At 42.8% G+C, this 57,671-nt stretch carries 53 protein-coding genes and 1 pseudogene; 22 read left to right on the top strand and 32 right to left on the bottom strand.

Annotated elements, in window-relative coordinates; genetic code table 11:
• Nucleotides 1-63 precede the first annotated feature (63 nt).
• The 4 genes from HWQ36_RS08140 to HWQ36_RS08125 form a co-directional block, all read right to left on the bottom strand.
• Nucleotides 64-624, bottom strand: coding sequence for a Uma2 family endonuclease (locus HWQ36_RS08140; RefSeq protein ID WP_292700383.1), 561 nt, complete (start codon nt 622-624; stop codon nt 64-66).
• 154 nt (nt 625-778) lie between these two features.
• Nucleotides 779-2,551, bottom strand: a complete 1,773-nt coding sequence (locus HWQ36_RS08135) for a ribonuclease J (protein ID WP_292700380.1) — start codon at nt 2,549-2,551, stop codon at nt 779-781.
• 280 nt (nt 2,552-2,831) lie between these two features.
• A complete protein-coding gene (gene dapA, locus HWQ36_RS08130) occupies nt 2,832-3,716 on the bottom strand; it encodes a 4-hydroxy-tetrahydrodipicolinate synthase (protein ID WP_292700378.1) in 885 nt (294 codons plus the stop codon).
• A 133-nt stretch (nt 3,717-3,849) separates the two neighbouring features.
• Complete coding sequence (locus HWQ36_RS08125) at nt 3,850-4,887, bottom strand: aspartate-semialdehyde dehydrogenase (protein ID WP_292700375.1); 1,038 nt, start codon at nt 4,885-4,887, stop codon at nt 3,850-3,852.
• 1,009 nt (nt 4,888-5,896) lie between these two features.
• Here HWQ36_RS08125 and tig point away from each other — a divergent pair.
• Nucleotides 5,897-7,336, top strand: a complete 1,440-nt coding sequence (tig, locus tag HWQ36_RS08120; RefSeq protein WP_292700372.1) for a trigger factor — start codon at nt 5,897-5,899, stop codon at nt 7,334-7,336.
• Nucleotides 7,337-7,653: 317 nt separating this feature from the next.
• On the opposite strand, the gene HWQ36_RS08115 is transcribed toward tig, so the two are convergent.
• On the bottom strand, nt 7,654-7,848 hold the full coding sequence (locus HWQ36_RS08115; RefSeq protein WP_292700510.1) for a hypothetical protein: 195 nt from the start codon (nt 7,846-7,848) through the stop codon (nt 7,654-7,656).
• Between HWQ36_RS08115 and clpP the strand changes: the two genes are divergently transcribed.
• From clpP to HWQ36_RS08100, 3 genes are all read left to right on the top strand, one after another.
• Complete coding sequence (clpP, locus tag HWQ36_RS08110) at nt 7,799-8,431, top strand: ATP-dependent Clp endopeptidase proteolytic subunit ClpP (protein WP_292700498.1); 633 nt, start codon at nt 7,799-7,801, stop codon at nt 8,429-8,431. The genes HWQ36_RS08115 and clpP overlap by 50 nt on opposite strands.
• Nucleotides 8,432-8,440: 9 nt before the next feature.
• Nucleotides 8,441-9,781 (top strand): ATP-dependent protease ATP-binding subunit ClpX, encoded by a 1,341-nt coding sequence (clpX, locus tag HWQ36_RS08105; RefSeq protein WP_292700369.1) that lies wholly within the window; start codon nt 8,441-8,443, stop codon nt 9,779-9,781.
• 152 nt (nt 9,782-9,933) lie between these two features.
• Nucleotides 9,934-10,851: an alpha/beta hydrolase gene (locus HWQ36_RS08100; RefSeq protein ID WP_292700366.1), complete on the top strand. Its 918-nt coding sequence runs from the start codon at nt 9,934-9,936 to the stop codon at nt 10,849-10,851.
• A gap of 311 nt (nt 10,852-11,162) precedes the next feature.
• Here HWQ36_RS08100 and HWQ36_RS08095 read toward each other — a convergent pair whose 3' ends face one another.
• Together HWQ36_RS08095 and HWQ36_RS08090 are read right to left on the bottom strand one after the other, a co-directional pair.
• Nucleotides 11,163-11,750, bottom strand: coding sequence for a Uma2 family endonuclease (locus HWQ36_RS08095; protein WP_292700364.1), 588 nt, complete (start codon nt 11,748-11,750; stop codon nt 11,163-11,165).
• 81 nt (nt 11,751-11,831) lie between these two features.
• Nucleotides 11,832-12,815: a GntR family transcriptional regulator gene (locus HWQ36_RS08090; RefSeq protein WP_114085559.1), complete on the bottom strand. Its 984-nt coding sequence runs from the start codon at nt 12,813-12,815 to the stop codon at nt 11,832-11,834.
• Nucleotides 12,816-13,080: 265 nt separating this feature from the next.
• Here HWQ36_RS08090 and HWQ36_RS08085 point away from each other — a divergent pair, with 265 nt between their 5' ends.
• Both HWQ36_RS08085 and HWQ36_RS08080 read left to right on the top strand, forming a co-directional pair.
• On the top strand, nt 13,081-13,821 hold the full coding sequence (locus HWQ36_RS08085) for a dienelactone hydrolase family protein (protein WP_292700360.1): 741 nt from the start codon (nt 13,081-13,083) through the stop codon (nt 13,819-13,821).
• A 122-nt stretch (nt 13,822-13,943) separates the two neighbouring features.
• The gene (locus HWQ36_RS08080; RefSeq protein WP_292700357.1) at nt 13,944-14,846 is read left to right on the top strand and encodes a S1 RNA-binding domain-containing protein; all 903 of its coding nucleotides are present in this window, start codon (nt 13,944-13,946) and stop codon (nt 14,844-14,846) included.
• A gap of 504 nt (nt 14,847-15,350) precedes the next feature.
• Here the strand turns inward: HWQ36_RS08080 and HWQ36_RS08075 are convergent.
• Entirely contained in the window at nt 15,351-15,539 is a 189-nt protein-coding gene (locus tag HWQ36_RS08075) for a hypothetical protein (protein ID WP_292700354.1), read from the bottom strand.
• A 129-nt stretch (nt 15,540-15,668) separates the two neighbouring features.
• On the opposite strand from HWQ36_RS08075, the gene HWQ36_RS08070 reads away from it, so the two are divergent.
• The 3 genes from HWQ36_RS08070 to HWQ36_RS08060 all read left to right on the top strand — a co-directional run bounded on the left by HWQ36_RS08070 (nt 15,669) and on the right by HWQ36_RS08060 (nt 18,793).
• A complete protein-coding gene (locus HWQ36_RS08070) occupies nt 15,669-15,965 on the top strand; it encodes a hypothetical protein (RefSeq protein ID WP_366828612.1) in 297 nt (98 codons plus the stop codon).
• Nucleotides 15,966-16,221: 256 nt separating this feature from the next.
• A complete protein-coding gene (locus HWQ36_RS08065) occupies nt 16,222-17,097 on the top strand; it encodes an SDR family oxidoreductase (protein ID WP_292700351.1) in 876 nt (291 codons plus the stop codon).
• A 199-nt stretch (nt 17,098-17,296) separates the two neighbouring features.
• Nucleotides 17,297-18,793, top strand: a complete 1,497-nt coding sequence (locus HWQ36_RS08060; RefSeq protein ID WP_292700348.1) for an HlyD family efflux transporter periplasmic adaptor subunit — start codon at nt 17,297-17,299, stop codon at nt 18,791-18,793.
• Nucleotides 18,794-19,261: 468 nt separating this feature from the next.
• On the opposite strand, the gene HWQ36_RS08055 is transcribed toward HWQ36_RS08060, so the two are convergent.
• The 6 genes from HWQ36_RS08055 to HWQ36_RS08030 form a co-directional block, all read right to left on the bottom strand.
• Complete coding sequence (locus tag HWQ36_RS08055) at nt 19,262-21,013, bottom strand: S8 family peptidase (protein ID WP_292700346.1); 1,752 nt, start codon at nt 21,011-21,013, stop codon at nt 19,262-19,264.
• Between the two features lie 296 nt (nt 21,014-21,309).
• The gene (locus HWQ36_RS08050) at nt 21,310-21,465 is read right to left on the bottom strand and encodes a S8 family serine peptidase (RefSeq protein WP_292700343.1); all 156 of its coding nucleotides are present in this window, start codon (nt 21,463-21,465) and stop codon (nt 21,310-21,312) included.
• Nucleotides 21,455-21,586 carry a hypothetical protein gene (locus HWQ36_RS08045; protein WP_292700340.1) on the bottom strand — a complete coding sequence of 44 codons (132 nt, stop codon included), beginning with the start codon at nt 21,584-21,586 and terminating at the stop codon, nt 21,455-21,457. The genes HWQ36_RS08050 and HWQ36_RS08045 overlap by 11 nt, the downstream gene beginning before the upstream one ends.
• A 420-nt stretch (nt 21,587-22,006) precedes the next feature.
• The gene (locus tag HWQ36_RS08040; protein WP_292700338.1) at nt 22,007-24,709 is read right to left on the bottom strand and encodes a type I secretion system permease/ATPase; all 2,703 of its coding nucleotides are present in this window, start codon (nt 24,707-24,709) and stop codon (nt 22,007-22,009) included.
• Complete coding sequence (locus tag HWQ36_RS08035) at nt 24,658-25,440, bottom strand: peptidylprolyl isomerase (protein WP_292700337.1); 783 nt, start codon at nt 25,438-25,440, stop codon at nt 24,658-24,660. Before HWQ36_RS08035 ends, HWQ36_RS08040 begins: the two co-directional genes overlap by 52 nt.
• 462 nt (nt 25,441-25,902) lie before the next feature.
• Nucleotides 25,903-26,724 (bottom strand): TIGR00297 family protein, encoded by an 822-nt coding sequence (locus HWQ36_RS08030; RefSeq protein ID WP_292700333.1) that lies wholly within the window; start codon nt 26,722-26,724, stop codon nt 25,903-25,905.
• Nucleotides 26,725-27,331: 607 nt separating this feature from the next.
• On the opposite strand from HWQ36_RS08030, the gene HWQ36_RS08025 reads away from it, so the two are divergent.
• Entirely contained in the window at nt 27,332-27,763 is a 432-nt protein-coding gene (locus tag HWQ36_RS08025) for a VOC family protein (protein WP_292700330.1), read from the top strand.
• 269 nt (nt 27,764-28,032) lie between these two features.
• On the opposite strand, the gene HWQ36_RS08020 is transcribed toward HWQ36_RS08025, so the two are convergent.
• Nucleotides 28,033-28,665, bottom strand: coding sequence for a triacylglycerol lipase (locus HWQ36_RS08020; protein WP_292700327.1), 633 nt, complete (start codon nt 28,663-28,665; stop codon nt 28,033-28,035).
• A 401-nt stretch (nt 28,666-29,066) separates the two neighbouring features.
• On the opposite strand from HWQ36_RS08020, the gene HWQ36_RS08015 reads away from it, so the two are divergent.
• The gene (locus tag HWQ36_RS08015; RefSeq protein ID WP_292700324.1) at nt 29,067-29,531 is read left to right on the top strand and encodes a hypothetical protein; all 465 of its coding nucleotides are present in this window, start codon (nt 29,067-29,069) and stop codon (nt 29,529-29,531) included.
• Nucleotides 29,532-29,561: 30 nt separating this feature from the next.
• Here the strand turns inward: HWQ36_RS08015 and HWQ36_RS08010 are convergent, their stop codons facing one another.
• A complete protein-coding gene (locus tag HWQ36_RS08010; RefSeq protein WP_292700321.1) occupies nt 29,562-29,690 on the bottom strand; it encodes an after-VIT domain-containing protein in 129 nt (42 codons plus the stop codon).
• Between the two features lie 110 nt (nt 29,691-29,800).
• Nucleotides 29,801-29,947, bottom strand: a complete 147-nt coding sequence (locus HWQ36_RS08005; protein ID WP_292700319.1) for a ribbon-helix-helix protein, CopG family — start codon at nt 29,945-29,947, stop codon at nt 29,801-29,803.
• 38 nt (nt 29,948-29,985) lie between these two features.
• Here HWQ36_RS08005 and HWQ36_RS08000 point away from each other — a divergent pair.
• Nucleotides 29,986-30,435, top strand: a pseudogene (locus HWQ36_RS08000) (RNA-guided endonuclease TnpB family protein); the annotation flags it as partial.
• On the opposite strand, the gene HWQ36_RS07995 reads toward HWQ36_RS08000, so the two are convergent.
• The 4 genes from HWQ36_RS07995 to HWQ36_RS07980 form a co-directional block, all read right to left on the bottom strand.
• The gene (locus HWQ36_RS07995; protein WP_292700316.1) at nt 30,425-30,763 is read right to left on the bottom strand and encodes a hypothetical protein; all 339 of its coding nucleotides are present in this window, start codon (nt 30,761-30,763) and stop codon (nt 30,425-30,427) included. The pseudogene HWQ36_RS08000 and the gene HWQ36_RS07995 sit on opposite strands and share 11 nt — an antisense overlap.
• Complete coding sequence (locus HWQ36_RS07990; protein ID WP_292700313.1) at nt 30,760-32,490, bottom strand: serine/threonine-protein kinase; 1,731 nt, start codon at nt 32,488-32,490, stop codon at nt 30,760-30,762. Before HWQ36_RS07990 ends, HWQ36_RS07995 begins: the two co-directional genes overlap by 4 nt.
• A 559-nt stretch (nt 32,491-33,049) precedes the next feature.
• Complete coding sequence (gene asnS / locus HWQ36_RS07985; protein WP_292700310.1) at nt 33,050-34,441, bottom strand: asparagine--tRNA ligase; 1,392 nt, start codon at nt 34,439-34,441, stop codon at nt 33,050-33,052.
• 81 nt (nt 34,442-34,522) lie between these two features.
• On the bottom strand, nt 34,523-34,885 hold the full coding sequence (locus HWQ36_RS07980; protein ID WP_292700307.1) for a hypothetical protein: 363 nt from the start codon (nt 34,883-34,885) through the stop codon (nt 34,523-34,525).
• A 44-nt stretch (nt 34,886-34,929) separates the two neighbouring features.
• On the opposite strand from HWQ36_RS07980, the gene HWQ36_RS07975 reads away from it, so the two are divergent.
• Together HWQ36_RS07975 and HWQ36_RS07970 are read left to right on the top strand one after the other, a co-directional pair.
• Nucleotides 34,930-35,208, top strand: coding sequence for a DUF6439 family protein (locus tag HWQ36_RS07975; protein ID WP_094328229.1), 279 nt, complete (start codon nt 34,930-34,932; stop codon nt 35,206-35,208).
• Nucleotides 35,208-35,582 carry a hypothetical protein gene (locus HWQ36_RS07970; protein ID WP_292700300.1) on the top strand — a complete coding sequence of 125 codons (375 nt, stop codon included), beginning with the start codon at nt 35,208-35,210 and terminating at the stop codon, nt 35,580-35,582. The genes HWQ36_RS07975 and HWQ36_RS07970 overlap by 1 nt, the downstream gene beginning before the upstream one ends.
• A gap of 56 nt (nt 35,583-35,638) precedes the next feature.
• Here HWQ36_RS07970 and HWQ36_RS07965 read toward each other — a convergent pair whose 3' ends face one another.
• Nucleotides 35,639-36,088 carry an anti-sigma regulatory factor gene (locus HWQ36_RS07965; RefSeq protein WP_292700298.1) on the bottom strand — a complete coding sequence of 150 codons (450 nt, stop codon included), beginning with the start codon at nt 36,086-36,088 and terminating at the stop codon, nt 35,639-35,641.
• 390 nt (nt 36,089-36,478) lie between these two features.
• Nucleotides 36,479-37,885 carry a 23S rRNA (uracil(1939)-C(5))-methyltransferase RlmD gene (gene rlmD / locus HWQ36_RS07960; RefSeq protein ID WP_292700297.1) on the bottom strand — a complete coding sequence of 469 codons (1,407 nt, stop codon included), beginning with the start codon at nt 37,883-37,885 and terminating at the stop codon, nt 36,479-36,481.
• Nucleotides 37,886-38,136: 251 nt separating this feature from the next.
• Between rlmD and apcD the strand changes: the two genes are divergently transcribed.
• A complete protein-coding gene (gene apcD / locus HWQ36_RS07955) occupies nt 38,137-38,622 on the top strand; it encodes an allophycocyanin subunit alpha-B (protein ID WP_012407637.1) in 486 nt (161 codons plus the stop codon).
• A gap of 621 nt (nt 38,623-39,243) precedes the next feature.
• Here the strand turns inward: apcD and HWQ36_RS07950 are convergent.
• Nucleotides 39,244-41,757: a hypothetical protein gene (locus tag HWQ36_RS07950; RefSeq protein ID WP_292700292.1), complete on the bottom strand. Its 2,514-nt coding sequence runs from the start codon at nt 41,755-41,757 to the stop codon at nt 39,244-39,246.
• A 12-nt stretch (nt 41,758-41,769) separates the two neighbouring features.
• On the bottom strand, nt 41,770-42,009 hold the full coding sequence (locus HWQ36_RS07945) for a hypothetical protein (RefSeq protein WP_292700289.1): 240 nt from the start codon (nt 42,007-42,009) through the stop codon (nt 41,770-41,772).
• Between the two features lie 256 nt (nt 42,010-42,265).
• Here HWQ36_RS07945 and purL point away from each other — a divergent pair, with 256 nt between their 5' ends.
• From purL to HWQ36_RS07925, 4 genes are all read left to right on the top strand, one after another.
• The gene (purL, locus tag HWQ36_RS07940) at nt 42,266-44,644 is read left to right on the top strand and encodes a phosphoribosylformylglycinamidine synthase subunit PurL (RefSeq protein WP_292700287.1); all 2,379 of its coding nucleotides are present in this window, start codon (nt 42,266-42,268) and stop codon (nt 44,642-44,644) included.
• A 357-nt stretch (nt 44,645-45,001) separates the two neighbouring features.
• Nucleotides 45,002-46,501 (top strand): amidophosphoribosyltransferase, encoded by a 1,500-nt coding sequence (gene purF, locus HWQ36_RS07935; RefSeq protein ID WP_292700284.1) that lies wholly within the window; start codon nt 45,002-45,004, stop codon nt 46,499-46,501.
• A 186-nt stretch (nt 46,502-46,687) separates the two neighbouring features.
• Nucleotides 46,688-47,254, top strand: coding sequence for a Uma2 family endonuclease (locus HWQ36_RS07930; protein WP_292700282.1), 567 nt, complete (start codon nt 46,688-46,690; stop codon nt 47,252-47,254).
• Between the two features lie 61 nt (nt 47,255-47,315).
• On the top strand, nt 47,316-47,597 hold the full coding sequence (locus HWQ36_RS07925) for a type II toxin-antitoxin system Phd/YefM family antitoxin (RefSeq protein WP_292700279.1): 282 nt from the start codon (nt 47,316-47,318) through the stop codon (nt 47,595-47,597).
• 136 nt (nt 47,598-47,733) lie between these two features.
• Here HWQ36_RS07925 and HWQ36_RS07920 read toward each other — a convergent pair whose 3' ends face one another.
• The 5 genes from HWQ36_RS07920 to HWQ36_RS07900 all read right to left on the bottom strand — a co-directional run bounded on the left by HWQ36_RS07920 (nt 47,734) and on the right by HWQ36_RS07900 (nt 50,771).
• Nucleotides 47,734-48,243: a GNAT family N-acetyltransferase gene (locus HWQ36_RS07920; RefSeq protein WP_292700276.1), complete on the bottom strand. Its 510-nt coding sequence runs from the start codon at nt 48,241-48,243 to the stop codon at nt 47,734-47,736.
• Nucleotides 48,243-48,533: a DUF1778 domain-containing protein gene (locus tag HWQ36_RS07915; protein ID WP_292700273.1), complete on the bottom strand. Its 291-nt coding sequence runs from the start codon at nt 48,531-48,533 to the stop codon at nt 48,243-48,245. The genes HWQ36_RS07920 and HWQ36_RS07915 overlap by 1 nt, the downstream gene beginning before the upstream one ends.
• 246 nt (nt 48,534-48,779) lie before the next feature.
• The gene (locus tag HWQ36_RS07910) at nt 48,780-49,061 is read right to left on the bottom strand and encodes a hypothetical protein (RefSeq protein ID WP_292700271.1); all 282 of its coding nucleotides are present in this window, start codon (nt 49,059-49,061) and stop codon (nt 48,780-48,782) included.
• Between the two features lie 71 nt (nt 49,062-49,132).
• The gene (locus tag HWQ36_RS07905) at nt 49,133-50,179 is read right to left on the bottom strand and encodes an ABC transporter permease (RefSeq protein ID WP_292700269.1); all 1,047 of its coding nucleotides are present in this window, start codon (nt 50,177-50,179) and stop codon (nt 49,133-49,135) included.
• A 73-nt stretch (nt 50,180-50,252) separates the two neighbouring features.
• Complete coding sequence (locus HWQ36_RS07900) at nt 50,253-50,771, bottom strand: adenine phosphoribosyltransferase (RefSeq protein ID WP_292700267.1); 519 nt, start codon at nt 50,769-50,771, stop codon at nt 50,253-50,255.
• 621 nt (nt 50,772-51,392) lie between these two features.
• On the opposite strand from HWQ36_RS07900, the gene HWQ36_RS07895 reads away from it, so the two are divergent.
• Both HWQ36_RS07895 and HWQ36_RS07890 read left to right on the top strand, forming a co-directional pair.
• Nucleotides 51,393-52,019, top strand: a complete 627-nt coding sequence (locus tag HWQ36_RS07895) for a DUF3038 domain-containing protein (RefSeq protein ID WP_292700264.1) — start codon at nt 51,393-51,395, stop codon at nt 52,017-52,019.
• Nucleotides 52,016-53,446 carry a DUF4335 domain-containing protein gene (locus HWQ36_RS07890; protein ID WP_292700261.1) on the top strand — a complete coding sequence of 477 codons (1,431 nt, stop codon included), beginning with the start codon at nt 52,016-52,018 and terminating at the stop codon, nt 53,444-53,446. The genes HWQ36_RS07895 and HWQ36_RS07890 overlap by 4 nt, the downstream gene beginning before the upstream one ends.
• A 54-nt stretch (nt 53,447-53,500) precedes the next feature.
• On the opposite strand, the gene HWQ36_RS07885 is transcribed toward HWQ36_RS07890, so the two are convergent.
• Nucleotides 53,501-55,768 (bottom strand): transglycosylase domain-containing protein, encoded by a 2,268-nt coding sequence (locus HWQ36_RS07885; RefSeq protein WP_292700258.1) that lies wholly within the window; start codon nt 55,766-55,768, stop codon nt 53,501-53,503.
• Between the two features lie 429 nt (nt 55,769-56,197).
• Here HWQ36_RS07885 and HWQ36_RS07880 point away from each other — a divergent pair, with 429 nt between their 5' ends.
• The gene (locus HWQ36_RS07880; protein WP_292700255.1) at nt 56,198-56,905 is read left to right on the top strand and encodes a hypothetical protein; all 708 of its coding nucleotides are present in this window, start codon (nt 56,198-56,200) and stop codon (nt 56,903-56,905) included.
• Nucleotides 56,906-57,106: 201 nt separating this feature from the next.
• On the opposite strand, the gene lspA is transcribed toward HWQ36_RS07880, so the two are convergent.
• Nucleotides 57,107-57,583, bottom strand: coding sequence for a signal peptidase II (gene lspA, locus HWQ36_RS07875; RefSeq protein ID WP_292700252.1), 477 nt, complete (start codon nt 57,581-57,583; stop codon nt 57,107-57,109).
• Nucleotides 57,584-57,671 lie beyond the last annotated feature (88 nt).

The raw sequence follows: 57,671 nt of genomic DNA, 5'->3' as shown, positions 1-57,671 counted from the left end.
CGAGTCGGAGAGGGACAGACTTGAACGAAAGTTCAAGGCAGGGAGAGGTTTGTCTAATTCAGCTTAAGCTGAAAGCACCTGCTGGGCCGTCAGGGTTAGTTCTGAGAATATTTGAGAAATAATTTGCTGGTTTCCAGTAAACACAGTTTGCTTGTAACTATCATTGTCTAGCAAACACACTGTCACCTTATTTTTTAAGGGGTCAACAATCCAATACTCGATCACACCAATAACTGCATACTTAGAAGTTTTTTGGTTATAGTCCCGGTCAACAGATTCAGGACTTACCACCTCAACTAAAAGGGGTGGAGCAGTTTTGAGGATAGCCGAAGTACTCTCAATACTTTGTGCCTGTTGGTTGGTAATCACACAAATATCAGGTCGCCTGGGTTGTTTATTGGTCAGTACCTCTGTACCGTTAGGACAAGGTTGTAAAGGCAGTCCCATTTTTTGAATTTCTAAAAAGAAGCGAACTAAGAGTAAGGTGATAATCGCCTCATGCTTACCAGTCCCAGGAGGCATTTCTAGCAGCACCCCATTCTCAAGTTCATAGCGCTTGTCTGTGCCATCATCAAAATTGATGTATTCTTCAAGAGTACTAATTTTTATTGGTGTTTTAGTCATAGCGATCGCCTCCAATAACTATAGGCAAATACTATTTACTGTTTTACTGGGGCTTCTATACCCATAATAAAAGACTATATCTCACGCCAAAGCGCAAAGACATTAGAAAAATTCTACGTCTCTGCGCTTCTGGATGAAATTTACCTTAAATTCCCTATGATGCTACCTGAGCAGCAGTCCGAGTCCGTCGTCTTCTGCCATCGGCGACTTTTACGGGTGGCTCATCAGGAATTTGCATCAATAAAGTCACAGATGGCTGACATTGCAATTCCCGACGGATGGAACGTTGCAATTCTCGTTCTAAAGTTCCTTGCAATCCACCCCAGTCTATATCTGCTGCTTCACCTTCGCTAGGAGCAAATTCTGTCCAGCGCACGGTGAGGATTTCTTCAATGCGTTGTTTTACCCAGGTTTGGAGCAGCGATCGCTCTACACTTGTAACTACACCCCGGAGGTGAGTTTCTGGTTTCGCCAACAGTTTACCATTCCAATCAATGGCAGCTGCGATCGTGATAATCCCTTCTGAAGCCATGCGTTGCCGTTCTTGTAAAACTTTGGCACTTACCATACCCGAACTGGTAGTATCCACCAATTCGATACCAGATGGCACTTTACCAGCGACGCGAATAGCATCTTCAGTCAGTTCGACAATATCACCATTCTGAATAATGATCATATTCTCTGCGGGAATACCCATACTCTGAGCCGTTTCTGCGTGCTTCACCAGCATTCGATGTTCGCCGTGAAATGGCACAAAGAATTTGGGTCGAGTTAAGGCAATCATCAGCTTTTGTTCTTCCTGACAGCCATGCCCTGAGACGTGAATCCCTTTATCGCGTCCATAGACCACTTTTGCACCCTGAATCATTAATTTATCAATGGTGTTGACTACAGCGATCGTATTTCCGGGAATTGGGTTAGCAGAGAATACTACCGTATCTCCTTGGCGGATTTTAATATGAGGATGTTCTTTGTTAGCAATGCGGGTCATTGCTGCCATTGACTCACCCTGAGAACCTGTAGTTAAAATCAGTACTTTTTCATCAGGTAGATTGCGGACTGCGTGTAATGGTTGCAGCAGATTATCTTCACACTTGATGTAACCTAGATTACGGGCATGAGCAATCAAGTTGAGCATGGAACGCCCCACAATCGTCACTACGCGATTTTGTTTCTTGGCGATATCCAAAATCATGTTGATGCGATGCACGCTGGAAGCAAAGGTTGTGACAAATAATCGCCCAGTGGCTTGACTAAATACTCTCTCCAGATTGGGATAAACTGAACGTTCCGAAGGTGTAAATCCTGGTATCTCAGCGTTGGTGGAATCACTTAGCAGGCAAAGAACGCCTTTTTCACCATGTTCTGCTAATCGTTGCAAATCAAACTTTTCACCATCTACTGGGGTATGGTCAATTTTGAAATCCCCTGTGTGAATGACTACACCAAGGGGAGTATGAATGGCAACAGTAAAACTATCCGCGATGGAGTGGGTGTTACGGATATATTCTACTAAAAAGTTTTTGCCAATCCGTACTACATCACGTGGTAGAACTGTTCTGATTTCTGTGCGATCGCGGACTCCTGCTTCTTCCAATTTACCCTCTAGCATTGCCATTGCTAGCCTGGGCCCATAAATCACGGGGATATCAAATTGCTTGAGATGAAAAGCAATCCCGCCTATATGATCTTCATGACCGTGAGTAACGATCATCCCTTTAATTTTGTGGCGATTTTCCCGCAGATAGGTCGTATCTGGCAAGACAATATTTACTCCATGCATCGCCTCTGTGGGAAAAGCCAATCCTGCATCTAACAGGATAATTTCATCGTCATACTCAAAAAGACAGGTATTTTTCCCAATTTCGTGCAAACCGCCCAAAGGAATAATTTTCAAGGCGGAATTATTAGCTTCGTTGTTAGCCATTTTCTCCTTAGATTGTTACTTGTAGTTAATTAAGTTGATAGTTAACTTTCCTTGTATTTAAGACAACATCATCTGTTTCTTAAGTCAGTCTGAAAGCAATCAAGTTTTAATTGAAATTTTCAATTTTTTATTCAATAAAAGCGACTGTACACATAAGGATTTATAGTATATCTATCAGTCCTAGCACAGGTTTTTAAATTGCAACTTATGAACAATTATGGTCATTGTTTATATGTATCTTTAGAAAGCAGTAGATGACCAATGCTTAACTAGCTGGTGGCTAGATTAAACTAAGTTCTTTCAGAACCGCTTCTAACTTTTGACTTACTTCTAAGTCAGCTTCACATAGCGGCGGACGAGTTGAACCAACCTCCCAACCTTGAAGTTTCAGTGCTTTTTTCACTGGAATGGGATTTGAAGTGAGAAATAAAGCTTTAAACAACGGGAAGAGTTTGAGATGAATCTCACTGGCTACCTCAATTTTTCCTACACTAAAAGCTTGGATCATCTGCTGTAGTTGATTTCCTACCAGATGAGAAGCCACACTTACCACACCCTTTGCCCCGATCGCTAACAAGGGCAAAGTCATGTAATCATCACCAGAATAGATGTGGAATTCTTTTGGTGTCAAGCGACGAATTTCGCTTGCCTGATCTATGCTACCAGTGGATTCTTTAATCCCGACAATATTACTAACCTCAGCTAACCGGGCAACTGTTTCTGGCTGAAGGTTTTGTCCGGTACGACCTGGCACATTGTATAACAACAATGGTAAGTCGGGACAGGCTTGTGCTATTGCCTGAAAGTGCGCTTCCAATCCCGCTTGCGGCGGTTTGTTGTAATAAGGAACAACTTGTAAGGAACCATGTACTCCTATCTTAGACGCTTTTTGGGTGGCAGCGATCGCTTCTTTGGTGGAATTTGAACCACAACCTGCGATTACCTTGGCTTTTCCTGCCACGGACTGCAATACCTCGACAAACAACTGGTATTCCTCATCCCAACTCAGGGTAGGGGATTCTCCTGTTGTGCCGCACATTACCAATGTATCTGTTCCGTTGTTAGCTAGATGCGCCGCCAGTTCTGCCGCTACATCATAATTGACACTACCGTCTGCTTTAAACGGTGTAATCATAGCGGTTAAAACATTACCAAAATCTCCCACCCTGTTTTCACTCCTGATTGCCCATGTTTTTGTATCTTGGTGGTTTCCTATTGTAATAACCTATCTGCAAATTGCTTTCAAGTGTCATTTGTCATTTGTCATTTGTCATTTGTCCTTTGTCACTTCCCAATGACTAATGACTAATAGCTAATGGTTTGAGTAGATTTTTTTCTACCAGTAACTCGGCGATTTGTATTGCATTCAATGCTGCGCCTTTGCGAATTTGGTCGCCGCACAACCATAATTCCAACCCACAAGGATGAGAAATATCCTGACGGATTCTTCCCACTAAAACTTCATCTCTACCAGTTGCTTCAATTGGCATCGGAAAATGGTTAGTTTCCCAATCTTCAACCAATTTCACTCCAGGGGAGGAATTTAAAATTTCTCTGGCTTCCTCGGCACTAAAGGGAGTCTCAAATTCTAAATTAATGGCTTCTGAATGGGCGCGGAGTACCGGAACCCGTATACAGGTCGCAGTGATTCTGATTTGCTGCGTACCAAATATTTTTCGGGTTTCGTTGACCATTTTCATCTCTTCCTCACAATAACCCAAATCATTTAATGGTGAGTTGTGGGGAAATAAATTAAATGCCAGTGGGTAAGGCAATACCTCAGCAACTGGCGGCTGTCCTTGTAGTATAGCGCTTGTTTGGGTTTTGACTTCTGCCATTGCTCGAGCACCAGCGCCACTAGCAGATTGGTAGGTTGAAGCCACGATGCGTTGCACTGGTTTCACTTTATGCAATGGCCATACTGCCACAGCCATTAAAATCGTTGTGCAGTTGGGGTTAGCAATAATACCTTGGTGATTAGCTGCGGCTTGTGGGTTAACTTCTGGCACTATTAAGGGAACTTCCGGGTTCATCCGAAAGGCACTGGAGTTGTCAATTACCACTGCACCCTTTGCCACGGCAACTGCTGCCCAAGTCTTAGATGTAGAACCACCCGCACTAGCTAGTACTATATCGACATTTTCAAAGGCGCGATCGCGAACTTGCTCTACTGGGATATTTTCCCCTTTAAACCGCAGCGATCGCCCGACACTCCGCTCTGATGCCAATAACTTCAAGTCAGCAATCGGAAAATTACGGCTTTCTAATAATTCCAGCAACTCTGTGCCAACTGCACCAGTAGCACCCAAAATAGCTAAATGATAGGATTTCGACAAACTTGCTTCCTCCTTTAAGAGACTTATCTGCAATTTTTTGGAACAATTGACAATTTGTTTATATATAAATAGCGATCGCAGTCTTAAAATAAATTTTGAATAGATTTAGATTTTCTCTAATTTAGTCTATCTTTAATAGATTGAATAAATTTATTTTCTTGGTTATTTAATTAAGTTAAGTGATGTTTCACTTTACAACAACCGCCATCCAACTTTTTCTATTTATCTAGACTATATTATAGTAATTATACAACAAACCGCCATCTAGCAGAAAAATAGATATATCTGCACTTAGACGCTTGACCTGTAAGGTGAATAAACGTCTTGGCTGTAAAGTGAGTTGCCAGGATAATGAATGTACTATGATGAAGATGGTATAAAATTGGCGACCTCTAAAATTAAGCTATGCGGCTAGGCAGCACATTTACTCATATACCACAATATTAGCTAGACTCAATGGTATAACTTTGAAGTACTAACTACTGGCTGAAAATCAGGGTATCGCTGTATTAGGGACTTCCAACAAATAAATTACCCAATCTTGTGGGGTGGGCAACATGAGCGCCCACATACAAAGGCGCTCATGTTGCCCACCCCACAAGAAGTAGTTAAGTATTTTTTATTTGGAAGTTCCTTAGCCCACCGAATAATTAATTCTTGACTTTCCAGTGCTAAATTCAGACTAACTGAAAATTACGGACTGGGGAAGAGGGGTAAAAATCTTCCCAATCCGCAATGATTCAGCACTTATTACAAATATTAGGCAAAAAACCCCAGATGTTCTTAGCCCTGGGAGTGTCAATAATTGTTATGACGGTAAATTGTCAAGTCCTTGGTCATTAGCAGTAAACTGGATCTCTGTGCCAAGACACACCATCCATCTTTGGATGTCATGAAGCCTTGTGACAACCACCCCTCCTCCCTAAGAGACATCAAGCCATAAACATGAAAAATTATTGCGTCTTGTGTGTACTCGGAGATTAAAATACCAGAAAACTAGAGACGAAGCATGAAAGTTACCCAGGAAAAACTTCCCGCCAGCCAAATTGGCCTGGAAATAGAGATTACGCCGGAAATTACCAAGCAAACTTACGAACAGGTCATTAAAAACTTAGCGAGTACTGCCAATATTCCTGGGTTTCGTAAAGGCAAGGTACCTCGGCCGATATTACTACAAAGGCTGGGTACAACTCGTATCAAGGCAGCAGCACTGGAAGAACTAATTCAAGACGGCATTGAGCAAGCAGTTAAACAAGAAGCTATCCCGGCAATCGGTCAGCCGCAATTGCGCTCCTCCTTTGAGGATTTGATTAATAATTATGAACCTGGAAAACCTCTGACGATTTCGGCCGCTGTCGATGTAGAACCAGAAGTAAATCTAGTGCAGTACACTGATTTGGTTTTCCAAGCTGAAGAAGTCAAGTACGATCCAGAGCGAGTGGATAGTACCCTCGACAAGGAACGTCAAGAATTAGGGACATTGATTCCTGTGGAAGGACGTTCAGCCCAAATCGGTGATATTGCCGTAGTTGATTTTAAAGGCTCATTCGCCAAAGGCGAAGGCGAAGACGAAACAGCTGAACTAGAACCTATTCCTGGAGCCGAAGCAACTGATTTTCAAGTTGAGTTGCAGGAAGATAAGTTTATTCCAGGCTTTATTTCGGGAATAGTCGGGATGAATCCTGAAGAAACTAGAGAAATTGCGGCGCAGTTCCCAGATCCTTATGCTAATGAAGATTTAGCTGGAAAAGCGGCAACTTTCACAGTGACGCTCAAAGAACTGAAGGAAAAGGAACTACCAGAAATAAATGACGATTTCGCCCAGGAAATCAGCGATTTTGAAACTTTAGAAGAGTTACGCGCTTCTTTGGTAGAGCGATATCAAAAAGAGGCGGATGACAAAACAAAAACAAATAAGCAGGAAGCCTTGTTAACGGAACTGCTCAAGCACGTAGAAGTTGACTTACCACTAACCTTGGTTGAGCAAGAAGTGGATGCAATGCTAACGCAAACAGCAATGCGGCTGTCTCAGCAGGGATTAGATGTAAGGAAGTTGTTTACTCAAGATATTATTCCTCAATTGCGGGAGCGATCGCGTACTGAGGCCATCGAACGCATCAAACGTTCCTTGTCCTTGCGGGAAGTCGGTAAACGCGAATCTATAGAGGTAACACCAGAAGAAACCGCAGCCAGAGTCACAGAACTTTTGGAACAGTACCCAGAGGAGCAGGATGTTGATGAAGATAGATTGCGCTCAATTGTGGAAAACGAACTATTAACCGAAAAAACCATTGATTGGCTCTTAGAACATTCCTCAGTTGAACTTGTACCCGAAGGCTCCTTGAGTCCCACCGAGGAAACGGAAGCCGCAGAATCAGATGCTGATGCTGATGTATCTCAGACAGAGGAAGAAAACAGCGAACCTTCCACAGAAGTCACAGAAGGATAATAAAAAATCCCAAAGCCATAAGTTCACCAGTCCTGAGTTAAAGTACTGGTGAAATGGGTAAGGTAAGGGAGATAAGGAAGCAGGGACAGGGGGAGCAAGGAGCAGAGGGAAAAATAACCAATGCCCAATACTTCGACTTACCTCGGCTTCGCTCGGCACAAGTCGCTCAGTACAAGTGCCCAATGCCCACAGGAATAAAGTCAAAATAATTTAAAGAGTTAATGAATTTTTGGCAAATTGTGACACATGTTATGGACTGAGCTTGATACTGTGTTACACGAGAGCAAGTTATATGAGGCATAATGGTTAACACGTAGCTATAAAAATTCCATTCGTCGAAAAGGCAGCATTTGCTGCTGAAACATTTGTCCTAAATTATCGTCACAGAAAGCTTGTATGCTTGTATCGCAGTCGGGAAACCAACCCATCAGCAACCAAAGTCGAATAAACATTAACTCCCAGTTGAACAGCCCTAGCAACATCGTGCCGATGGTGGTAGAACAGTCTGGCATGGGAGAAAGGGCTTTCGACATCTACTCCCGCCTGCTGCGAGAGCGGATTATCTTTTTGGGAACGCCAATAGACGATGCCGTAGCCAACTCAATTGTGGCTCAGTTGTTATTCCTAGATTCCGAAGACTCAGAGAAAGACATTCAAATGTATGTTAATTCTCCTGGCGGCTCGGTCTACGCAGGGATGGCAATCTATGATACAATACAGCAAATTCGCCCTGATGTTGTTACCATCTGTTTTGGATTAGCCGCGAGCATGGGGGCATTTTTGTTGACAGCAGGGGCTGCCGGTAAGCGAATGTCTCTGCCCGACTCCCGGATTATGATTCACCAACCACTTGGTGGCGCTCAAGGTCAAGCTATTGACATTGAAATTCAAGCCAGAGAAATTCTTTATGTTAAGGCTAAGTTGAATCAGTTAATGGCTCATCATACTGGTCAACCCTTAGAAAGAATTGAAGCAGATACTGAGCGCGACTTTTTCATGTCGGCAGAAGAGGCCAAAAACTACGGTTTGATTGATCAGGTCATTTCCAGGCAAAATCTTCCCACAGCAGGGGAAAACGTCACCATTCTGAAATAAGAGGCTGGTATGTCTAAGTACGACTCCCATTTAAAATGTTCGTTTTGCGGCAAGTCTCAAGAGCAGGTGCGTAAATTAATCGCAGGGCCGGGAGTCTACATCTGCGATGAATGCGTTGACTTGTGTAATGAAATACTAGACGAGGAGTTACTCGATACCAATGGTGCGGCAGCACAACCAGCACCAAGAGCAGAACCACCTCAAAAACGGCGTACCCAATCTTCTAGTATTTCGTTTAATCAAATACCCAAGCCAAGAGAGATTAAAAAGTATCTAGACGAACACGTTATTGGTCAAGACGAAGCGAAGAAAGTCCTGTCAGTAGCTGTTTACAATCATTACAAGCGGTTGGCAGTCATTCAGTCTAAAGCCAGTGGCAAAGGTGGGGCTGATGATGCTGTAGAACTGCAAAAGTCCAACATTTTGTTAATTGGCCCAACTGGTTGCGGCAAAACTCTCTTAGCGCAAACCCTAGCGAAAATTCTGGATGTACCTTTTGCCGTCGCTGATGCTACGACGCTGACGGAAGCGGGGTATGTGGGAGAAGATGTGGAAAATATCTTGCTGCGACTGTTGCAAGTGGCAGATTTGGATATAGAGGAAGCGCAACGAGGAATTATTTACATTGATGAAATTGACAAAATTGCTCGCAAGAGTGAGAACCCGTCAATTACCCGCGATGTTTCTGGCGAAGGCGTGCAGCAAGCCTTGCTGAAAATGTTAGAGGGAACGATCGCCAATGTACCACCCCAAGGAGGGCGCAAGCATCCTTATCAAGACTGTATCCAGATTGATACAAGTAATATTTTGTTCGTCTGTGGTGGTGCTTTCGTAGGCTTAGAAAAGGTTGTGGATCAGAGAGTTGGCAAAAAAGCAATAGGCTTTGTGCAACCTGGAGAAGGCCAAACGAAGGAAAAACGGGCAGCAGATACTCTCCGCCATCTAGCGCCGGACGATCTAGTAAAATTTGGCATGATTCCTGAATTTATTGGGCGCGTGCCAATGGTAGCAGTAGTAGATCCGCTAGATGAAGAAGCGCTAATGGCGATTCTTACCCAGCCACGCAGCGCCTTAGTGAAGCAGTACCAAAAACTGCTGAATATGGATAATGTCCAATTAGATTTTAAAGCAGATGCTTTACGAGCGATCGCTCAAGAAGCCTACCGCCGTAAAACTGGTGCAAGAGCACTGCGGGGCATTGTCGAAGAACTTATGCTGGATGTAATGTACGAGTTGCCATCCCGTAAGGATGTGACACGTTGTACAGTAACACGGGAGATGGTCGAGAAGCGATCGACTGCCGAACTGATAATCCATCCATCTTCATTACCGAAACCAGAATCAGCTTAATAGTCATTAGTCATTGGTCACTTGTACTGAGCGACTTGTGCCGAGCGAAGCCGAGGTAAGTCGAAGTATTAGTCATTGGTAATTGGTTATTTGTCAAAAACTAAAGACTAATAACCATATACCAAGGGCAACTGACAAAGGACAAATGATAAATGCCTTATATTAAAGTTCGTGGCGTTGACCATTACTACGAATGGGTGAAAAAACCATCTGGTTCTTTGGTAAAACCAGTGATGGTTTTTATGCATGGTTGGGCTGGTTCGGCTAGGTATTGGCAAAATACCGCTAATGCTTTATCAGAGCAATTTGATTGTTTACTCTACGATTTGCGAGGATTTGGCCGTTCTTCTGGAAAGCCAACCATAGCCCAAGCAAGTGAAGCTGTTATCGAATCTGAGTCTTTGCAAGAAGAATCAGAGGCAATCAGAGAGTTGACTTATGAATTAGAAGAATACGCTGATGATTTGGCAGCTTTATTAGATGGGTTGCATCTTCAGCGCGTCTATATCAATGCTCATTCAATGGGCGCTTCTGTTGCTGCTTTATTTTTTAACCGCTACCCCCAACGAGTGGAACGAGGAATTCTCACCTGTAGCGGCATTTTTGAGTACGACGAAAAATCTTTTAGTGCTTTTCATAAATTCGGTGGCTATGTAGTTAAGTTCCGTCCCAAGTGGTTAAGCAAAATTCCATTTGTTGACCGGATGTTTATGGCGAGATTTTTATATAGTTCAATACCACATTCTGAGCGTCAAGCTTTTTTACAAGATTTTCTCGAAGCGGATTACGATGCAGCTTTAGGGACAATTTTTACTTCCGTTAGTAAGGCTCAATCTGAAGTGATGCCGCTTGAGTTTGCCAAGCTGACAGTGCCGACTCTGCTTGTTGCGGGGGAGTATGACAAAATTATTCCAGCCGAAATGGGGCGTAAAGCAGCTGCACTGAATGACAAAGTGGAATTTGTGATGATTCCTAACACAGCACATTTCCCAATGTTGGAAGATGCTCCAACTTATATGCAACTGGTGCAAGAGTTTTTACAAGTTTCCATACCAGAAGCCCAGGTGTAATAAATTGTGGGATTTCCAAGAAATAAATTAACGTGAGTTCGACGAACCTCTCCCTGCCTTGAACTAAAGTTCAAGTCTGTCCCTCTCCGAATCGGAGAGGGACGGTTTTGCGTAGTAAAATCAGGGAGAGGTTTCAATATTTACGCCAATTAGGTAATTACTAAATAGCCCGTCGAACTCACGTTAAATTAACTAAACCACAGAGACGCAGAGAGAGGGAAATAGAGAGGATTTTTACGCCAGTTTTGGGATATTTGACTTACAAACTTTGCTAACAAATCTGTTCTCGCATCAAAGTTAGTTGCAAGAAGTTATTTTCGGATAGCTTGCACAAATTCGGCAACAGCGTCGTACTGGTCAGGATGTCCGATATATTGCAGCAACAAAGCCGGGTCTAAATTCGGGAAGAAACCACTACGGTGTACTTCCTCATATTCGCCACCCGCATTTAAACGGAATATTTTTATCTGGTCAGATTTCCAGAACCAAACTTCAGGCACTTTCTTCGGTTTGAATAACTCCTTACGGTTAATAGTGCCACTAGTAACAATGATTTCAATAACAATGTCTGGCGTTTCTTTGTTGCTGCCAATACAGTAAGACTCGTCGGGTGTGCCAGAAGCATAGCCAGGTTCTTCAAGAGTGAAGCCACCAAGACCGTAAAACCGGATGCCCAACTCTCTCATGTAAGCTTCTAGCAAGTAGCTGAGAGTTCTTTTCACGTACTCATGTTTTTCACCAATGGGCGACATAATTTCTAATATTCCTGACAAATAAGAGAGTCGGACATTGCGGTTGTCCTTTAACTGTGCCTCTATACCTTTGAATTCCTCCCAGGAAACATTAGCTACGGTTACAAGTTTCTCTTGTATGGGATGGTCTAGAAGTGGAATACTCATATCGCCTCTCAACAGTTGCTTTGATTGATCAGTAGGTGAATCAATATAGATGTTTTTACCCCTCTCTTAATTATCTTTGAATTAACTCAAACCCAGTTCTCGTTTTAGTAAGTTAATCGAGTTAGTGCCGATATAATTTTCAACCTTAATCAGCTTTGGTGGACGAATAATATCTTCATCAGATGCTTGCACGGCTGCTTGCACTGCCGCAAAACTGGCTTGATCGCTGATTATTACCTCTGCCCGTTTAACCATTGCCTGAAGTTTATAGGCATCTTTTGGTTGCGAAGTCATTACCAGTAGTTCATCCCCTCGCAGACCGTGGAGGATGACTTCTGCTGCCCGTGCAATACCAGAACTGAGGCTAACTATGCCTACACAGTTTTCTTTTGGTAGGGTTTTTAAGAGGCTGAGTTCTTTGCTGTAGTCGTAGATATCCAGAGGAATTACCCGTGCAGCTTTCGGGGCTGCGATCGCTTCCACGTTACTGATAAAATACCGACTTGTGACTACTGTCGCAGAGGTAGTTTTATCTAACACAGCTGTTAATTCTTCCATTGCTACTAACTGCACTGGGATTTTTAGCGATCGCTCTAATTCATAGACCATCAATTCACCAGCACCCATATCATAGGATGGAACTGCAACCAGTACCCGCGCACTACAACGCAAGCGCCAGTCAATTTCCGCTAAAAATAGCTCTCTGGCTTGATTGAGCGAACATCCTTGAGAGAGCAAATCGTCAAGTGCTTGCTGGACAACTTGATATGCATCAGGATTTTGTTTGAGAATTGGTGATTGCAGCCTACTACCGCCCTCATGACCTTGGGCACGAACATAAATGCCCGAACCAGCCATACTTTCAACAAATCCGTCTTCCTCTAGTTGACGGTAAACTTTGCTAATGGTGTTACGGTGTAATCCCGTTTGCATTGCCAGTGCCCGTGTGCTTGGCAATTTGTAAGCAGGAGGATATTGCCGAGAAGCGATCGCAAAGCGGATTTGATTAAACAGCTGGGTTGATGCGGGAATTTCGCTGTCTGGCTGAATACGGAATTGAATCATCACCAAACCTCCTGAATACTAAGTGCTGAGTGATGAGTGCTGTTTTTTAGGTATTAAGTATTACTTTTATATCCAGCACTCCTTTAGTGACCAGCTGTATTTGCTACATATCAAATATTTGATTTACAAATAAAATTTTTCTGGTAGAAATTTTTAATCTGCTCACTATGGTATTTGGTAATTTTATTGGAAATAACCTCGGCATACTGGCATAGTTATATCAAACAAACACACCGTTAATCACATAACACTGGTAAAAATTATTATGGCAGAGCAAGCAATAATTACCACAACGGTTAATCTTTTGCAAGATAATATTCCAGTATCAGCTTATTTGGCAGAACCAAAAGAACCTGGAGCTTATCCAGGAGTGGTGGTATTACAAGAGATTTTTGGTGTTAACGTTCACATTCGGGATGTTACAGAACGGATTGCCAAACTTGGGTATGTAGCGATCGCACCTGCACTTTTTCAACGCACTGCTCCTGGCTTTGAAGCCGGATACACATCCGAAGATATTAAAATCGGCAGAGGTTATGCCGCGCAAACTCAAGCATCTGAGTTATTGAGCGATATTCAATTAGCAATTGACTACCTCAAAAATCTGCCCCAAGTCAAAAAAGACGGCTTTGGTTGTATTGGCTTCTGTTTTGGCGGTCATGTCGCATATCTTGCAGCCACCTTACCAGATATTAAAGCTACAGCTTCCTTCTACGGCGCTGGAATTACCACCCGCACCCCAGGAGGTGTAGCACCCACTATCACCCGCACCAAAGAAATTCCAGGCACTCTTTATGCCTTCTTTGGTAAAGAAGATGCTAGCATTCCACCCGAACAAGTAGATCAGATTGAAGCAGAGTTAGAAAAATATAAAATTCCTCATCGTTTGTTTCGCTACGATGGAGCTGATCACGGATTTTTCTGTGACCTTCGTGCCAGTTATAATCCTAAAGCGGCAGCCGATGCTTGGGAGCAGGTGAAACAACTTTTTGGTCAACTGATCTAAAAACCATGCAACCAAGTTCGTCATTGGTCATTTGTTATTTGCAAAGGAAAACTGACAAATGACAAATAGACAATCTAAACTTCAATGGCATTAGCTCAAATAAAAATTAATCTTCAAAAGTCATGAATTCCGAATCGAAACTTTCTCAAACAGCCAATTCGTCATTTACAATGGACGATTTTGCCAAAGCACTAGAAAAACACGACTACCAGTTTCAAAAAGGACAGGTTGTACATGGCAAAGTGTTCCAACTTGACCATGATGGAGCTTATGTGGATATTGGTGGCAAGTCGTCAGCTTTTCTACCGCGCGATGAGGCTTCTTTGAGAGCAGTTACCGATTTATCGGAGGTGCTGCCATTGCAAGAAGAAATGCAGTTTTTGATTATCCGAGATCAGGATGCAGAAGGTCAAGTCACCCTTTCTCGCAAGCAGTTGGAAATTCAGCACATCTGGGAACGACTGGCCGAAATGCAGGAAAATGCTCAGACTGTGCAAGTACGGGTTATGGGTGTGAATAAAGGTGGTGTCACCGTCGATATTCTCTCTTTGCGGGGGTTTATTCCGCGATCGCACCTCGCAGAACGTGATAACTTAGACGCACTCAAAGGTCAAAATCTGACTGTGGGCTTTTTGGAAATTAATAAAAACACCAATAAACTCATCCTTTCTCAGCGTTTAGCAACTCGTTCTAGCAACTTCAGCTTATTAGAACTAGGTCAACTGGTGGAAGGTAAAGTGACTGGTATCAAACCTTTTGGTGTGTTTGTCGATTTAAATGGTATGGGGGCTTTGCTTCATATCAAACAGGTAAGCCAAAAATTCATTGATTCTTTAGAAAAGGTATTTCAAGTTGGTCAGCCAATTAAAGCTGTAATTATTGACTTGGATGAAGGTAAAGGGCGGGTTGCTCTTTCTACCAGAGTTTTGGAAAATTTCCCTGGTGAAGTGCTAGAGAATATGGATGAGGTGATGGCTTCGGCTGAGGCGCGTGCTAATAGGGCTAATAATAAAGCATCTGAATAGTTTTGAAATGGGCTGCTTGCACAAAGCGTTTAAATCCCCATCTAAAACAATTTTGAATTGTTAATACTCCCCCTGCATCTACAAAGATGTGGGGGGATTGTAAATTGGGAAAAATACAATCTGACCTCTCTCCAAACCTCTCTCCTAAAAGGAGAGAGGCTTTGAGTTTTACTCCCCTTCCCTTGCAGGGAAGGGGTTGGGGGTTAGGTCTGTATTGAACTTAAGTTAGTAGTTAATGCATTGAAAAAATGGATCAAGTCGAATTTAGTAAGCAAAATGGCATTTGACTTACTCAAAATGAGCTTTTACTTATTCAAAAGCTGTGTTTACTTTCTCATTTCAGTGTTTTCCGCAAGTAAAATCAGCTTTTACTTACTCAAAAGCTGTATTTACTTTCTCATTTTGGTGTTTTCCGCAAGTAATCAAGCATATTGCTTTCTCAATATGCTTGATTACTGACTCATTCCAGTAATTCCCACACTCGTGACAACTATCCCTTTGAGATTACTTCTCTTTATCTTTCTCTAATGCTTCCTGGATTGCACGACGACAAAATTCTGGAGGATCATCCTTTGTAGATAGTTCTTCCTTCATAGTTTTTGTGACACGTAAGTTAAGACGCTCACTTAAAGATTCTTCCCTCTCTGATTTAAATGGTTTTAAATTTTCTGAATGACCTTTAGGGTTAGGCATTTATGTAGAAATATAAATATAATTTGAATCACTGGTAGGCAGCAGATTAAATTGTTTTTCAGTGGTTGCAACAACTTGCCGGAAGTACAACCACCAATATCCAATTCAAAAAATGGACACTACTATTTTATGTTCACGCGCTCTGAACTTGAAATCAAGACTATTAAAGAATTACGCGATTTGTGTCGGAGATACGGTGTCAAACCTACCGGGAATGCAGGATACAAAACCTCGTACATCGTAACTCTGATGGCATTTCCACTTTTAGCGCTCCAACAAATGAAGCTAGGTAAAGGGTTAAAATCCCCTAACTTTAACGCTATCCAGGTAATCAGTTCTGCCATTGAGGAGATGAATTCACCCACAGATGAAGCAAGCAGCACTGATTCGGATAACTTTAGAGGGCAGAAAAATGAGCTATCCTGACCGATATCAGCAAGAAAATCTGCTGAATTTGTACAAGACTAAGATGTCGCTTGAACAAGCTATCGACTTCTTGAGCCAGTAAAACTAATTCTATTAACCTATCCCCTGCATCTACAAGGATGTGGGGGATCTATTTTTGAAGTATTAAGATAAATAAGGTGTGACCAATTGGCTTAGTTGGCGTGAGGATATTTTGAGCATATATCGAGCATTTTGACAACTAAAAACGCTGCAACTATTCAATTTAGGTATTTATATGTTTCTAGTAACTGGAGCAACGGGAGGAATTGGTCGTAGAGTTGTCCGACTTCTTCGGCAACGAGAACAGTCTGTGCGGGCATTTGTTCGCCTTACCTCGCGCTACAGCGAGTTAGAACACCGGGGTGCAGAAATCTTTATCGGTGATTTGCTGCGGGAAAAAGATATTCAAAAAGCTACTCAAGGTGTGAAGTATATTATCAGCGCCCACGGTTCTGATAGCGATGCTTTATCCTTAGATTACCGCGCCAATATTGAACTGATTGACCAAGCAAAAGCCAATGGCGTAGAGCATTTTGTCTTCATTTCGGTATTGGGAGCCGATCGCGGATATGAAGACGCTCCTGTGTTCAAAGCTAAACGAGCAGTAGAGCGATATTTGGCAGCTAGTGGCTTAAATTACACAATTTTACGCCCATCTGGATTAGCATCTAACTTGCTGCCACTGGTAGAACGATTTCGGGAAACGGGATTGTATCTGCTGATTGGCGATCGCAAAAACCGTACCTCAATTGTCAGTACCGATGATTTGGCAAGGATAGTAGTGGATTCTGTGACTGTTGCAGGCGCTCGTAACCAGATTTTACCAGTGGGAGGCCCGGAGATTTTATTACGAGAAGATATTCCCCGGATTTTTGGTCGGATTTTCGCCAAAGAGCCAGTAATAATTAATTCACCACTATTTTTTATTGATGGGTTACAAGGTGCATTGGGTTTATTTAATCCCCAAATCCAAAAAGCTTTAGGAACTTATCGCACATTGCTAGCAAATGAATTTTTCTGTACAAAAGATGAAATTGCCAATTTAGAAGCAATTTTTAACTTCCAATTGGAGACATTAGAAAACTTTTTGCGGCGTTATCTAGCAGTTTAAATTAGGGAGTGGGGAATAGGGAATTTTAATATCCACCACTCACCACTTCCCATTCTAGGGAGCATGGAAAAGAGACAAGGGAGAGACTTAATTTTAATAATTCCCCCTTGTCCCCCTTGTCCCCCTTGTCCCCCTCATCCCCCCATTCCCCATTCCCCACTCCCCATTCCCCATTCCCCATTCCCCAATTTAAAATTCTATGAAATCATCCCTAGCTGTAAATGCTGCTCAAGCACGTCAGACAAAAGAGCGATTCGCCCAACCAGAGGAACAACTCACTTATGAATTGGGGAAGGCGGTACAGGAATTACCACCCCTGTACACGAGATTATTAGCGGGAACAATGAGCGTCATCGTATTTGGAGCGATCGCTTGGGCGAATTTCTCCCAAATAGATGAAGTAGCAACAGCACCAGGAGAATTAATTGCTTCCACACAGGTAAGACCGGTGACATCCTTGGGTGGGGGGTCAATTGTCGCCGTTAAAGTGCAAGAAGGCGATCGCGTTACCAAAGGTCAAATTCTGATTCAAAAAGACCCTGACTTGCAAATAACTGATGTTTCCCGCCTAGCCAAATCAACTAAATTGATTCAAGATGATTTGCAACGTTTGGATGCAGAACGTATTGGAGGCAAAACTACTGGGACGAAACTACAAGATGAACTTTTAACTTCCCGTCTGCAAGACTACCAAGCGCGTCAAGCAGGAGCAGAAGCAGAAGCAAATCGCCAAATAGCACTCATCAATCAAGCCAAAGTCCGCTTGACTCGATTGCAAGACAACTTAGTTAATGCCAAAAGCAGCTTTGCGAATTCCAAAACCAACCTTATCAACGCAGACAGCATCCGAATTAAAATTGAAAGTAATTTGGCACTTGCACAAGAAAGGGAAAAAAGCTTACGCACCCTGATTACTCCTGGTGCTGTACCTCGTGTCGATTACTTGGATGCTCAAGAAAGATTGACTCGTGCAAAGACAGAAATTACCAGATCGCAAGATGAAGTTATTAACGCCCAAAATAGAATAACAGAGGCTCAAGATAAAGTCACATCATTAGAAAAAGATATTGCTGCCCAAGCCCAAGAAATTCACCAAGCAGAACAAGCTTACAACGCTGCCCGCAGTCAGGCCCAGCGTGTAGCATCAGAACGCCAAAGTGAAATTTTAACCCAGTTCAACAAGCGTAAAGAAGAACTGACAACTGTTCAAGGTCAATTAGAGCAGGCGAGGAAGCAGCAAGCTTTAGAAACAATTGAGGCTCCCGTTGCCGGTACTATTTACAGAGTCAAAGCCACCAAGGGGCCAGTCCAATCTGGTGAAGAATTGGTATCAATTTTGCCGGAAGGGGAAGAAATGCTTCTAGAGGTGAAAGTTCTTAACCGCGATATTGGGTTTATTCGTCAAGGAATGAAGGCAAAAGTGAAAATGGCGACTTTCCCCTTCCAGGAATTTGGGATTGTGGATGGCGAAGTCATGCAAATTAGTCCAAATGCAATTATTGATAAAGAATTGGGCTTAGTTTTTCCTACAAGAATTAAGCTAAATAAACATTCAGTTAATGTGCGTGGTCAAGAGGTAGAATTTACACCAGGGATGTCTGCTACGGGTGAAATTGTCACTCGTAAAAAGTCAATTTTGACATTCATTACTGAGCCTGTAACACGGCGGTTCAATGAGGCATTTTCTGTTAGGTAGGTTTGTAGCCTCTCTTGTTCTTATAGCTATTTCAAAAGCGATGCCTACGCATCTCACAAACCACACCTAAAACGTAATACCAATTTAATGTAAAGTTGCACATATCTTGATCCCCCTAAATCCACGCCACTTGCCTCATTTGGGGAGACCCCTGTTCCCGCAGTGGCTCCCCGATAAATTGGGGGACTGATAGATGTTTTTCCGGTTCCCCCCTTATTAAGGAGAGCCAGCGCGGGAACAGGGGTTTCCCCCGCCGCAGGATGCGCGTTCGCAAAGCGTCTCGCAGAGAAGCGCTGTAGTGGAGCGACTGGCGTGGGCTAGGGGGGATCGAATTCTATGCAGCTTCATAAAAAATTGGTATAAGGGTTTAGCATTGCTAAACCCCTAAATTAATTCATAACAGACAAGCGGGTTGGTTGATTTTTCTAACCGAACAGTATTTGACTCAACTACAAATCGCTATAATTTTTAAGCGATACCTAAGAACTTTTTATACTGCTCTATTTGTTTTTGCATTCCCTCTAGTAGTTTCCCAAAATCAGGATTATTCTCATTTTTATTATCATCATTGCTATCTATACTGATACTGCCCAGAATCTTTTCATAGTTTTGGAATTGTGACCATAATTCTGGATTGCCTAATCCAGAATTACCTTCGGCTGGCGTGAGATATGTTGTCGTTTCTGTCATTGCCTGACCGATGAGAGAATCGACATTAGAATTATTAAAACTAGCAATAGTCTCTGGCGTGAGATATGTTGTCGTTTCTGTAATAGTCTGACTTATCAGAGGAGCGACATCGAAATTATTAAAACTAGAAATTGTCTGTGATGTGATATAATTTGCGGTTTGTGTGTCTGTATGTAGCGGGTTATCGCCAGACATCACCTGCTTTGCCAGAGAACTGACATTAGAAATATTTAAATTTAAACTAGAGGTTGTATTTTGTGAACTCTTTCCTGCTATGTCTGTGTAGCCCCTCGTAGACATCACTTGCTTTGCCAGAGAATTGACATTAGAAATATTTAAACTAGAGCTTGTATTTTGTGAGGTTGTACTTTGTGTGCTATTTTCTGCTGTTTCTGCCACAATCTGACGTACTTGGGCATCAGTCAGGCTGGGGTTAGCACTGAGCATTAGGGCAACTACACCAGCAACGTGGGGAGCAGCCATAGATGTGCCGCTATAAGTGGCATACTGATTATTCGGAACTGATGAATAAACCTTGACTCCTGGGGCTGTAACATAAGAGATTTCATTTGTTCCAGAGCGGTTAGAGAAATCGGCCATATTATTATTTCTATCTACTGCCCCAACAGCAATTCCCGTCTTGGATGCATAGCGGGCAGGATAGTCTGGTGATGAGTCACCATCATTCCCTGCTGCCATGACGACAATTACTCCTTTGCTGCTGGCATAGTTAATGGCTGACTCTAGAGTCCGATTGGCAGATGTACCTCCTAAACTGAGGTTAATCACATTAGCTCCATTATCCACAGCGTAGCGAATACCTTTAGATATGGAGCTATAGGAACCAGAGCCAGAGTCATTCAAAGCTTTGACGGGCATAATCTTGGCATCATAAGCAATACCAGTGACACCGTAGTTATTATTCTCTCCTGCGATCGTGCCGGAAACATGAGTACCATGACCATTGTTATCTAGGGTGTTGTTGTTTTTATCAGCAAAGTTCCAGCCGTAATTATCATCAATATAGCCATTGCCATCATCATCTATCCCGTTACCCGCAATTTCTTTGCTATTCGTCCAAATATTATTTCTTAAATCCTCGTGATTATAGTCAACCCCAGTATCTACAACAGCGACAACAACACCTTTACCTGTGTATCCTTGTGCCCAAACTTCTGGTGCTTTAACAAGGTCTGCTCCCCAATTATTACCACCAAGATCGGGAACATCAGCAAAGGTATTCTGATTAGTAGCTTTAGCCACGGCTGCTGCTGCATTAATTAAGCCATAGCCATTGGTGGAGTTATAACTTTGCGTGGTAAAAGCATTGGTAGTAGCGTTACTGCTATTTTTGGAGTCACTATTATTTAGTAACTGCACATCAGAATCGGCTGAGTTGTAGCTACTACGTCTATTTAAGTTGAGGCTGGTGTCATCCTTAGTATTAAATGTATCTGACGAAGAAATTGAATTAAAATTTAAGCTTTTATTAGTAGAAAACAAATTGTTATTAGTATTATCATTGAGCATAAGTGTTTTTTCTCAAAATCAACAATGTTTTTGAACAGCTAGAATCGTTAAAACTTTTTTTAACAAAAGTTTTAATGTGTGAATAAGCCGTATTGTTAATAAGTACTATGAATTTTAATAATAAAATGCTAATTCTATTACCAAAAAAATATTATGATAATCATGCTTTTTGTGAAGAGCTATTTAGAATCCGCTTAATTATAAAATAAGCGGCAGAATGAGCAGCAAACGCCACTCATTCTGCCGCTTATATAAATTCTATTTTACTTTTGATAAACGACACTTAAGGGATTGTTCTATGCCAAGCTATTTCCTGCTGTCGTTGTGACAATCTGACGCACTTGGGCATCAGTTAAACCTTTCTTAGCACTGAGCATCAAAGCTATTACCCCGGCGACGTGAGGAGCCGCCATAGACGTTCCCCTTTCAAAACCATACTTATTACGCACCATCAGCTTGATAGAGCAAGTAATAGTTACCTGTGGCGATCGCATTGTTAACGATCAGCGATGCTGTTTCTGAGCTAGTAGCACCTGCGGCAATAGCGTTAACGCCACCAGAGGTGAGCAACACATCATCATTACTAAAAGCGGTATCTTTGGATAGATCGCTCTAATCCCTACCCTAAGAGTACTTTGAGGGTAGATACTGCCGCTACACGTTAAAAGGGCGAATGGAGTATAACTCCATTCGCCAAAGACTATCCTGAAGTCACTTTTCAGGGATCAAATAAGCACAAGTTAAATAATTCGTAATTCGTAATTACGTTTGGTGACGAGGATTTAGCTTAGGCTTCAATTCGTTCTGCCTGTAGAGGCTATGCAACTTACACTCCCCAACTTTGTTAAAAGCTTGTTAAAGCCACTAAGTAAGTTGGCGCGAAAAAAACCAAGTATGTTACGAAACGTAATTAGGCTTAAAGCCCTTACTAATGACAAATGACAAATGACCAATGACAGCCTTTGCCAGTTAGCTTTAATTGCGCCGACCTACTTAAATGTTTGCTTGCTGCCGTTGGTATAGTGACCAATACAAACCCTTTTGTTGCAATAACTCTGAGTGAGTGCCACGTTCGGCAATCACGCCTTGCTCTAATACCAAAATCAAATCAGCGCGTTTGAGAGGGGCAAAGCGGTGAGCAATCAGAAACACAGTACGGTTAGCGGAAACTTTTTGCAGGTTTTGTAGTACTTGTTGTTCAGTTTCACTATCCAAAGCGCTGGTAGCTTCATCCAAAACTAAAATCGGTGCTTGGGAAAGAAATAACCTTGCGAGGGCAATACGTTGCCTTTGTCCACCAGATAAAGCTGTACCACGTTCACCCACATTGGTTTCGTAACCGTAGGGTAATTGACTGATGAAGTCGTGTGCTACTGCTAGTCTTGCCGCTTCTACCACTTGCTCTGAGGTAATATCGGGAGTACCAAGAGTGATATTTTCCAAAATGGAACCGTTGAATAAAAAGTCTTCTTGGAGAACTACACTAACTTGTTGCCGCAGTGAAGCTAAATCGGCACTTTTTATATCAAAACCATCAATGAGGATGCGTCCTGATTCAATTTGATACAGGCGTTGCAATAGCTTAGACAGGGTACTTTTTCCAGAACCGCTACGTCCGACAATGCCAACAAATTGCCCTGGTTCGGCATTAAATGAGATTCCCCGCAGAATTGCTTCAAAGTTCGGTCGGTAGCGGAAAAATACTTGCTCGAAGGTGACTTGACCTTTCAGAGGTGGTAAAACTAGACCGGTTCCTAGTTCAGCTTCTGGGGAGACGTTGAGAATATCACCAATGCGATCTACAGAAAGTAGCACTTGTTGGAGGGTTTGCCATAACTGTACTAAGCGCAAAAGTGGCCCTGTAACTCTGCCAGAAAGCATTTGAAAGGCAACTAGCTGTCCAATTGTGAGCTTTTGTTCGATGACTAATTTGGCTCCAAACCAGAGAATCAGCATGGTGGAAAAATTGGTGAGGAAGTCACCAATGTTGCTGCTGATATTGGAGGTGGTAGAGGCTTTAAAACCTGTGCGAATGAAGCGAGCAAATAAGCCTTCCCAGCGATCGCGGGCTACTGGTTCGGCTGCATGAGCTTTAACTGAATGAATCCCTGTAATTGTCTCTACTAGAAAGGATTGACTATCGGCACTCCGGTTAAAGGTTTCGTTGAGCCAGTTACGCAGAATTGGTGTTGCAACTATCGTCAAAGTCGCAAACAGTGGCAATACTGCTAAAGCCACAAAGGTGAGTGGAACGTTATAGTAAAACATCAATGCTAGATACACCACAGCAAAGATGCTATCTAGAATTACAGTTAATGCTGTACCCGTGAGAAACTGACGAATTTGTTCAAGTTCCTGGACTCGTGCTATTGTGTCTCCGACGCGCCGCGACTCAAAATAAGCCAAAGGCAAACGCATCAGGTGGCGAAATAGCTGTGCTGATAAACTTAAATCTAGACGACGGGCTGTATGGGTAAAGATGAATAGGCGCAGAATGCCAAGTATAGACTCAAATATGGCTACGCATAAAAGTGCGATCGCCATAACATCAAGAGTTGGCAAACTCCCCTGCACCATCACTTTATCAATGACGACTTGCGTAATTAGTGGTGTTGTTAACCCCAAAAGCTGCAAGGTAAAAGATGCTAATAATACTTCTGTTAGTAATCCCTTATACTTCCAAACTGCTGGGGTAAACCAACTAAGATTAAATGTTTCTTGTTGAGATATGAGTTCTACTTGCCACAATCGTCCATCCCACGATGCCTCAACTATGGACTGCGGTAAGGTTTCACAAATGCAATCGGGATTTAGAGGGTTAGCGATAATTAAGCGATCGCCCTTAACTCCATAAGCTACCACCCAGGATGGACTCTGTGGTGAGTCAGAACTCCACAACAGTAAAGCTGGAAATGACAGTTGTCGCAACTCACCCCAACTCACTTGTAATCGCCGCAACACTAACCCTAACTTTTCTCCTGCTTCTACAACCTGTTTTGGGCGTTGTCCTCTGAGTTGACGCTGCACCCATTCCAGTTGCACAGAATTTTCTAGCTGTTGCGCCACCATTGTTAAACAAGCAGCAGCAGTATTCCAGCTAGCAACAAACGGATAATTTGAGATGATTAAATTGGCGGCTGGGAGTTGTCTTTGCGGTTGGAGGCTGTGAGGGCTGGAAGTCCCATCTGAGACTGATCTTACTGAAGGAGTGGAAGAGAAGGAAAATGTCTCTCTTTCTCCCTCCATATTCACTGGTAAGACTTGCCAAAATTCCTGAATTTGTGGGTTAGAAAATTCTGTCCACAGGGCTGTATCCCAACACACTACTACTACTTCTTTGCTAGCAGCTACAGCTTTAAAATCCGCAGACAGCTTTTGTAAATCACCAAACCAATCCCCCACATCTAGGGCGGCTATTGGTTTGCCAACTCCTTCTTCTCGTAAGCGAACTTTTCCAGCCACAATTAAGAATTGGTAACGACCAACATCGTTTGACCAAATTTTCTCTCCCAAACGATACTGACGAGTTTGGCACTCATTTTCCAATTGGGATTTTTGTTCGGGAGTCAACCAGCATAGCGGCGGCTGATTCCAAGGCAAAGAAGCTAGCACTTTTAATCGTAAAGATTCATTATCCAGAATTTTTAACTCACTTGTAACTTGACTGTCAGTTTTTGAATTTTCTCTGCTAGCCATTTCTCAAATAACTCATTTTGTAGTGCTTGCTTGAGTTGAGTATCTTCTAAAGACGCTGGCAGAAATTGTTCTACTCGAAACAAACCATAAGGTCCTTCTCCTTGAGGAGAGTCTTTGCCAACGATTTCTATTGGTCCTATTAATTGTCCAGGACTTGCCACATCAATAGCTGCCCGTAATATATCCGGCATACTTCCTCGGCTGACTATTCCCATCATGCCGTTCACAATTCGGTCATCTGAAAGTGAATACTCTTTAGCTAGTTGCTCAAAACTACCTCCTTCTTCAATTTGGGTTTGAAGTTCGTCTGCCAATTCTCGATTATTAACAACTATCCGAGAAAGTACCATCCGATCTAAAAAGATTTTGCGTTCAATAAAATATTCTTGGATTTTTGGTTCCGTGACTACAGCTTTCAGCTTTTCTAACTTGTAACCAAAAGTAACTGATGTGTAAAATGTGGCGTAATCTGTGTTATTGGTCTTTAACCATTCTTGAAAACTTTGGGGGTCAGTCAGTTGATTTTTCAGTCTAAAGTCAATAATGGACTGTTCAGTTATTGCTGTACCAATTTCAATATCGTCTCGTGTTCGGATTTCTTCCTCAATTACGTGCTGGCGGAGAATATCTCCAATGAACTGCCCCAATTTTCCAGAGGCTTGCAAGTACTTTACAGCTTCCTCAATAGAAATTATTTGGTCATTAATTGTCAAAAATGATAAAGATTCCATGAATTAATTATGTGAAAATGGTTAAACACTTATAGGACTTTTAAATTAAATCATATAGAGATCATCTGGTCGTTGATGAATAAAAATGATAAAGATTCCATGAACTAATTACATCTAAATGGTCAAAAAATTATATAGCTATTCAATACAATAATTTCCCATGATTATGTTTACAGTCTAGCGGGGACAAAACAGGATTGAAAATATCATCGGTAGTGCAGTAGTAAAGCAGATTGCTTATTTTCTACCACTGCCCTGAGTGGAGAATCTCACTTCTTTACTCAGAACTCCAAGAAGAGAAAGATGGGGAGCAGGGAGCAGGGGAGGATGAGGGGGATGAGGGAGACAAGGGGGACAAGGGGGAATTATTGAATAGTCTCTTCCTTGTCTCCCTTGTCTCCTATGCCCCTCTGCCTCTTTTCCATGCCCAATGCCCTGTTTGGCCAATGCCCATTGCTCGATCTACTTAATGATATTTACCCATGTCCAGGAAAGTAACACAGCTGCGATCGCACCGATTAATGTATTAAAAATATTTACTACTTCATTGGTCAACCAAGTATACTTAGATTGCAGTGTTGCCCCAATTACACTTTCTAAGTTAGTGGCAATAAATGCTGCCAGTATACACCAAGCGACTCCTAATAGATCGATTAAACCAACTCCCCAACCAACAAATGCGATCGCTACAGAAGCCACAATACCAGCTAAAGTTCCCTCCAAGCTTACCGCCCCTTCTGTACCGCGAGGCACTGGTTTGAGTGTGGTAATTAAAAAGGTGCTTTTACCATACGTTTTACCAACTTCACTTGCAGTAGTGTCAGCCAGTTTGGTACTGAAACTCGCTACATAGCCTAGTAATAATAGGGACTGGAGACTCGTACTGAGCGTTGCCGAAGTATTGGGGACTAGGGATTGGGGACTAGCTACAAAGAATCCCGAATTTATTATCCCTACTCCCAAGGCACACAGCGCCCCAGTCAAAGCGGAACCCCAGACATTCTCTGGGCCCCTTGCCCCAGAACGCTTTTCGGCAATCCCTTCAGCCTCTTTCTGCGCCATACCGATGCGGGTAACACCAGAACCAACCAGAAAATAGAACATCACTACTGTATATCCTTGCCAGCCTAGAGTTACCCAAATTAGGATGGCCAGAAACCACGCATGAAACGATCCAGCAGGTGTAAGTAGCTTTTTGGGAGCAATCCAAGCTAAACCCAATAGAATTGTGTTTAATACTACTGCCACCAACCAAGGATTAACAGAATCAATTAAGGATGACATCAGCAATTAATCATGAGTAATTTTGTCTGAACATGAACAGAATAACGAATTTGTCATGCTTAGTGCTTAATTTCTAAAACCTCTCCAGTTAAAGTAATATGTTTGTATTATTAACTAAAGTGCATCTGCATCACCCTCAAAGCTGAGTGTAAAACTACAAACAACGTCTTACATATACACTGCAATATTTATTAAAGAAGGTAGACTAAACAAAATGCAAAAATTTTGTTTAGTTGGGTGGACTCTTCTAATAACTGATCCAAAGCACTTTATCATGGTGCGTTAAGTTCTCAACCCACCATCTATCATAAAGTTGTAAGCTCTGAAATCTACTTTACTGAGTGTCTGTCCAGGCAAACATAAATTAGTATACCTGCACAAGAGAAAACAGTCACCTAAAGAATTAAGTGTAAATTATGTAAATGTAGGGCAAATTCCTTAGCCACAAGGTGCAGTGACTGAAGCGGTACTCAGTCCCTAGCTTTAGTTATAAAGATCAAGCATATAAATTATTGTCAGTTAAAACTGTGTTCAAGTTGACGACAATCAAAACTTCACAGAATAAATTGTAGATAGCATCAACTACTAATATTTTTCCCAGATAGCTATGAGCCAAACTTTATTCCATCTTGCTTTCCCTGTGACTGACATTGCCCAAACAAAAGCATATTACGTGGATGGCTTGGGCTGCGTTCCTGGTCGTGAAAACCATCACGCGCTGATTCTAAATCTCTATGGTCATCAACTAGTAGCTCACGTAACAAAAGAACCCTTGATACCGCAACACAGTATATATCCCAGACACTTTGGACTAATTTTTACCCAAGAACGTGACTGGCAAGACTTACTAGAAAGGGCACAACAACAACAGCTACTTTTTCGTGAAGAAACTAAAAATCGCTTTGTCGGTTCTCCTCTTGAACATCACACTTTCTTTTTAGAAGATCCTTTTTATAACCTTATGGAATTCAAGTATTATCGTTACCCAGAGGCGATTTTTGGGAGTTACGAACATACACAAATTGGGGATAGGACTTAAGTAATTCGTAATTCGTAATTCGTAATTCGTAATTCGTAATTCGTAATAGAGCCTCCGGCATCCACGTTAAGCGAAGCTATGCCGCAGGCTTTACGTAATTCGTAATTAAAGATGAATAAACCTCATCTAAGTTGAGAACCATAGTTTTCGCCCTCACCCAGATATGGGGGATAGGTTAGGGGATGAGGGCAAATCCTTATTCATTAGAGTTGAACTACAGGTTTCAAGATAGACGTGGTTTAGATTGAGGGTGGTAAGTATCTTGGCTACTAACTGGATGCTTTCTTAAGGAGGGGTAGCTTAATAGGCTTTGTTAAAGCTGCTTTTACTACTGCTAAACTCCTTGAATCTGTTAGCATCCAAGGATGTAGGGCGACTGGTACTATTACTTCGCTTCCTATGGGCATTTGTGAATTATTCGCTGGGACAATCATCAAATCATAAGGTGTCCAGATAGAAGTAAAATCTAGTTGCTCCAATATTACAGCATCAGAATTTAAATCCTTGAGAAAAATGCTGTTGGGGCGCATTTGTACGCAACCAGGACGCTGGGAACCATAAGCAACCACAGTTCCATTATGGGGTGAAGAGATCGTAATAAATCTTTGTACGCGGCTAATTCCTCCCAGTCGCTGGATATAGTAACGACTAACAATTCCTCCCATGCTGAAGCCTACTAAATCTAGCCCTTGTTCTGGTGCAAAGGTTGCAGCAACATAATTGGCTACTTGCTTTGCCAACTCATCAAGACCCACATCACCATTATTAGGAACCAGATCCAGAGAATATACAGACCACCCCTGTAATCCTAAGTAACCTGCCATTTCATGAAAAACTGCCCCCGTATCGTCAATGCCGTGTACCAATAACACAGGATTGCGCTGCTGATTTTCAGTATTCATCTCTAAAATCTGGCTGAATGAAGTCTGTACAAAATGTAACTGAGTACTGTTGCTATCTGCCAACAACCTATGACAATCCTCCCACTGGTTAAAAGTAAACCGCTTGCTTTTTTTCCAATCAATAATTTTCAAACGAAGAAGTGTTAATTTTTATAAAGCTTGCTTTCAGAATCTTGCTCTTAGTTACAGTAAAATTTAATAATTAGTTCTTGGTGTATAAAGGCCGCAAGTGCTTGCATAAAGAACATTTGCCCTATATTTTTACTACAATGTTGATTAAGCACAAATTTATAAGGGTTGTCACTAGAACGAGGTGACACCAAAGTAGAAAATGTTACATTTTTTCGTAATTTTTAACAATTACGGTCGAGTTCCAAATATAAAAGGCAGGAGTAATTGTAATGGATTTTATCAAAAAGTTAATTTCAGGGATTCTCGGTTTCGTAGCTGGGATTCTTGGTTTCGTGACTAAGCTGTTACCTGCAAAAAAACAAAGCAATGGTTACTTCTTAGAACTGGATGAAGCAACCAGTCAATCGAAACCAGCAGCATCAAACGGTAAAAAGGCTGTGGCACCAGCAGTATCTCCGGCTGCAAAAAGCCCTAAAGCTGAGACTACTAAAGCAACCACAACTGCGACAAAGACTAAAGTAGAAGCATCTCAGAATGGTAAAGCTGTCAAAGCTGAACCCGCTAAAGCAGCCGCCACCGCTAGCCCAAAAACACCTACTGAAACCACCTTTGCACCAAAATATCTTGCTCCTTCGACTACTAGCTCTAATGGTCGTCGTCGTCCAGGTGCGAATATGAGTGCTTACCTAGACATGGCACGTCAGGTTAAAACGCCTAACACGTCTAACAATTGATAGAGAGGCGAAATTGCCCGGATCTACAAGTTAAATGTAAATCCGCAAGGTTAAGACAACTTTGCCAGTTGTAGATGGAGGAACTCTCCAAACTAGAAGCGATCGCTTAATTTTCTCCACTACAACTTCATCTTTTACAGTAGAGGATTGTTTATTCAAAACTCATTCTTTTTCCATCTCCTTGGAATCAAAGCTTTTGAAGCTAAAAGACATATCGACTTCTTTCGCTACTGGAGATTGTGGCGATCGCTTTTACCGAAAAATTGGGTTTAAAGCCCCGTCGTTCTACGACGGCTTTTGTTTAATTTCCGAATTATTTCTCTGAATACATCATTTTGGGTGCGGTCTGTTTGGGCACAGTATTCAAGAAGTATTTTATATTCTTCATCAGAACATCGCACAGTTAGTTTTTTCATGCCGTCATAATGCCGTCTATCTATGGTACAATATTAGCATGAAAACACTGAAGTTCAAGTTATATCAACACAAGCGAAATAGATTCCTCAAACGCATGATTAATGCGAGTGGACTAATCTATAACCATTGTATTGCTCTCCACAAACGCTACTACCGGATGTGGGGAAAACACTTGAATTGTGCAAAACTTCAGTCTCATATTGCCAAGTTACGGAAGCGCAAAGAGTTCTGGCAGACGGTAGGCTCTCAAGCAGTACAAGACATTTGTCAACGCATAGAGAAAGCCTACCAATTATTTTTTAAACACAACAAGAGAGGAGTTAGACCACCGGGATTTAAGAAGGTCAAGAAGTATAAGTCATTCACCTTAAAGCAAGCGGGATATAAGTTTCTAGGCGGTAATCGGGTTAAGGTTGGGAACAAGGTTTATCAGTTTTGGAAGTCTAGAGAGATTGAGGGAACGGTCAAAACTTTAACTATAAAGCGCATGCAATAGCTGCATCACCAGGATACTGAGGTAACATTTCTCCCTTTGAAGCCATCCAAGGCAATTTAGATAAAACAGAAGAGTAATGATATCTGTTTCTTATACAAGGATTAATGAATGGTTTTTTCTTTCCAAAGTAACCTTGTTTTCTTAAGTCAATACCCATTTGTTGATAATATGCTAGAGACAGAGCATCTTCTTGGCAGCTTTTCGCTACCTGAGCTAGTCTCTTCATATTTACCTGTGCATCACTTCTCATTGGTGTTAAGCACAAAGCCGAGCTAGTTACCAGCAAAGTGATTAAGCTTTTAACTGTGAATTTTCTCATTGATTTCCCTCTCTTATTACTTGTTCTAATTCATCAGAAGTTTTAGGTATGGGATATGTAGATTCCCAAGGATTAGGGATATTAGCCCCATCATCATTTGTATTTACTGCATTCTTTGGTTGTTTTGTTGGAACTTCTTGCTTAGATGCTAATTGCCGTTGATTTGAGGTTGTTACAGTTTTTTTTGGTTGCTGCTTAGTTTCCAAGTAAATTTGTTTAGCTTGTTCAATGCTAATTTTTGTCTGTTGCTGTTTATCGGCTTGTTGCTTTTTTTGTGTTATTAAAGCCCTTTCCCTTGTATCAGCATTTAGCTGCTCTCTTCTTTCCCTTATCACAGCTTTTAACTGCTCTCTTTCTGTTATAACAGCAGCTTCTTTTTTAATAGCCGTTTGTCTTTCTTCCTCGGCTTTTAAAGCAGCTTGAAGTTTTTGTTTTTCTATCTCCTCTATTTGAGCTTGTTCGGTTTCTATTTTGTCAGATGTAGGCAAAGTTAAAGGACTTATTGTAGGTTGAGGTTTAGCAGTTAATGGGATTTCAGAAATTTGGGTAACTGGACTAGGAATAGCTACCGGAACATTTTCTACAGGAGAAACAGAAACCGGATTTTTGGTGTTTGGTTGATTAATAACCGCAATAGCAACAGCAAAACATCCCAGCCCTAAACCGATGAGAACTTGCCAAAGTTTTTGGTTTTTCTGAGCCTGGCTAGAAGACACATTGACTGATTTAGCTCCACCGACTGATACAGTAGCAACAGAACTAGATGACGTAGCAGATTTAGACCCATTGGTTGATTGAATTGCCGTTTTTTGTCCTAGTATTCTAGGCATTTGTAACGCTTTTTCAATTTCGTTCAACTTCTGCAAAATCACTTGGGTATTTTGAGGACGATGATTTGCAGTAGGAGCCATCAAATGGTCGATTAAATCTGCCAAAAGTGGAGAAATATTGAGTGCAGATTTTCGCCAGTGCAACTCGTTAGTCAGAGGGTCATAAATTTCTTTATCCTGGGGTTCCTTACCTGTGAGCAGAAAAATAAAAGTCCGTCCCAATGCAAAAAAGTCTGACTGCTGTACCGAATAACCGTTTTGTTGCTCTGGGGGTGAATAGCCTTGTGAAATAATTCTGGTATGGGAATTTCCCGCCAAAATGGTTGTTGTGACTTGTCGAACTGCACCAAAATCAATTAAGACAAGCTGCCCACTTGGTCGCAGCATGATATTTTGAGGTTTAATATCACGGTGAAAATATTGATGAGCGTGTACTAAAGCGAGAATTTCTACAAGTTGTTTAAGCCAATTGAGAGCTTGAGCTTCAGAAAGACGTTGATAATTACGAGATTCCATCCACTGCTCTAAATTTACGCCTTCAATTTTCTCCATTGCTAAACAGTGCAATGGTACAGAGCTATTTTTAGGTAAAACAGTAAAATAACCATCTGGTTCTACCTTGGGAATACCCCCACTGTTTAGCTGACTCAAAACCTTTGCTTCCTGCTGAAACAGTTCAATGGCCTTGGGGTTCTTTTCAGTCAGCACTTTTAAAACTTTAGTTTTCCCACACTCGTCAACTTCAAAAGTATTACCAAAGCCACCTTGTCCTAGTTGTTTGATTACCCGATAGCGACCTTGCAACAGTATTTCTGACCCACAGTTACGGCAAATAAGGTTGTTTGCATTCGCTGGGTCAACAGGTTTTGGACAATGGGGATTTATGCAATAGGTCATTACACAGAAGTAAATATCCTAAAGAATCGATTTTTATTAATATCTAAACAGAGGGTTAAACCTATAAGGTTCTATTAATAGAGTTCCCTAAAACTTTGACAATGTAACATATATAGGGGTTTTAACTTGCTATGCAGTCTGAACTTACCCCGTATTTGCTGACGCAAACACTCTCCTCTCTTTAGCAAGGCTATGGTGTATACACACCTTTGTATAAAACTAAAATTGTTGAATATCCCCCTAAATTCCCCTTAAAAAGGGGACTTTGAAGGGTTTTTGCCTTACTTTTTAAGGGAGGTTAGAGGGATTTCAAAAGCTTGTGGGGTAATGTTTAGAATACTTGTGGTACACCGTAGCTTTAGCCTTACCGCTATGCTTCATTAATAGGAAGTCGATAAAATCACTTACTTCCTGAACTAAAGATTATGGCATTTTGCCGGATTTATACCAATTGTTTGATCTTGTAGGTTGATGATAAATGTTTTTAACTGGATTTCTCTTTATCCACAAAAGTGAAAACCTGGTCATTTATAATAGCCAGGTCTACTAAATATTTAAACTAAAACTCAGCACTTTGTGGTGTACGCGGAAAAGGAATCACATCGCGGATATTTCCCATACCCGTCATAAATTGCACAAGTCGTTCAAAACCCAGTCCGAAACCAGCGTGGGGAACAGTACCATAACGACGTAAATCAAGATACCACCACAAGTCTTCTGGCTTTAATCCTTGCGCTAACACGCGGCGTTCTAAAACTTCTAAGCGTTCTTCACGCTGGGAACCACCTACAATCTCGCCAATTTTGGGTGCGAGAATATCCATTGCGCGGACGGTTTTTTCATCGTCGTTTAAACGCATATAAAATGCTTTAATTTGCGCTGGATAATCTGTAACAATTACTGGCTTTTTAAACTGTTGTTCAGCTAGATAGCGTTCGTGTTCTGATTGTAAATCTAAACCCCAACTCACAGGATATTCAAATTTAACATCAGCTTTTTCTAAAAGTTTGATGGCTTCTGTATAAGTTAAACGTTCAAACTGATTATTAATAATATTCTCAGCTGTTGTCAACACAGATTTATCAATGCGTTCATTGAAAAATTCTATGTCTTCTGGGCAAGTTTCCAACACATATTTAAAAATGTGTTTGAGAAACGCCTCAGCCAAATCCATATCGCCTTCTAAGTCACAAAAAGCCATTTCTGGCTCAACCATCCAAAATTCTGCTAGGTGGCGGGAGGTGTTGGAATTTTCTGCACGGAAGGTAGGGCCAAAGGTGTAGACGTTACTAAACGCCATCGCCATCACTTCCGCTTCCAACTGGCCGCTAACTGTTAAATATGTGGGTTTAGCAAAAAAGTCTTGGCTGTAATCTACTGCTTGGTTTTCTGTGCGAGGAATATTCTTTAAATCCAAACTGGTAACGCTAAAAAGTTCACCTGCGCCTTCGCAGTCGCTAGCAGTGATGATGGGGGTGTGTACCCACAAAAAGCCTCGTTCTTGGAAAAATTGGTGAATTGCTGCCGAACAAGCATTTCTGACGCGGAAAACTGCACCAAAAGAGTTAGTGCGCGATCGCAAATGTCCAATGGTTCGCAGAAACTCAAAGGAATGGCGTTTCTTTTGCAGGGGATATGTATCGGGATCAGCTTCGCCATAAACTTTCACGGACTCTGATTTCAACTCAATCCGTTGTCCTTTACCAAGAGAAGCCACTAGTACCCCTGTCACCTCAACAGCAGCACCTGTATTCAATTTTTTCAAGATAGCTTCGTAATCTGGCAAATCCTGATTGATGACGACTTGCAAATTAGCTAGTGATGAGCCGTCATTGACTTCAATAAAAGCAAACCCTTTGGACTCGCGTTTCGTCCGCACCCAGCCTTGAACTAGGAGAGACTCATCAGGTTTACCACTTCGCAATATTTCTGCAATCCGTCGATTTGCCATATTTTACAACTTATATTTCGTCAACTTAGTGAGTACAAATATTAAAGAATCTTAACCATTTAACCCAATCCATAATTGGAATTATCCAGCACAAGACTTTAATATCCAGCCTATGATAACGCCCATTCCACCAAAGCGGACGGCTTGCCAGAAAGGTTTTTTCAGGCTACGCCAAGAAAATAACTGGCTTTCTAGGTTTAGTTCTAGCATTTCCAACTGCTGTTGAATTTGCCGCAACTCTGCTTTGATTTCTGGTGTCTGAGATGTATTGTGCTTAAGTTTATCGCGCTGCTGTTGCCATTGTGCCTGTTGTTGGCGATCGCGTTGCACTTGATCGTAACGCTCTTTTAAGGATAGGAGCGATCGCTCTACTTCCTCTAATTCTTGTTCAAAATCTGGTTCGGGATTTTCTGCTGACGGCTGTGATTGTTTTGGCGGCTTCATTTACAAGTAGTAAAGTAGAAGTAAATGCAAATGTGCCAATAGTTATGTCTCAATCTACCCAGCTGCCGAAAACCAGTCAACTGAATGAACTTAGTACTCTGGAACTAGCTCAAGCTCTCATGGAAAGACTGAGCATTTCCCCTAACGATTGGCATCGCCTCAAGTCTAACCGCAATTCCCGCGCTAATGAACAAGTGGCAGCAGCGATTGTGTATCTGTTAAAGAATCAGCCACAAGAAGCTCAAGCTAGATTAGAACAGGCAATTGGCTGGTTAGATCGCTCCATTTCTGCACCTCCTTGTCCGACTCATGGAAAAAGTTAATGGATCAAGAAGCTTTAGAGAAACGTAATCGTTCTGAGGCTTTGATTTTGCTAGCAGAACGATTACTTCAAGAGCTAGAGAGAGGTTTCAACCCACAGTTTGCTTTTAATCATCGCCAGTGCATCAAAACCCTAATTCGGGAACTATCTGAGTCTCTAGCGCAAGACGATGACCAGAAAAATGACCAATCTTATAACAATCTTAAGTTTGCATTACGACTAGATCCTTCGGATCAACACGAGGATGAACCCTGGGAGTCAGACGATGATATTTCTGGAGGTTCTACTGCAATTCCAAATCCACGAAAACCAAGTCCAAAACCAGGAACAAATGACTCAGAAGAGTTACCGCCAATAGACAATACTTTTTATTGAATCTTAAAATGAGGAGTTAAGACTTTAAAACTTCTAACTCCTCACTCCTGATTAAGTTACAGTCGCAGAGATAATCCTCGGCGGTTTTCCATTTGCTTACAAAGCCTCAATTCTGTGCCTTTGCGGTTCCACTCCACCTGGTCAAAAATATGATGGAGAAGACATAAACCACGACCACTTTCTGATTCATCTGGTGGTAAATAGTCTGTTGGTTCTTCTTCTTTAGTAGAAGAGGGAGTAAAACCGCTACCCTGGTCTGATATTATCCACCAATATTGATTATCTATTAAGGAAAAACGCACTACAACTGTTTTACTTGGATCGAGATTATTGCCATGTTTAGCTGCGTTTACTAGGGCTTCTTGAAGTCCTAGCCGCAGTTCTGCTTGTAATTTTGCTGGAATTTCTGCCAACAGTAAATCTAATATTGGACAAAGGTAGAGAGTTGAGGCAAAACTAATAGTGCCCCAATAACGTGCAACTGGACGGAGTGAAATTGTAATCACAAGAGAAACCCCATAGCCTTCAGTTAGCTAGACATCAGTTTGCTATTACAGGCACCCTGATAAAACTTGAGGTGGTCATGCTGCCTTCAAACTTGCGTCTTTAAAACTAAATTTTGAAAATGCTAGGGAGCATTAGCCCTATAGTATGAGTTGGGATTGTTTAGATATATAACGGCTGCAATAGTTTTGATAATGATGTTAGCAACTTAAAAAGATGCTAGTAATTTGACAGAGTATTGGGATACTCTAGTTAATTGCCGATTTGTCATTTACACAATCCAATTCATATTTATAAGAACCTATGCAACTTGAATTTATTTAAACAAAAGGAATTTTTATTTTCAGCTTAATTCAATTTTAGCATCTTTAGTATGCACTAGACTAAAAATTTCAAATTTCAGTTTTTGTAAAGGAATTACTATCCTTGTGCAAATCTGATAGCACAAGAAAGGCGGCAGCTTCAACATGAGCAGTTTGAGGGAAAAAATCAGCAGGTTGTACCCGTGTGATGGTATATTGTCCATCTTGACAAAGTAATTTCAGGTCACGGGCGAGGGTAGCTACTTTACAGCTGACGTAAACTATCCGAGATGGTTTCAGTTGCCGTAAAGTGTCGATGACAGCGCGATCGCATCCCTTCCGTGGCGGATCGAGTATTACTACTTCTGGTATTGTGCCCATTTTGGGAAGCAATTTCTCTACTGCCCCGACTTGGAATGTCACATTATCAATTCCGTTGCGGTGGGCATTCAAAATAGCTTGTTCTACTGCTGCTGGTTGCACTTCTAATCCTGTAGCAATCCGAACTTTTTTGGCGAGGGGTAAAGTTAAAGTCCCAATACCACAGTAGGCATCAACTAGCAACTCATGCCCTTGAAGATTGAGTTCTGATTGAATTATCTGCAATAGTGCCTCTGCTGTTTCTGTATACACTTGGAAAAATGTATCTGGGCGGACTTGAAATTCTAGTCCAGCAAAGTTTTCACGCAGGTGTGGGACTCCAGCGATGCAACGAGTTTCTGATCCGAATATAGCATTTGTGCGATCGCTATTGCGATTGAGCGACACTCCCACTAACTGCGGATAACGCTTTAACCATTCTTGGGCTTGGGTTTCAATTCCTGATAAATTCCAGTCCTTCACCACTAAAGTCAGCAACATTTCTCCAGTGTGTCGGCCAATGCGTAAACCCAGATGGCGAATTTTTCCCTGGTGGCGCTGTTCGTCATAAATTTGCCAACCTTGTTGTTGAATATCTTGCTTAACTTCGGCAAGCAAGGGATTTAATCGCGCGTCTTGGACTGGACATTGATTTAAATTAATTAATTGGTGAGTACCTTTTTGGTAGTAACCAGCTTGTACCTGTCCTGTTGCTGATATGCCTAGAGGATATGTAGATTTATTACGGTAGCCCAAAGCAGAAGGGGCGGCGAGTACCGGATTTACCGGTGGTTGGACAAAACCGCCAATGCGTTCTAAAGCTTGGATAACCTGATTTTGCTTGGCTACTAGCTGGTAGTCATAATTAATATGCTGCCACTGGCAACCACCGCATTTATCCGCCACAATACAATTGGGTCTGATCCGGTGTGAGGATGGCTCTAATAGCTGCTGGAGCTTCCCGTGGGCGTATTTTGGTTTAACATGAACCAAGCGGATAATGGCGCGATCGCCCGGTACAGTATCTGGGACAAACACTACACGTTCATCAGCGCGTCCCACCCCATCACCTGTATCACTCAGATTAGCGATCGTCACTTCAATTAATTCACCTTGTTGCCAAATTATTTTAGTCATTTGTCATTTGTCATTTGTCATTTGTCATTTGTCATTGGGCATTGGGAATTGGGCATTGGGAATTGGGCATTGGGCATAAGGAAGAGACTATTCAATAATTCCCCCTTGTCCTCCTTGTCTCCCTCATCCCCCTCATCTCCCCACTCCCCACTAAACAGATAAATTCAATACATAAGTAGCTCCTATCTCTTCACTTGTGTACCTCCGACTCGCTAAACTAACAGATAATATTTCAGGTGATTTCAATCATCATGACTGTAATTAGCCAAGTTATTCTCAAAGCCGACGACGAACTGCGTTATCCCAGCAGTGGCGAACTGAAAAATATCAAAGACTTTTTGCAAACCGGCGTACAACGGACGCGGATTGCGGCGACCTTAGCCGAAAATGAAAAAAAGATAGTTCAGGAAGCAACCAAACAACTTTGGCAGAAGCGTCCTGACTTTATCTCCCCTGGTGGTAATGCTTACGGAGAACGCCAGCGCTCTCTATGTATCCGTGACTTTGGCTGGTACTTACGCCTAATTACTTATGGTGTACTTGCTGGCGACAAAGAGCCGATTGAAAAAATCGGTTTGATTGGTGTACGGGAAATGTACAATTCATTGGGCGTTCCCGTGCCTGGAATGGTAGAAGCGATCAATTCCCTCAAAACAGCCTCCCTTGGCTTATTGAGTGCGGAAGACGCTGCTGAAGCAGCACCCTACTTTGATTACATCATTCAAGCGATGTCTTAATACAAAGTGTGTGTTTGTTCTAGGAGTATACTTCCGGTCTAGTAGAGTGAGTGCAAAATATTAGCACTCGATAGGCATAAGATACCGAATTTGATCGTACCCTCCCCACAATTGGTAGTGGCTGTGGCAAAATCTCTGTCAAGTTACCAACCAGTTGTGGGGAAATTTTATGAATATGGGCATTGGGCACTTGTACTGAGCGACTTGTGCCGAGCCTGTCCTGAGCGTAGCCGAAGGGCGAAGCCGAGGTAAGTCGAAGTATTGGGCATTGGGAATTGGACAAATGACAAATGACAAATACAAAAAACCGACAGTCCTTGTTTAAGGCTGTCGGCAATTTAAGTGTGTTCCCTATTAATGACTCGGCTAGAGTTCAGTTGTCATTAATTATGCCTAGTTAGCGATCGCAGAGAGACGATCATAATCATGTATAAGTGTGATCCTCGTCACTTGATTGTTACAGCTAAACTGCATACCCCCGAATAATCTCTGAGTCACAGTAAATCTATGCAAATTTGGAACTAAGAATATATACGCTGGTAGATGCTTTGTCAGCTTAAGAGCAAATAACACCGATTAGACACTTAGGAGGTAAAACACGAGACACAGGAATTCACAAACCTATGCCCCGTTTGTCAAACTACTGTAGCAGAAAGAGCTATCTGCAAAGATAAATTTCTCAAAGCCAGTCGTAGACAAGCTAATAGAGGTTCCATTGCTGTTGAAAGTGAGGTTGGCAGAGTTAAGGGTATTGCCCGAAATAACCCCAGATACGAAGAGTTCAGAGCGATTGAAAGCCCTGAGATCGAGGGTGTCAAAACCATCGCCGCCATCAACAGTTGCAGCACCAAATCCTTTCAAGTAGTCATTCCCAGTGCCCAAAGCAATATTGATGCCGCCACCGATGGTGACTTTCTGTTGAACTCCGTCTAGGGTACTGGTGGCGATAATTTGGTCATTGCCATTGCCAGTCTTGATGATTCCTTCTCCATAAATGCCGTATGCAGTACCACCAATTGTTGCTGTCGCCTGTCCGGTAAGCTTGTCAGAACCATTGCCAGTATCGATTATTCCATCGTTGAAGATGCCATAGGCGGTGGAGTTTGTTCCAGAACTGTTCCCATAACCTGTAATCGTATCCTTGCCCGACCCTGTAGTGATGGTGCCGTCTTTAGCGTTCTGAATGCCAGTTCCAGCACCGCCATCACCGATGCCAGCGGGAGCGATGCTGCCTTTGCCGCCATTGCCAGTGCCGATAATTGTGTCTTCTCCGTCTCCAGTATCCAGTTTGCCACTGTTGCTGATGCCGATTCCAGCACCGCCGTTACCACCGACGCGCTCACTACTATCGATTTCTTCCTTGGAATCAATAGTCCCGATGCCGCCGATGCCACCCTGCCCTGTGCCGCCGATCGTGTCTTCTCCGTCTCCGGTATCCAGTTTGCCACTGTTGCTGATGCCGATCCCAGTCCCGCCAACGCCGCCAGGAGTAGTGACGGGTGTGGCATCGCCGCCAACGCCACCGATACCAGTGCCGTTGATGGTGTCTTTTCCCTCATCTGCATTCAGACTGCCACTGTTAGCAATGCCGATTCCAGCACCACCAAGGCCGCTGTTGAAGACGCCATTGCCACCGATGCCGCCCTTCCCTGTACCGTTGATCGTGTCTTGTCCATTCCCTACATTTAGAGTGCCACTGTTAGCAATGCCAGTTCCAGTACTGCCGTTGCCGGGTCTGAAGTCGCCGGAATCGCCGTTGCCGCCAGTGCCGATGCCGGTGATCGTGTCATTTCCATCCCTAGTGTACAGTTCACTACTGTTAGCAATGCCAGTCCCATCACCGCCGCTGCCGCCGCCGATACCGCCAGCAGCGCCATTGCCGCCAGTACCGATGCCGGTGATCGTGTCATTTCCTTCCCCTGTATTCAGGCTGCCACTATTAGCAATGCCAGTCCCATTACCCCCGAAGCTGGCGCCAAGACCACTGGCACCGATGCCGCCCTCCCCTGTACCGACGATCGTGTCTTGTCCTTCCCCGGTGTCCAGTTCGCCACTATTGCTGATGCCAGTCCCATCTTCGGTGAGGCCAGGGCTGCGGCCGAAACTAGGGGTGCCGCCCTTCCCTGTGGCGTTGATCGTGTCATTTCCTTCCCCTGTATTAATACGGCCACTATTGTCGATGCCTGTCCCAGTACCGGCGTTGCCACCATTGCCGCGGCTTTGAAAAAGGATGATGCCGCCATCGCCGCCCTTACCTGTGGCGTTGATCGTGTCATTTCCGTCCCCTGTATCAATACTGCCACTGTTAGCGATACTTGTCCCAGTATTGCCGTTGCCACCCGCGTAGCTGTCATTGCTGCCGTTGCCGCCAGTACCGATGCCGGTAATCGTATCGTTTCCGTCCCCTGTATTAATACTGCCACTGTTAGCGATGCCTGTCCCAGTACCGCCGTTGCCACCCTGGGAGCCGTCATTGCCACCGTTACCACCAGTACTAGTGCCAACGATCGTGTCTTTTCCGTCCCCTGTATTAATACTGCTACTGTTAGCGATGCCTGTTCCAGTACCGCCATTGCCGGGGTCTTCGCTACTGCCACCGCCGCCTTTGCCACCAGTACCGGTGCCGACTATCGTGTCGTTTCCATCCCCTGCATGTAGACTCCCACTGTTAGTAATACCAGTCCCAGTACCGCCGTTGCCGCCGTTGCCCAATAAGTTGCCAGCAGTACCACCATTGCCGCCAGTGCCAGTCCCGACTATCGTGTCGTTTCCATCTCCTGTATTAATACTGCTTTTGTTGTTGACGATGCCTTTCCCAGTACCGCCATTGCCGGATTTTTTACCGCCGTTGCTGCCGTTACCACCAGTACCAGTGCCAATGATCGTGTCTTTTCCGTCCCCTGTATTAATACTGCCTTTGTTGTTGCCAATGCCTGTCCCAGTACCGCCGTTGCCGGAGCCGTTATTGCTGCCAGCAGCCGTGCCCTCAATAGTGTCATTTCCTGAGAGTGTACGAATGAAACCTCCAGTTAAAATATCAATACCAATTGCCAGAGATACATTTAACTGTTTCCCGACTAAAGTGTCGGGAGAATTGGTGCCGATGAGATTTGGTGGAACAGTAAGTCTAGGCATGATCAAAATCCTCTAAATTATGTTAATACGGTCGGTTTGCTGACTCAAATGAGCAGTTTCGGAAGCAAATTGCCATAATCCTTTCTCCAAGAGCGATTCAGTGATTGAGTCTGCTGTTGTAGGAGTCACTTCAGACGAATGAAGTTCCAAAGAATTAATCAGATTCCACAGCATTAAAACTTGCGATCGCATCGCATCCTCTGAATTTTTTCTGCATTCAACTAGTGGAGCATCTGACAGGCTGATAGCCATTTCTCTAATCTGGAAATGACCTATGCATATTACAAGGAAAGAAAATTTTATTACTTTATTTTTATCAGTACATTTACCAGTAATTCAGCGTTGAATACAATCTATCTTTAGGTGTACAAAAATATATATCTTTAAGTAAATTTATTTATTTTTTTAAACTTTTAGCATCATATAGTCATGAGCTATCCTAATAAATGCACCTACAGGACAAGTAAATCGGTAGAATAATGCTCTGTACAATTGGTGCATAATTTCCATGACCGCCACATCTCCTGCTTTCTTTTCACCTCAAGAAATCGCTGCTGAAGGTCTTAAACCAGAAGAATACACAGAAATTGTCCGTCGGTTAGGCCGTCATCCCAACAAAGCTGAACTGGGAATGTTTGGGGTAATGTGGTCTGAGCATTGCTGTTACAAAAACTCTCGACCTTTACTTAAACAATTTCCCACTGAGGGGCCCCGCATCCTCGTGGGGCCTGGTGAAAATGCTGGTGTTGTAGATTTGGGTGACGGACTCCAACTAGCTTTTAAGATTGAATCCCACAACCACCCATCAGCTGTTGAACCATTTCAAGGTGCAGCAACAGGAGTGGGCGGTATTCTCAGAGATATTTTTACGATGGGTGCGCGTCCCATTGCTCTATTAAATTCCCTGCGCTTCGGTTCCCTAGAAGATGCCAAAACTCAAAGACTGTTCCAAGGTGTAGTGGCGGGGATTTCACATTATGGTAATTGCGTTGGAGTACCCACCGTTGGCGGCGAAGTTTACTTTGACTCAGCTTATTCTGGTAATCCCCTAGTGAATGTCATGGCACTAGGATTAATGGAAACCCAGGAAATTGTTAAATCTGGGGCATCTGGCTTAGGCAACCCAGTACTGTATGTTGGTTCCACCACTGGGCGCGATGGCATGGGAGGCGCAAGTTTTGCCAGTGCAGAATTAAGCGATCAGTCAATAGACGATCGCCCGGCTGTGCAAGTAGGCGATCCATTTTTGGAAAAGTCGTTAATTGAAGCTTGTCTGGAGGCGTTTAAAACAGGTGCAGTTGTCGCCGCTCAAGATATGGGAGCGGCCGGTATCACCTGTTCTACTTCAGAGATGGCGGCAAAAGGTGGTGTGGGAATTGAACTAGATTTAGATAAGATTCCGGCAAGAGAAACGGGGATGGTTCCTTATGAATATCTGCTTTCGGAATCTCAAGAACGAATGCTGTTTGTTGCCCATAAAGGGCGTGAGCAAGAATTAATTGACATTTTCCACCGTTGGGGACTTCAAGCAGTTGTCGCTGGTACTGTCATCGCTGAACCCATTGTGCGAATTCTCTTTCAGGGTAAAGTAGCAGCAGAAATTCCCGCCGAGGCTTTGGCGGAAAATACCCCACTATATAACCGTGAGTTGCTGGCAGAACCGCCAGAATATGCGCGTCAAGCTTGGGAATGGACTCCTGATTCTTTACCTGTTTGTACAACTGCTGGAATAGAACTCCAAGCAGGGTTGCAAAGTTGGAATGATATCCTGTTCACTTTGCTCGATACACCCACGATCGCATCTAAAAACTGGGTATATCGTCAATATGACCATCAAGTACAAAATAATACAGTAATACTTCCTGGTGGCGCAGATGCCGCCGTTATTCGTTTGCGCCCCTTAGAACAAGTCCCCAATCTAAAATCCAAAATCCAAAATCCAAAATCAGGAGTGGCAGCAACAGTAGATTGCAATCCTCGTTATGTTTATCTTGACCCCTACGAGGGAGCTAAGGCAGTGGTGGCAGAAGCTGCACGCAATCTTAGCTGTGTGGGTGCGGAACCTCTGGCGGTGACGGATAACTTAAATTTTGGCTCTCCAGAAAAACCGATTGGTTATTGGCAATTGGCAGAAGCTTGTCGTGGTTTAGCGGAAGGTTGTCGAGAATTAGCGACACCAGTCACAGGCGGAAATGTTTCTTTATACAATGAAACCCTCGATTCTCAAGGCATTCCACAACCCATTTATCCGACTCCTGTTGTGGGAATGGTGGGCTTGATTCCCGATATCACCAAAATTTGTGGACAAGGTTGGCAAGCATCCGGCGATGTGATTTATCTTCTGGGATTGCCTCTGACATCTAAAATCAGTTTGGGAGCATCTGAGTATTTAGCCACTATCCACAGCACTGTTGCCGGCAAACCGCCACTGGTAGATTTTGACTTGGAACGCCGCGTCCAAAAAGTTTGTCGGGAAGGAATTCGTAATGGTTGGATACGTTCAGCCCATGATTCTGCTGAAGGGGGAGTAGCGATCGCACTAGCAGAATGTTGTATTGCTGGCAACCTTGGTGCCCAAATCAATTTAGAAATAGCACCAACCCAGTCACCATCTCGTTTTGATGAGGTGCTGTTTGCCGAAGGTGGTGCCAGAATTTTAGTTTCTGTAGCATCAGAACAACAAGTAATTTGGGAATCATACTTACAAGAACATCTCGGTCAAGAGTGGAAAATACTAGGTACTGTTGGCAATTTGGAGACGGGTTTGGGGGTTTTCACCACTGATAGTCAGGTCTTAATTAAAGTTAGTATCGAAGATATGAGCGATCGCTATTCCCATGCGATCGCCAGGCGGATCGCCAACCACACCATTGTTTCTGAGTCCTAAGTATTTAGACTTCACTCAGAAATCAGCACTAATTACTCAGAACTATTAGCGTCTCTGGGCATAATTACGGTACTGTTTTAATAGATGGTTAAAGATTTGTTAAGAAATCAACAACTATCTATATACACAATCCCAGTGACTAACTAATTCGTAATTCGTAATTCGTAATTCGTAATTGAAGCATACAAGCTCCTTGATTGGTCAATGAAAAAACAAAAGCTCGTAGCATCACGATTTCAAGCCTTGTAAGGATTTAGCAATGCTAAATCCTTACACTGATGGGCTAATAATTACGAATTACGTATTATCAATTACGAATTATTTTGACTTGACCCCCCCACCAGGAGCAAAGCTAGCATGACCTCTATTCATTCTGTCACTTCGGATGAATACCCCGACCCTACCAACAACCCAATCAATAGTCATGAAAATCAGCCTGACAAGCCAGAAGAAGCTTGTGGTGTTTTTGGCATCTACGCACCAGGAGAAAACGTTGCTAAACTGACCTACTTTGGATTGTACGCCCTCCAGCATCGGGGTCAAGAATCAGCTGGGATTGCCACCTTTGAAGGTACACAAGTCCATCTCCACAAAGACATGGGCTTGGTGTCTCAAGTTTTTAATGAATCCATCTTGGATCAATTGCCTGGTAGCCTTGCTGTTGGTCACACTCGTTATTCCACCACAGGTTCTAGCCGCAAAGTTAATGCCCAACCCGCAGTTCTGGAAACTCGCTTAGGTTCATTAGCTCTAGCACACAATGGTAATTTAGTCAATACAGTGCAACTGCGTCAAGAGTTGCTTGAGAAAAAATATAACTTAGTCACCACAACAGACTCAGAAATGATTGCTTTTGCGATCGCAGAAGCCATTAATGCTGGTGCAGATTGGCTAGAAGGTTCAATTCAGGCATTTCATCGTTGCCAAGGAGCCTTTAGTTTAGTTATTGGCACTCCTGACGGCATTATGGGTGTCCGTGACACCAATGGTATTCGCCCCCTAGTAATTGGGACTTTAGCTGGTAATCCAGTCCGTTACGTTTTGGCATCCGAGACTTGTGGTTTAGACATCATTGGAGCCGAATACCTGCGAGATGTAGAACCAGGCGAATTAGTTTGGATTACTGAAGAAGGTTTGGCTTCCTATCATTGGAGTCAACAGCCCCAGAGGAAATTGTGTATCTTTGAGATGATTTACTTTGCCCGCCCTGATAGCATCATGCACAACGAGAGTTTGTACAGCTATCGGATGCGGTTAGGACATCAACTAGCTAAAGAATCTTGTGTAGATGCCGATATAGTCTTTGGTGTTCCTGATTCTGGTATCCCTGCTGCGATCGGATTTTCCCAAGCTTCTGGTGTAGCTTACGCTGAAGGGCTGATTAAAAATCGCTATGTTGGACGAACCTTTATTCAGCCGACACAAACCATGCGCGAGTCAGGTATCCGCATGAAACTTAACCCGCTTAAAGATGTGCTAGCGGGTAAACGAGTAATTATTGTTGATGACTCTATTGTTCGCGGTACTACTAGCCGTAAACTAGTCAAAACTTTGCGTGAAGCGGGTGCAGTGGAAGTACACATGCGAATCTCCTCCCCGCCAGTAACTCATCCTTGCTTCTATGGCATCGACACCGATTCTCAGGATCAGCTGATTGCTGCTACCAAGTCAGTAGCCGAAATTGCCAAGCAACTGGAAGTAGACAGCCTCGCCTATCTCAGTTGGGAAGGGATGCTAGAAGCAACACGAGAAGACACCAATAGTTTCTGCTCTGCCTGCTTTACTGGAGATTATCCTGTAGCGATTCCTGAGCCAGTGAAGCGTTCTAAATTGAGTTTAGAAAAGGTAGTGGTGTAGGAATTGAAGAAGGGAATAGGGTACAGGTTACAGGGTACAGTTATTCCCTATCACTGAACAAAAAGATCCCCGACTTCTTCAAGAAGTCGGGGATCTGAGCCTCTAGGTGTTTGTAAATTAAATAGGATTGCGATTGCGATATTATCTCAGGCTAAAATAGCTAAATCCCCTAAATAAAGATGGTTTATGAACCAGCCGATATCTGAAAGAGTGCGCTGGACTACCGCCGATTTAGAGTTGTTTCCAGATAACGGGAACCGCTATGAAATTATTGACGGAGAATTGTTTGTGACCAGAGCGCCTCACTGGAATCATCAAAAAACTTGTGTCAGGATTATTGCTCCATTAGATATCTGGTCACAAGCTACTTCGTTGGGACAAGTCGTACCTGCTCCAGGCATCATTTTTGGCGATAATGATAATGTTATTCCTGATGTTGTCTGGGCTAGCAACGAGAGATTGCCCCTGCTTTTAGACGCGGCGGGGCATTTGACTGGTGCGCCAGAACTGGTAGTAGAGGTGCTGTCTGCTGGTATTGAAAACGAAAAGCGGGATAGAGAATTTAAACTAAAGCTTTACTCAGCAAGAGGTGTTAGGGAATATTGGATTGTGGATTGGCGCAACCAACAGGTGGAAGTTTATCGACGCGAACAAGCGAGTTTAAAGTTAGTTGCTACGTTGTTCAATGGTGATGAGTTGAAGTCACCGATATTGCCTGATTTTACTTGTGCGATCGCATCCTTATTTACTTAACAAAAGTTTGCAGAATTGCCGTAATTGCTTACTATTCGCAATTTTTAATAGAGAAAGCACAATGTCTCAGCAGTATTCAATTGAGCAAGTCCCTAAGAATCTGGATAAAATTTTTCAGGAAATTGAACAAGGCGAATCGGTACAAATTACGCAACAGGGACAGCAACTTGCTGTGATTCTACCTGCGGCTGAATATCAGCGTCTATTGCATGGAAAGCCAGCTTTTTGGGAATCTGTGGAGCGATTTCGTCAAGAAATCATGGAAGAAGGAACCGAGATTGATCCTGATGAGGTTTGGAAAGATGTACGCGACAAGTCTCCGGGACGAGAGATAATATTGTGAGTCGCTTTTTACTTGATACTAACGTTATTTCTGAGCCATTAAGGCCACAACCGAATCCAGCAGTTATCCAAAAGTTGCAACAGTTGTTTAAATTTCAAATCCTCCTAATTCACTTGTGCAGAATTTGGAGGAGTAATTAATCTATAAGGTTTGCTCGAATATCTTTTAAAGTCATCATTAGGGTTAATGGTTCTATTGGCGATGGTTGAAACCCGTATTTTAAATAAAATCTTTTGGCTTCTTCATCCTTAGCGTGAACCAAAACACATCTAATACCCACCATTTGGGATACTGTTAAAGTACGAATAATAGCATCTTTCAATAAACCAGACCCTATACCCCGCCCTTCCCATTTGGTGTCTACAGCAAGTCTCCCGATAAGCATACATGGTATAGGGTCTGGTGCGTTCCGTTTAGCTTTACTAACAGCTATTAAATGAGTTACAGAAGCAGTTGCTAAACAGTAATAGCCTATTACTTGATTTTCAATAGTTACTACAAAAGTTCTAGCCGTATCCCCCTCATTTTTCAAAGATTTTTCCTTCAGCCAATTATTCAAAGCTTCTGATTTAGATTCAAATTCTAATACATCATGCTTAAGAGTAAGTGGCTGAGGAGGATTAATAATTTTTGTTTGTTTCGTCATTAATCCCAAGGCGATTTAGTCGTTAATAATTTACGAATTTCTTCGTTTGCTTTAGGTGGTGAGTCCAAAATAGCAAGGAATTTTTGATATCTTTCCTCGTCTAACGCAAAGAAGGTCTTGTCACAGATGACTTTCTCTGCTTCTCGACAGGCAACTTCTAACATAAAGTCAGAACGGTTCTTGCCAAGAATCGATGCAGCATTATCAATTAAATCCCGTTGTTGTTCTTGAACTCTAATATTAATTACTTGGTTACGACCAAGGTTATCCATTTTAGAACGGGCAGGCATTAGGTATCTTCCATGTGTGTATCTCATTTAGCATTGCTGAATTAAGTTTCAAGCTTTATTCAGCAATGCTTAATATCTAATATAGAATATTGTGTATACAACGTCAACACAAAATTTTTGGTTTAATCAGTTGTGTAATTACGGATACTTGCCATAGACAAGAGGACTTTCCAAACATCCTCTTAAACAAATTAGCAAGCGATGTCTGACGACAAGCCGAAGAAGCATCTACGCTAATCTATAAATTTAACTGTGCTGCAAAAACTCAATCTTGGGCAATAACGGGTCAGTTACAATACCCACACCACTAAAACCCCAGCGTTTGAGCAAGTTTCCCAACTGTGTACGCGCAATAGATTCTACAGTAAAGCGATTTGCTAGTTCTGCTGCATGGGTATTGAGATAGCTAAGGGCATCAAAGTTTTCCTGGAACAGTAATAAATAACCCGATGTTTCGGTGTCAGGACGAGCTATGAGATAATTACCGTCAGTTTTTGAACGCACCAAGTAATAGACTTCAGACAGCATGGGGAGTGAGGGAGATGAGGGAGATGAGGAAGAAAGGGTTAAACCAATGACCAATGACCAATGACAAATGACTAATTGAGACTTTCTAGGCGAATACGAGGGTCAGCAGCTTTTAACATTAAATCGGCGATTAAATTACCAGCAATCAGCAACACTGCGCCCATTACCAAGCTTGCCATTAACAAATATAAATCTTGAGCTTGTAAAGCCTGTAAAGTCAACCTCCCTAAACCGGGCCAGTTGAAGAAAAATTCGGCAATGAAGGCACCATTTAATAAACCAGCTAATTCAAAACCCAATAAGGTAATCAAGGGATTTACGGCGTTACGGAGTGCATGAACGTAGATGACGCGGTTTTCTGGCAGACCTTTGGCACGAGCCGTTTGGATGTAATCTTGACGCAAAACATCCAATAATTCGCCGCGAGTGATGCGTTGTAAACCAGCAAAACTAGTAATTGAGAGAGCGATTGTGGGTAAAATCATGTGCCAGCCGACATCTAAGATTTTGCCAAACCACGTCAGTTCTGAGTGATTGATGCTAGTCATGCTACCCACTGGGAATAACGGCGAGGTAATTTGGGCTAAAACCAGCAGGGCTAAGGCAGTGATGAAACTAGGAAAGCCTTGTCCGGCGTAGCTAATTACCTGTAAAACCCGGTCTGATAGCTTATTTTGGTTAACAGCAGCAAAAATCCCTAGTGGGATGGCGATCGCCCATGTGACAATTAAAGATGCGATCGCTAATAACAAAGTCGCTGGTACTCTTTCCCACAACAGCGATGCCACTGAGCGTTGATAAATAAAACTCGTGCCAAAATCTCCTTTTGTCAAGATTCGCCATAGCCATAGCCAAAACTGCTCTGGCCAAGACTTATCAAGACCAAACTGCCGCTTAATTTCCTCAATTCTTTCTGGAGATATCTTCGGGTTTTGCCGCAGCGTATCTACATAATCCCCTGGAGCGAGTTGAATAATGAAAAACGACAATGCTGATGCCAAAAACAGAGTCAGTAGTGCCTGCAATACCCGCTTTGCCACATAAATAAAAGTTTCGCTCGTGACTAGCCTAATTAGCCAATCCCGACCTGTCTCCAAGGAAATTCTCGTAGATGTCATTTGTCCTTTGTCCTTTGTTATTTGTTATTTGTCCTTTGCTAATGACCAATGACTAATGACCAATGACAAATAACTAATATTCAATTAGAGAGATAATCGGCACGTCCGGCAGATATTTACGCCCTTCTAAATCCCGTAGCTCGATAATAAACCCAAATCCTACTAATTCGGAGCCAATCTTCTGTACTAACTTTGCTGTTGCACTCGCAGTTCCACCTGTGGCAATCAAATCGTCCACAATCAAAACTCGGCTACTGTGATGTAAAGCGTCTTGATGCAGTTCCAGGCAGTCAGTACCATACTCTAGATCGTATTCAATTGAGTGAACTGCGGCTGGTAACTTACCTCTTTTGCGGATGGGAATAAAACCAGCCCCTAATTGATATGCCAGAGGTGAGCCAAAAATGAATCCCCTTGACTCTATACCAATTACATAATCTGGCTTGATTCCAGCTTCGTTGCATTTTTGTGTTAAAAAGTCAATAGTATAGCGCAGTCCCTCTGGATCGCGCAGTAATGTAGTAATATCCCGAAATAAAATTCCGGGTTTGGGAAAATCTGGGATGTCACGAACGAGAGACTTTAAATCCATAAGATGGGGGATGGGGAATGGGGAAGAGGCAGGGGAGCAGGGAGTGGGGGAGTTGAGGGAGATGAGGGAGATGAGGGAGATGAGGGGGAATTATTGAATAAACCTCTCCCTTGTCTCTCCCCTCTTCCCTGTGTCTTCTCCATGCCCAATTCCCAATTCCCAGTCCCCAAATTTCAGATACCTGAAAAATCGTACACTATAATGTCATACGCTGGGGGTCGGGGCTGAAGCTTCGTCCTTTATTGACGATAATTAGAATCTAAACCAACCTAGAAAAGGTATTACATTCAGAAATGAGGTGAATTAACTTATGTTTTAAAACTTTGATTTCAATATAGGGAAAACTGTGAGTAGAAAGAGTTAAGTAATGTATATATCAGGTAGTCATGTTATTACTACAAGTCTAACGTTAACGCGATGTGCAACTTAGGATTGAAACCCCGCTTCCATTCCTCTCCCCCACTCCTGAGAGGCTTTGATTCTTACTCCCCTTCCCTTGCAGGGAAGGGGTTGGGGGTTAGGTTTGAGAGAAAGTTGCACACGGCGTAACGTTATTGTCTGGCTACCAATCTTAAATTTGTTTTATCTAGTCTGTTGGAACCGCACAAGGTATTTTATAGAATGAATGTCTCAGCAAGTTTAACGCCGTTCAACAGTCCAACTCAAGATTCATTGCCGATGATTCTGGACACTTTACCAGATCCTGCGATCGCTTCTAAGACTTGTCCTCGGAGAACGCGGTTGCAAATTGACCTGATTTTATTGGCAATTGAAGCTTTAGAGCTTGGTGGTTCGGAAGCAATCTTGACTTTTGCTCAAGAGTTGGATCTCAAAGGAATTGTTAAAGATAGGGTGAATTTATGGCGGATGCGTAGCTCTAACCCGCTACGGAGAGCGCATATCCGCCGTCCCTTAACTATCATGGAAGCAAAAGCTCTGGTAGTCATTGCTTGCTACATAGCGCGGCGTTTAACTGTTGTCATCCGCCAGTTACTAATGATATGTCAACAAATGGAAGAAAAGCAGATTCCATTGGAACAGAATTTGCGTCTATCTAATTACCTAGAGCGGTTTAGAGCGCATTTTAAGAGCCGGATGAATGCCCGACGTTCTGGTGTACTAGCATTAACTTCTGATGAAAAATTAGATGAGCTAGCGATAAATTTGTTAGGACAATTACTATTTTGTACCGGTACAGCTGGAATGCAGCGATTCTGGATTAGTCTTTTTGACGGTGAAGTGGAATGAATATTCAACGTAAGTACAGTCTTCCTAATTGTACACTGCTTTTAGAAGGGTTAAGTGATGTCACTAGGGCTGCACACTTCCAGGAAATGCGCCCGGAATTATCAATATTGGTAAATGCAGAATGCTATTTATCTGGTTATAATCAGCCACTAACGGGAGGGCGGGAATTTTTTGAAAGTTTGGTGAGGGCTGTTAGTGGGTATGCCCAAGAATTTTTAAGTAGTGTACCTAATCCCCAAGCACACAATCAGGAATCGGAGCTAGTAGAGTTTCGGAAAGTTGACGGCAACCGACACAGATTAATCATACATTCCGAAGGAACTCCAGAGGGATTCGATCGCTCTAACAATTCTAAACGTCCGCCGATTGAAATAGATTTGAATACGGTGCAGTTGTTTGATTTAGTGGAAGCAGTGGATCAGTTTTTTGCTGATACCCAAACTTTACCTGAACTTTCTCTAGAACTACAACCAGTTACCAGACGCTATGGTGGTGCTAGTCAAGCTTTAGTTAGGCAGGCTGTACCTGCTGCTGTGGGTGTGTCAAGTTTAGCAGTAGCTGCGATCGCTTTTAACTTGATTCCACCTCCGCAACTGCGTCCACCGCAGCCCAAAACAGATGAGCAAAGTAGCTCTACAATAAACAATATCACTCCTCCAGCATCAGCTGCTGCAACACCCATAGCTGCTGAAACACCCACACTAACGCCTACAGCTAATAAAAAGCCGGCAGTTAAAGATTTAGAAGCACTTTTAAATACAGTTCCAGAAATTACCGATCCATCCCAGTTGCGTGCATTAAATCGTCAAGTTTACAATCAAGTTCATCCAGCTTGGGCTAATCGCTCAGGATTGCAACAAGATTTGATCTATCGTCTGGGTGTAGCTGCGGATGGAGCGATCGTTGGTTATAAAGCGGTGAATAAAGAGGCGAATCTAGAAGTAGGTAAAACTCCTCTGCCGAACGTACTTTACAATCCAGCTAGCCGTCCTCCAATTTCCAAGGAGCCGATCGCCCAATTTCGAGTAGTATTTACTACACAAGGTGTCCTACAAGTTAGCCCTTGGCGGGGATATGCTAGAACGCCAGAGGTAGTGGGTGCAAAAATTACTGACTCTAATATAGTCAAAAATTTAAACCAAAAGCTTTATAGTACAGTTCGGCAAACTTGGAGTGGTACTCACACCTTTACGCGAGATTTGAAATATCGGGTAGCAGTCAACAAAGACGGTGTAATTGCTGACTATGAACCACTCAACCAAGTTGCCTTTGACTATTTTCGGGAAACACCCCTTCCGAAGATGTTCAACGCTATCTACGGCTCCAATGTAGCAGCCCCCAACGATAAAGAACCTCTCGCCCACTTCCAAGTGATATTCAAGCCTAACAACACCCTGGAAGTTACACCTTGGAAGGGATATCAATAATAATTCGTAATTCGTAATTCGTAATTTTTAAGTATGAAATTACAAATTACGAATTTATCTTGTAATTCTCCGCATATAATTTCCCCATAACTGAGCGGCTTGAGCGCTGCTACCAGATGTTGGGGAATTATTGTCGTTTCCCAACCAAACACCGGTTACAAGTCGCCGGCTTGGGATAAAACCTATGAACCATAAGTCAACGTTTTTATTAGTCGTGCCTGTTTTACCGGCTTCTCCCAGTCCAATGGCAGCACTACGACCAGTACCTCTGGTGATGACACCACGCATCAAACTAGTCATTTCATCGGCTACACCACTTGGCAGAACTCGTTTGTTAGCATCTGGATCTTGGTTGAAGGAGTAGATTACACGGCAAGTTTTGATATCATTGCGATCGCTGCAATCACCACTGTCTAAAATTCGGTTAATCGCATGGGGAGGATTCCACACTCCACGATTGCCAATAGACCCAAAAGCACCAGTCATTTCCAAAACATTGACTACACTTTGACCCAGTACCAAGCCAGGAACCGGATCGAGGTTTGACTTGATTCCCAAATTCTGAGCCATCGCCACTACTTTATTCAACCCGATTTCTTTGGCAACTCCCAAGGCAATGGGATTTTCTGAAAGAGCCAGCCCGGTGGCAATATCTAAACTGCCAGCACTTGAACGACAGGGTTTGTAAGTGAAGCCTTGCCAAGTTAAAGGAGCGCAGGAATAACTTTTGGATGGTGAAATTCCCTGTTGAATAGCGGCGGTGTAAGCAAAGATTTTGAAGGTGGAACCTGGTTGTCTTTTGGCTTGAACAGCACGATTGAACTGACTTTTTTTGTAATCAGTTCCGCCTACCATTGCCAGGATGCTACCTGTACTGGAGTCAAGAGTTACCACAGCCCCTTGAGAAAAATCAAAATTTCCACCACTATTGTTGACTGAATTCCGCAACGCCGATTCAGCTTGGCTCTGGGTCGCAGGATCAAGCTGGGTTTCAATGATATAATTCCCTTCGTTTGCGGCTCCCTCGCCCAAGATTGATTCAAGTTCAGAGAAGACGTAACTGTAAAAATAAGGAGCGATCGTCTTAGCTTGCTGTTCACAAACTTTAGGACTAACTTGAACAGTGGAACGTCTAGCTCGGTTCGCATCTTCAGGTTTAATTTTGCCCATCTCCAGCAAGCGCTTAATTACGCGATTCCGGTATTCAGCTGCTTCTAGCTTGTTTGGGCCATCCCCACAAAAATCGAAGGCGTTGGGAGCAGGTAAAATTCCTACCAAGGTAGCTGCTTCTGCCAAAGTTAATTCTTTAGCAGGCTTCTCAAAGTAATATCGGGCTGCATCCTCAAAGCCAGAGGTATCTCCCCCCAAAAAAACCCGATTTAAGTACATCAGCAAAATTTCATCTTTGCTGTAAAAGGTTTCTAGCTTCAGGGCAACAACTGCTTCTCGTAATTTGCGTCCAAGGGTATCCTGTCTGCCTACATACTCCCGAAACAAACTGCGGGCAACTTGCTGCGTAACAGTGCTGGCTCCTTGTTGTACATCTCCGCTACGGCTATTGATCAACACGGCTCGTAAAATCCCCAGAGGATCAACTCCAAAGTGCCAGTAATAACGACTATCTTCTGAAGCTACTACCGCAGATGGCAAATAAGGGCCAAATTCCTCTAAACGCTTCATATCTACATGAGAGATAGTTCGAGGCTCTCTCAATGGGGTGGCTCCATCACGAGCGTAAACAACTACTGGAGCGCGTGTAGCTGTAGGTAGGGGTTTAACTGAAAATTTCAGCCATTCTACGCCAATTACTAAGGCGAACAAGGCGCTGACACCACCAACACCATAAGCTGTCCAACTTGCAGCTTTGACATACCAGGCTGGTGGATTGACATATTGCAAGCGCACAGAAGCGGCGAGTTCTGGGGGACCCAGGGTCAGAATATCGCCGTGACGTAGTTCTAGGGAATTAACACGACGCTTGCCACGATAAATCCCATTGGTGGAGTTTTCGTCTTTGATGATGAAAACTGGTGTGCTATGAGTAGAATTCCGCGATAGCGACAGATGAATTTGGCTGACAACAGGGTTGCGGACGACGATATCGCTGGATTTGGAGCTACGACCTAGAATATAGCGATCGCCCAACAGTGGATATACTTCTGCTTTATCCGCCCCCGCATCCTGCACCCAGAGTTCTGGTACTTTGGCATTAGGCTTGAGCGCCAGTTTGGAAAAATCAACCCTAGCTTGGATAGTATGGACTGCTTGAGTCAGTTGACCAATTAACGTTTGTGGCTTGTGAGGGGGTTGGGGAGAACTCATCGGCTATTCACATCACACTTTTTAGTGAAGAATGGGGCGAATTACAATTTAGATGTTAGTCTTTCATCATTTTACTCATAAGCCAAAGCATAAATTAGCTATACGGAATTTTTTGCTCTAATTTATACTAAAACTTACCTTTTAATCTAAATTCACTTGTTATTTTTGTTACTTATTTACAGAAGCATAAAAATTTCTCCCATTCTTAAAGACCTATTTTATCTACTAATTCTACTTCAATGACTACAAGCATAGATTTTAAAATTGTATTTATAAACACTAGTTGCCAACAAACAACAGATTTAATTTTTACCAATTTTACATATCCACATATTCTGCAACAAACTTAGATATATTCATTTAGGAAGATTTTCTAAACCTTATTGTCTGTTTTAATGGGCCGAGTGTTCCGTTGAGGTAAATTTCAGAATGATGGGAAAATCTCTGACCCTGATTGGTACAGCTCTATCTTTGGCTCTCACCACTAATATTGCCGTAGCCGAATCCAGTAAATCCCCCATAGCTCAATCCAGTAGCGAATCTACTAGCGCACCAACGGAAATCAAGATGTCTCCAGAAGGCATGAAAATTCTGTGCGAGTATTTTCCGCTAAACTCTCGCTGTCCCGGCGGCACAGCACTTACCCCTAGTGCTGCTCCTGGTAGCACCACAGTACCACCAGAAACCACACCTAGTGCTACTCCTGGTAGTACTACAGTACCAGCAGAAACCACACCTAGTAACATCACTACTCCCGAAACCACCCCAGCACCAGGAAGCGTTACTCCACCTGAAACTGGAACTCCCGAAACCACCCCAGCACCAGGAAGCGTTACTCCACCTGAACCTGGCACTCCTGGTAACTTAACTCCAGCACCAGGAAGCGTTACCCCATCTGAACCTGGCGCTCCTCCTAGCAAATTAACTCCAGCACCAGGAAGCGTTACTCCACCTGAACCTGGCGCTCCTAGCAACTTAACTCCAGCACCAGGAAGCGTTACCCCAACTGAACCTGGTACTCCTAGCAACTTAACTCCCGCACCAGGAACCGTTACCCCATCTGAACCTGGCAATCCTACAGAACCAGGTGCTAACTCTCCCAGTACTCCATCTACCCCTCCTGCTACAGGTAAATAAATTAAAAGCTGGGATAGGATCTGAATACTAATTTGATATCAGCGATCGCCTGTGCATCTTGACTTTCTGCACCAGTTATGAAAACTGGTGTAGGATACAAATTCAAATCTCTGGAACCCAAAAATCAAGTCTTCGCATATAGGACTAAGCAATGGTTTCAGTAATTAATAGCCTGGGATTAATCATCCCAGGCTTAATAGTTTAGTCCAACCTGCCAGTTGAAGTTGGTGTTTTTTGGAAGGAAGCAATTAATAGGAAAACAATACCAATACTAATAAAGGAATCTGCCACATTAAATACGGGAAAGCTAATCAGGCGAAAATCAAGAAAATCAACCACATGACCTAAAACAAAGCGATCGATCCCGTTACCCATAGCTCCACCTAAAATCAAGCCATAGCCCAACTGATCCCATAAATTTAATGTTGGGCCAAACAAGGCCAACGCTATCAATACCAAACTCACTCCTAAAGATAACCAGCGCAACCACTCTACTTTCCCACTTAACAGACTAAAAGCAGCACCAGTGTTAGTAACATAAGTGAAGTGAAATATTCCAGTTAAGAGTGGTAGTGTTTGCCCCAAACCGAAGGTTTGCACCACCCAGTATTTTGTTATTTGGTCTAGGAAAAAAGCTATGAAGGCAGCAATCCAGAAAAGGCGGTTTTTTAAACGCATGGCGAATTAGTCATTGGGCACTTGTACTGAGCGAAGTCGAAGTATTGGGCATTGGGCACTTGTACTGAGCGACTTGTGCCGAGCGAAG

The organism is Nostoc sp. NMS2 (assembly GCF_017115105.1).
Classification (GTDB): domain Bacteria; phylum Cyanobacteriota; class Cyanobacteriia; order Cyanobacteriales; family Nostocaceae; genus Nostoc.
The sequence above is the reverse complement of the archived record's forward strand: the minus strand, read 5'-3'. Positions and strand labels throughout refer to the sequence as shown.

What these genes read in the sequence shown, in the direction of transcription:
- HWQ36_RS08115 (WP_292700510.1), bottom strand. Translation starts at nt 7,848, where the DNA reads ATGCCAGACTGTTCTACCACCATCGGCACGATGTTGCTAGGGCTGTTC.
- HWQ36_RS07980 (WP_292700307.1), bottom strand. Translation starts at nt 34,885, where the DNA reads ATGAAGCCGCCAAAACAATCACAGCCGTCAGCAGAAAATCCCGAACCA.
- HWQ36_RS07905 (WP_292700269.1), bottom strand. Translation starts at nt 50,179, where the DNA reads ATGACATCTACGAGAATTTCCTTGGAGACAGGTCGGGATTGGCTAATT.
- HWQ36_RS07995 (WP_292700316.1), bottom strand. Translation starts at nt 30,763, where the DNA reads ATGAGAAAATTCACAGTTAAAAGCTTAATCACTTTGCTGGTAACTAGC.
- tig (WP_292700372.1), top strand. Translation starts at nt 5,897, where the DNA reads ATGAAAGTTACCCAGGAAAAACTTCCCGCCAGCCAAATTGGCCTGGAA.
- HWQ36_RS07970 (WP_292700300.1), top strand. Translation starts at nt 35,208, where the DNA reads ATGGATCAAGAAGCTTTAGAGAAACGTAATCGTTCTGAGGCTTTGATT.
- HWQ36_RS07895 (WP_292700264.1), top strand. Translation starts at nt 51,393, where the DNA reads ATGAATGTCTCAGCAAGTTTAACGCCGTTCAACAGTCCAACTCAAGAT.
- purF (WP_292700284.1), top strand. Translation starts at nt 45,002, where the DNA reads ATGACCTCTATTCATTCTGTCACTTCGGATGAATACCCCGACCCTACC.
- HWQ36_RS07950 (WP_292700292.1), bottom strand. Translation starts at nt 41,757, where the DNA reads ATGCCTAGACTTACTGTTCCACCAAATCTCATCGGCACCAATTCTCCC.
- HWQ36_RS07880 (WP_292700255.1), top strand. Translation starts at nt 56,198, where the DNA reads ATGATGGGAAAATCTCTGACCCTGATTGGTACAGCTCTATCTTTGGCT.
- HWQ36_RS08035 (WP_292700337.1), bottom strand. Translation starts at nt 25,440, where the DNA reads ATGGAATCTTTATCATTTTTGACAATTAATGACCAAATAATTTCTATT.
- purL (WP_292700287.1), top strand. Translation starts at nt 42,266, where the DNA reads ATGACCGCCACATCTCCTGCTTTCTTTTCACCTCAAGAAATCGCTGCT.
- HWQ36_RS08140 (WP_292700383.1), bottom strand. Translation starts at nt 624, where the DNA reads ATGACTAAAACACCAATAAAAATTAGTACTCTTGAAGAATACATCAAT.
- HWQ36_RS07915 (WP_292700273.1), bottom strand. Translation starts at nt 48,533, where the DNA reads ATGCCTGCCCGTTCTAAAATGGATAACCTTGGTCGTAACCAAGTAATT.
- HWQ36_RS08100 (WP_292700366.1), top strand. Translation starts at nt 9,934, where the DNA reads ATGCCTTATATTAAAGTTCGTGGCGTTGACCATTACTACGAATGGGTG.
- HWQ36_RS07925 (WP_292700279.1), top strand. Translation starts at nt 47,316, where the DNA reads ATGTCTCAGCAGTATTCAATTGAGCAAGTCCCTAAGAATCTGGATAAA.
- lspA (WP_292700252.1), bottom strand. Translation starts at nt 57,583, where the DNA reads ATGCGTTTAAAAAACCGCCTTTTCTGGATTGCTGCCTTCATAGCTTTT.
- HWQ36_RS08040 (WP_292700338.1), bottom strand. Translation starts at nt 24,709, where the DNA reads ATGGCTAGCAGAGAAAATTCAAAAACTGACAGTCAAGTTACAAGTGAG.
- HWQ36_RS08085 (WP_292700360.1), top strand. Translation starts at nt 13,081, where the DNA reads ATGGCAGAGCAAGCAATAATTACCACAACGGTTAATCTTTTGCAAGAT.
- HWQ36_RS07910 (WP_292700271.1), bottom strand. Translation starts at nt 49,061, where the DNA reads ATGCTGTCTGAAGTCTATTACTTGGTGCGTTCAAAAACTGACGGTAAT.
- HWQ36_RS08095 (WP_292700364.1), bottom strand. Translation starts at nt 11,750, where the DNA reads ATGAGTATTCCACTTCTAGACCATCCCATACAAGAGAAACTTGTAACC.
- HWQ36_RS07945 (WP_292700289.1), bottom strand. Translation starts at nt 42,009, where the DNA reads ATGGCTATCAGCCTGTCAGATGCTCCACTAGTTGAATGCAGAAAAAAT.
- apcD (WP_012407637.1), top strand. Translation starts at nt 38,137, where the DNA reads ATGACTGTAATTAGCCAAGTTATTCTCAAAGCCGACGACGAACTGCGT.
- HWQ36_RS08070 (WP_366828612.1), top strand. Translation starts at nt 15,669, where the DNA reads ATGTTCACGCGCTCTGAACTTGAAATCAAGACTATTAAAGAATTACGC.
- HWQ36_RS07975 (WP_094328229.1), top strand. Translation starts at nt 34,930, where the DNA reads ATGTCTCAATCTACCCAGCTGCCGAAAACCAGTCAACTGAATGAACTT.
- HWQ36_RS07890 (WP_292700261.1), top strand. Translation starts at nt 52,016, where the DNA reads ATGAATATTCAACGTAAGTACAGTCTTCCTAATTGTACACTGCTTTTA.
- asnS (WP_292700310.1), bottom strand. Translation starts at nt 34,441, where the DNA reads ATGGCAAATCGACGGATTGCAGAAATATTGCGAAGTGGTAAACCTGAT.
- HWQ36_RS07900 (WP_292700267.1), bottom strand. Translation starts at nt 50,771, where the DNA reads ATGGATTTAAAGTCTCTCGTTCGTGACATCCCAGATTTTCCCAAACCC.
- HWQ36_RS08080 (WP_292700357.1), top strand. Translation starts at nt 13,944, where the DNA reads ATGAATTCCGAATCGAAACTTTCTCAAACAGCCAATTCGTCATTTACA.
- HWQ36_RS07930 (WP_292700282.1), top strand. Translation starts at nt 46,688, where the DNA reads ATGAACCAGCCGATATCTGAAAGAGTGCGCTGGACTACCGCCGATTTA.
- HWQ36_RS08055 (WP_292700346.1), bottom strand. Translation starts at nt 21,013, where the DNA reads ATGCTCAATGATAATACTAATAACAATTTGTTTTCTACTAATAAAAGC.
- HWQ36_RS07885 (WP_292700258.1), bottom strand. Translation starts at nt 55,768, where the DNA reads ATGAGTTCTCCCCAACCCCCTCACAAGCCACAAACGTTAATTGGTCAA.
- HWQ36_RS08135 (WP_292700380.1), bottom strand. Translation starts at nt 2,551, where the DNA reads ATGGCTAACAACGAAGCTAATAATTCCGCCTTGAAAATTATTCCTTTG.
- HWQ36_RS08020 (WP_292700327.1), bottom strand. Translation starts at nt 28,665, where the DNA reads ATGAATACTGAAAATCAGCAGCGCAATCCTGTGTTATTGGTACACGGC.
- HWQ36_RS08050 (WP_292700343.1), bottom strand. Translation starts at nt 21,465, where the DNA reads ATGGTGCGTAATAAGTATGGTTTTGAAAGGGGAACGTCTATGGCGGCT.
- HWQ36_RS08025 (WP_292700330.1), top strand. Translation starts at nt 27,332, where the DNA reads ATGAGCCAAACTTTATTCCATCTTGCTTTCCCTGTGACTGACATTGCC.
- HWQ36_RS08060 (WP_292700348.1), top strand. Translation starts at nt 17,297, where the DNA reads ATGAAATCATCCCTAGCTGTAAATGCTGCTCAAGCACGTCAGACAAAA.
- HWQ36_RS07920 (WP_292700276.1), bottom strand. Translation starts at nt 48,243, where the DNA reads ATGACGAAACAAACAAAAATTATTAATCCTCCTCAGCCACTTACTCTT.
- rlmD (WP_292700297.1), bottom strand. Translation starts at nt 37,885, where the DNA reads ATGACTAAAATAATTTGGCAACAAGGTGAATTAATTGAAGTGACGATC.
- HWQ36_RS07990 (WP_292700313.1), bottom strand. Translation starts at nt 32,490, where the DNA reads ATGACCTATTGCATAAATCCCCATTGTCCAAAACCTGTTGACCCAGCG.
- HWQ36_RS08075 (WP_292700354.1), bottom strand. Translation starts at nt 15,539, where the DNA reads ATGCCTAACCCTAAAGGTCATTCAGAAAATTTAAAACCATTTAAATCA.
- HWQ36_RS08030 (WP_292700333.1), bottom strand. Translation starts at nt 26,724, where the DNA reads ATGTCATCCTTAATTGATTCTGTTAATCCTTGGTTGGTGGCAGTAGTA.
- HWQ36_RS08015 (WP_292700324.1), top strand. Translation starts at nt 29,067, where the DNA reads ATGGATTTTATCAAAAAGTTAATTTCAGGGATTCTCGGTTTCGTAGCT.
- HWQ36_RS08065 (WP_292700351.1), top strand. Translation starts at nt 16,222, where the DNA reads ATGTTTCTAGTAACTGGAGCAACGGGAGGAATTGGTCGTAGAGTTGTC.
- HWQ36_RS08005 (WP_292700319.1), bottom strand. Translation starts at nt 29,947, where the DNA reads ATGAAAAAACTAACTGTGCGATGTTCTGATGAAGAATATAAAATACTT.
- HWQ36_RS08090 (WP_114085559.1), bottom strand. Translation starts at nt 12,815, where the DNA reads ATGATTCAATTCCGTATTCAGCCAGACAGCGAAATTCCCGCATCAACC.
- clpX (WP_292700369.1), top strand. Translation starts at nt 8,441, where the DNA reads ATGTCTAAGTACGACTCCCATTTAAAATGTTCGTTTTGCGGCAAGTCT.